This window comes from Mycolicibacter sinensis (assembly GCF_001667945.1).
In the GTDB taxonomy this organism is placed as follows: Bacteria; Actinomycetota; Actinomycetes; order Mycobacteriales; family Mycobacteriaceae; genus Mycobacterium; species Mycobacterium sinense_B.
The window spans coordinates 1-56,580 of record NZ_LZJK01000151.1 but is presented as its reverse complement, the minus strand read 5'-3'; the positions used below and the strand labels follow the sequence as shown (position 1 = coordinate 56,580).

At 69.1% G+C, this 56,580-nt stretch carries 54 protein-coding genes (1 of these 54 only partly in view); 37 read left to right on the top strand and 17 right to left on the bottom strand.

Translation table 11 applies throughout. The annotated features are described in order from the left end of the window. Nucleotides 1–1,274, bottom strand: the 5' portion of a protein-coding gene (locus A5694_RS19285) for a PE-PPE domain-containing protein (protein WP_064923905.1). 112 nt of this gene lie to the left of the window's left edge; the window shows 1,274 of its 1,386 coding nt (coding positions 1–1,274); its start codon is at nt 1,272–1,274; its stop codon lies beyond the left edge, outside the window. A 155-nt stretch (nt 1,275–1,429) separates the two neighbouring features. Between A5694_RS19285 and A5694_RS19280 the strand changes: the two genes are divergently transcribed. The 11 genes from A5694_RS19280 to A5694_RS19230 all read left to right on the top strand — a co-directional run bounded on the left by A5694_RS19280 (nt 1,430) and on the right by A5694_RS19230 (nt 12,739). Then, a complete protein-coding gene (locus tag A5694_RS19280; protein WP_064923904.1) occupies nt 1,430–2,284 on the top strand; it encodes an ABC transporter ATP-binding protein in 855 nt (284 codons plus the stop codon). After that, nucleotides 2,281–3,099 carry an NUDIX hydrolase gene (locus A5694_RS19275; protein WP_064923903.1) on the top strand — a complete coding sequence of 273 codons (819 nt, stop codon included), beginning with the start codon at nt 2,281–2,283 and terminating at the stop codon, nt 3,097–3,099. The genes A5694_RS19280 and A5694_RS19275 overlap by 4 nt, the downstream gene beginning before the upstream one ends. Further along, nucleotides 3,096–3,830 (top strand): enoyl-CoA hydratase, encoded by a 735-nt coding sequence (locus tag A5694_RS19270; protein WP_109535762.1) that lies wholly within the window; start codon nt 3,096–3,098, stop codon nt 3,828–3,830. Before A5694_RS19275 ends, A5694_RS19270 begins: the two co-directional genes overlap by 4 nt. Before the next feature lie 83 nt (nt 3,831–3,913). Beyond that, on the top strand, nt 3,914–4,924 hold the full coding sequence (locus tag A5694_RS19265) for a histidine phosphatase family protein (protein ID WP_064923901.1): 1,011 nt from the start codon (nt 3,914–3,916) through the stop codon (nt 4,922–4,924). 120 nt (nt 4,925–5,044) lie between these two features. Beyond that, nucleotides 5,045–6,139, top strand: a complete 1,095-nt coding sequence (locus tag A5694_RS19260) for a histidine phosphatase family protein (protein ID WP_064923900.1) — start codon at nt 5,045–5,047, stop codon at nt 6,137–6,139. A gap of 145 nt (nt 6,140–6,284) precedes the next feature. Then, complete coding sequence (locus A5694_RS19255) at nt 6,285–7,397, top strand: histidine phosphatase family protein (protein ID WP_328589412.1); 1,113 nt, start codon at nt 6,285–6,287, stop codon at nt 7,395–7,397. A 147-nt stretch (nt 7,398–7,544) separates the two neighbouring features. Further along, a complete protein-coding gene (locus tag A5694_RS19250; protein ID WP_064923899.1) occupies nt 7,545–8,585 on the top strand; it encodes a histidine phosphatase family protein in 1,041 nt (346 codons plus the stop codon). Nucleotides 8,586–8,705: 120 nt separating this feature from the next. Further along, entirely contained in the window at nt 8,706–9,776 is a 1,071-nt protein-coding gene (locus tag A5694_RS19245) for a histidine phosphatase family protein (protein ID WP_064923898.1), read from the top strand. Nucleotides 9,777–9,810: 34 nt separating this feature from the next. Then, a complete protein-coding gene (locus A5694_RS19240; RefSeq protein ID WP_064923897.1) occupies nt 9,811–10,779 on the top strand; it encodes a class I SAM-dependent methyltransferase in 969 nt (322 codons plus the stop codon). A 26-nt stretch (nt 10,780–10,805) separates the two neighbouring features. Continuing rightward, nucleotides 10,806–11,960: a THUMP-like domain-containing protein gene (locus A5694_RS19235; RefSeq protein WP_064923896.1), complete on the top strand. Its 1,155-nt coding sequence runs from the start codon at nt 10,806–10,808 to the stop codon at nt 11,958–11,960. Nucleotides 11,961–12,037: 77 nt separating this feature from the next. Continuing rightward, nucleotides 12,038–12,739: an esterase gene (locus tag A5694_RS19230; RefSeq protein ID WP_064923895.1), complete on the top strand. Its 702-nt coding sequence runs from the start codon at nt 12,038–12,040 to the stop codon at nt 12,737–12,739. An 8-nt stretch (nt 12,740–12,747) separates the two neighbouring features. Here A5694_RS19230 and A5694_RS19225 read toward each other — a convergent pair whose 3' ends face one another. Further along, nucleotides 12,748–14,019 (bottom strand): PQQ-binding-like beta-propeller repeat protein, encoded by a 1,272-nt coding sequence (locus A5694_RS19225; RefSeq protein WP_064923931.1) that lies wholly within the window; start codon nt 14,017–14,019, stop codon nt 12,748–12,750. 126 nt (nt 14,020–14,145) lie between these two features. Here A5694_RS19225 and A5694_RS19220 point away from each other — a divergent pair, with 126 nt between their 5' ends. The 3 genes from A5694_RS19220 to A5694_RS19210 all read left to right on the top strand — a co-directional run bounded on the left by A5694_RS19220 (nt 14,146) and on the right by A5694_RS19210 (nt 18,323). Continuing rightward, a complete protein-coding gene (locus A5694_RS19220) occupies nt 14,146–14,883 on the top strand; it encodes an acyltransferase (RefSeq protein ID WP_064923894.1) in 738 nt (245 codons plus the stop codon). A gap of 345 nt (nt 14,884–15,228) precedes the next feature. After that, the gene (locus A5694_RS19215) at nt 15,229–16,269 is read left to right on the top strand and encodes an ATP-grasp domain-containing protein (RefSeq protein ID WP_234786563.1); all 1,041 of its coding nucleotides are present in this window, start codon (nt 15,229–15,231) and stop codon (nt 16,267–16,269) included. Nucleotides 16,270–16,466: 197 nt separating this feature from the next. Further along, complete coding sequence (locus A5694_RS19210) at nt 16,467–18,323, top strand: hypothetical protein (RefSeq protein WP_234786564.1); 1,857 nt, start codon at nt 16,467–16,469, stop codon at nt 18,321–18,323. A 4-nt stretch (nt 18,324–18,327) separates the two neighbouring features. Here A5694_RS19210 and A5694_RS19205 read toward each other — a convergent pair whose 3' ends face one another. Beyond that, a complete protein-coding gene (locus A5694_RS19205) occupies nt 18,328–19,305 on the bottom strand; it encodes an LLM class flavin-dependent oxidoreductase (protein WP_064923892.1) in 978 nt (325 codons plus the stop codon). Between the two features lie 72 nt (nt 19,306–19,377). Here A5694_RS19205 and A5694_RS19200 point away from each other — a divergent pair, with 72 nt between their 5' ends. Then, the gene (locus A5694_RS19200; protein WP_064923891.1) at nt 19,378–20,322 is read left to right on the top strand and encodes an alpha/beta hydrolase; all 945 of its coding nucleotides are present in this window, start codon (nt 19,378–19,380) and stop codon (nt 20,320–20,322) included. Here A5694_RS19200 and A5694_RS19195 read toward each other — a convergent pair. Next, complete coding sequence (locus A5694_RS19195; protein WP_064923890.1) at nt 20,285–20,962, bottom strand: winged helix-turn-helix transcriptional regulator; 678 nt, start codon at nt 20,960–20,962, stop codon at nt 20,285–20,287. The genes A5694_RS19200 and A5694_RS19195 overlap by 38 nt on opposite strands. A gap of 62 nt (nt 20,963–21,024) precedes the next feature. On the opposite strand from A5694_RS19195, the gene A5694_RS19190 reads away from it, so the two are divergent. Next, entirely contained in the window at nt 21,025–21,903 is an 879-nt protein-coding gene (locus A5694_RS19190) for an alpha/beta fold hydrolase (protein ID WP_064923889.1), read from the top strand. Beyond that, nucleotides 21,903–22,226: a TfoX/Sxy family protein gene (locus A5694_RS19185; protein WP_064923888.1), complete on the top strand. Its 324-nt coding sequence runs from the start codon at nt 21,903–21,905 to the stop codon at nt 22,224–22,226. The genes A5694_RS19190 and A5694_RS19185 overlap by 1 nt, the downstream gene beginning before the upstream one ends. On the opposite strand, the gene A5694_RS19180 is transcribed toward A5694_RS19185, so the two are convergent. The 4 genes from A5694_RS19180 to A5694_RS19165 form a co-directional block, all read right to left on the bottom strand. Next, complete coding sequence (locus tag A5694_RS19180) at nt 22,223–24,298, bottom strand: MMPL family transporter (protein ID WP_065019459.1); 2,076 nt, start codon at nt 24,296–24,298, stop codon at nt 22,223–22,225. The two genes, A5694_RS19185 and A5694_RS19180, sit on opposite strands and share 4 nt — an antisense overlap. An 8-nt stretch (nt 24,299–24,306) precedes the next feature. Continuing rightward, entirely contained in the window at nt 24,307–25,551 is a 1,245-nt protein-coding gene (locus A5694_RS19175) for a glycosyltransferase family 4 protein (RefSeq protein WP_064923887.1), read from the bottom strand. A 61-nt stretch (nt 25,552–25,612) separates the two neighbouring features. After that, nucleotides 25,613–27,142 (bottom strand): 1,4-alpha-glucan branching protein domain-containing protein, encoded by a 1,530-nt coding sequence (locus A5694_RS19170; RefSeq protein ID WP_064923886.1) that lies wholly within the window; start codon nt 27,140–27,142, stop codon nt 25,613–25,615. Further along, nucleotides 27,139–27,921: a class I SAM-dependent methyltransferase gene (locus A5694_RS19165; protein WP_064923885.1), complete on the bottom strand. Its 783-nt coding sequence runs from the start codon at nt 27,919–27,921 to the stop codon at nt 27,139–27,141. The genes A5694_RS19170 and A5694_RS19165 overlap by 4 nt, the downstream gene beginning before the upstream one ends. 196 nt (nt 27,922–28,117) lie before the next feature. Here A5694_RS19165 and A5694_RS19160 point away from each other — a divergent pair, with 196 nt between their 5' ends. The 5 genes from A5694_RS19160 (at nt 28,118) to A5694_RS19140 (ending at nt 34,253) form a co-directional block, all read left to right on the top strand. Then, the gene (locus A5694_RS19160; protein ID WP_064923884.1) at nt 28,118–28,909 is read left to right on the top strand and encodes an electron transfer flavoprotein subunit beta/FixA family protein; all 792 of its coding nucleotides are present in this window, start codon (nt 28,118–28,120) and stop codon (nt 28,907–28,909) included. 37 nt (nt 28,910–28,946) lie between these two features. Then, entirely contained in the window at nt 28,947–29,903 is a 957-nt protein-coding gene (locus A5694_RS19155; RefSeq protein ID WP_064923883.1) for an electron transfer flavoprotein subunit alpha/FixB family protein, read from the top strand. Between the two features lie 46 nt (nt 29,904–29,949). Further along, nucleotides 29,950–32,697 (top strand): helix-turn-helix transcriptional regulator, encoded by a 2,748-nt coding sequence (locus A5694_RS19150; protein ID WP_082952760.1) that lies wholly within the window; start codon nt 29,950–29,952, stop codon nt 32,695–32,697. Between the two features lie 90 nt (nt 32,698–32,787). After that, nucleotides 32,788–33,531: an SDR family oxidoreductase gene (locus A5694_RS19145; RefSeq protein ID WP_064923882.1), complete on the top strand. Its 744-nt coding sequence runs from the start codon at nt 32,788–32,790 to the stop codon at nt 33,529–33,531. Then, a complete protein-coding gene (locus A5694_RS19140; RefSeq protein ID WP_064923881.1) occupies nt 33,528–34,253 on the top strand; it encodes an SDR family NAD(P)-dependent oxidoreductase in 726 nt (241 codons plus the stop codon). The genes A5694_RS19145 and A5694_RS19140 overlap by 4 nt, the downstream gene beginning before the upstream one ends. A gap of 21 nt (nt 34,254–34,274) precedes the next feature. Here the strand turns inward: A5694_RS19140 and A5694_RS19135 are convergent, their stop codons facing one another. Further along, the gene (locus A5694_RS19135; RefSeq protein ID WP_064923880.1) at nt 34,275–34,886 is read right to left on the bottom strand and encodes a TetR/AcrR family transcriptional regulator; all 612 of its coding nucleotides are present in this window, start codon (nt 34,884–34,886) and stop codon (nt 34,275–34,277) included. Beyond that, nucleotides 34,886–35,734, bottom strand: coding sequence for an oxidoreductase (locus A5694_RS19130; RefSeq protein WP_064923879.1), 849 nt, complete (start codon nt 35,732–35,734; stop codon nt 34,886–34,888). The genes A5694_RS19135 and A5694_RS19130 overlap by 1 nt, the downstream gene beginning before the upstream one ends. 213 nt (nt 35,735–35,947) lie before the next feature. On the opposite strand from A5694_RS19130, the gene A5694_RS19125 reads away from it, so the two are divergent. Genes A5694_RS19125 through mnmA form a run of 4 tightly spaced genes read left to right on the top strand, consistent with a single transcriptional unit; the run spans nt 35,948 to nt 39,875 of the window. Continuing rightward, the gene (locus tag A5694_RS19125) at nt 35,948–36,763 is read left to right on the top strand and encodes a GNAT family N-acetyltransferase (RefSeq protein WP_064923878.1); all 816 of its coding nucleotides are present in this window, start codon (nt 35,948–35,950) and stop codon (nt 36,761–36,763) included. Then, a complete protein-coding gene (locus A5694_RS19120) occupies nt 36,760–37,578 on the top strand; it encodes a lysophospholipid acyltransferase family protein (protein ID WP_065019460.1) in 819 nt (272 codons plus the stop codon). Before A5694_RS19125 ends, A5694_RS19120 begins: the two co-directional genes overlap by 4 nt. 48 nt (nt 37,579–37,626) lie before the next feature. Further along, entirely contained in the window at nt 37,627–38,805 is a 1,179-nt protein-coding gene (locus A5694_RS19115; protein WP_064923926.1) for a cysteine desulfurase family protein, read from the top strand. Next, nucleotides 38,802–39,875, top strand: coding sequence for a tRNA 2-thiouridine(34) synthase MnmA (gene mnmA / locus A5694_RS19110; RefSeq protein ID WP_064923877.1), 1,074 nt, complete (start codon nt 38,802–38,804; stop codon nt 39,873–39,875). The genes A5694_RS19115 and mnmA overlap by 4 nt, the downstream gene beginning before the upstream one ends. A gap of 10 nt (nt 39,876–39,885) precedes the next feature. Here the strand turns inward: mnmA and A5694_RS19105 are convergent, their stop codons facing one another. After that, a complete protein-coding gene (locus A5694_RS19105) occupies nt 39,886–40,491 on the bottom strand; it encodes a sensor domain-containing protein (RefSeq protein WP_064923925.1) in 606 nt (201 codons plus the stop codon). An 80-nt stretch (nt 40,492–40,571) separates the two neighbouring features. Between A5694_RS19105 and A5694_RS19100 the strand changes: the two genes are divergently transcribed. From A5694_RS19100 to A5694_RS19090, 3 genes are all read left to right on the top strand, one after another. Then, nucleotides 40,572–41,585: a methionine synthase gene (locus A5694_RS19100; protein ID WP_064923876.1), complete on the top strand. Its 1,014-nt coding sequence runs from the start codon at nt 40,572–40,574 to the stop codon at nt 41,583–41,585. Between the two features lie 375 nt (nt 41,586–41,960). Continuing rightward, nucleotides 41,961–42,449: an SRPBCC family protein gene (locus tag A5694_RS19095; RefSeq protein WP_064923875.1), complete on the top strand. Its 489-nt coding sequence runs from the start codon at nt 41,961–41,963 to the stop codon at nt 42,447–42,449. Next, entirely contained in the window at nt 42,446–42,757 is a 312-nt protein-coding gene (locus tag A5694_RS19090; protein ID WP_109535757.1) for an ArsR/SmtB family transcription factor, read from the top strand. The genes A5694_RS19095 and A5694_RS19090 overlap by 4 nt, the downstream gene beginning before the upstream one ends. Here the strand turns inward: A5694_RS19090 and A5694_RS19085 are convergent. Together A5694_RS19085 and A5694_RS19080 are read right to left on the bottom strand one after the other, a co-directional pair. Beyond that, the gene (locus tag A5694_RS19085) at nt 42,752–43,147 is read right to left on the bottom strand and encodes an MmcQ/YjbR family DNA-binding protein (protein ID WP_064923874.1); all 396 of its coding nucleotides are present in this window, start codon (nt 43,145–43,147) and stop codon (nt 42,752–42,754) included. The two genes, A5694_RS19090 and A5694_RS19085, sit on opposite strands and share 6 nt — an antisense overlap. Before the next feature lie 17 nt (nt 43,148–43,164). Next, complete coding sequence (locus A5694_RS19080; protein WP_082952759.1) at nt 43,165–44,016, bottom strand: EamA family transporter; 852 nt, start codon at nt 44,014–44,016, stop codon at nt 43,165–43,167. Between the two features lie 219 nt (nt 44,017–44,235). On the opposite strand from A5694_RS19080, the gene ligA reads away from it, so the two are divergent. Further along, nucleotides 44,236–46,314 carry an NAD-dependent DNA ligase LigA gene (gene ligA, locus A5694_RS19075; RefSeq protein WP_064923873.1) on the top strand — a complete coding sequence of 693 codons (2,079 nt, stop codon included), beginning with the start codon at nt 44,236–44,238 and terminating at the stop codon, nt 46,312–46,314. Here the strand turns inward: ligA and A5694_RS19070 are convergent. Continuing rightward, nucleotides 46,311–46,976: an amino acid-binding protein gene (locus tag A5694_RS19070; protein WP_109535759.1), complete on the bottom strand. Its 666-nt coding sequence runs from the start codon at nt 46,974–46,976 to the stop codon at nt 46,311–46,313. The two genes, ligA and A5694_RS19070, sit on opposite strands and share 4 nt — an antisense overlap. Before the next feature lie 39 nt (nt 46,977–47,015). Between A5694_RS19070 and gatC the strand changes: the two genes are divergently transcribed. The 4 genes from gatC to A5694_RS19050 all read left to right on the top strand — a co-directional run bounded on the left by gatC (nt 47,016) and on the right by A5694_RS19050 (nt 50,401). After that, nucleotides 47,016–47,315, top strand: coding sequence for an Asp-tRNA(Asn)/Glu-tRNA(Gln) amidotransferase subunit GatC (gene gatC, locus A5694_RS19065; RefSeq protein ID WP_064923922.1), 300 nt, complete (start codon nt 47,016–47,018; stop codon nt 47,313–47,315). Further along, a complete protein-coding gene (gene gatA / locus A5694_RS19060) occupies nt 47,312–48,793 on the top strand; it encodes an Asp-tRNA(Asn)/Glu-tRNA(Gln) amidotransferase subunit GatA (RefSeq protein WP_064923871.1) in 1,482 nt (493 codons plus the stop codon). Before gatC ends, gatA begins: the two co-directional genes overlap by 4 nt. Nucleotides 48,794–48,894: 101 nt before the next feature. Further along, entirely contained in the window at nt 48,895–49,926 is a 1,032-nt protein-coding gene (locus A5694_RS19055; protein WP_064923921.1) for an ATP-dependent 6-phosphofructokinase, read from the top strand. Between the two features lie 43 nt (nt 49,927–49,969). Further along, nucleotides 49,970–50,401, top strand: a complete 432-nt coding sequence (locus A5694_RS19050; RefSeq protein WP_234787944.1) for a hypothetical protein — start codon at nt 49,970–49,972, stop codon at nt 50,399–50,401. 8 nt (nt 50,402–50,409) lie between these two features. Here the strand turns inward: A5694_RS19050 and A5694_RS19045 are convergent, their stop codons facing one another. Continuing rightward, nucleotides 50,410–50,796, bottom strand: a complete 387-nt coding sequence (locus A5694_RS19045; RefSeq protein WP_064923869.1) for a DUF2237 family protein — start codon at nt 50,794–50,796, stop codon at nt 50,410–50,412. Nucleotides 50,797–50,833: 37 nt separating this feature from the next. On the opposite strand from A5694_RS19045, the gene tenA reads away from it, so the two are divergent. Then, entirely contained in the window at nt 50,834–51,502 is a 669-nt protein-coding gene (gene tenA / locus A5694_RS19040; protein WP_064923868.1) for a thiaminase II, read from the top strand. A gap of 24 nt (nt 51,503–51,526) precedes the next feature. Beyond that, nucleotides 51,527–53,029: an Asp-tRNA(Asn)/Glu-tRNA(Gln) amidotransferase subunit GatB gene (gene gatB / locus A5694_RS19035; RefSeq protein ID WP_064923867.1), complete on the top strand. Its 1,503-nt coding sequence runs from the start codon at nt 51,527–51,529 to the stop codon at nt 53,027–53,029. A gap of 285 nt (nt 53,030–53,314) precedes the next feature. Here the strand turns inward: gatB and gjpA are convergent, their stop codons facing one another. Then, on the bottom strand, nt 53,315–54,364 hold the full coding sequence (gene gjpA, locus A5694_RS19030) for an outer membrane porin GjpA (protein ID WP_064923866.1): 1,050 nt from the start codon (nt 54,362–54,364) through the stop codon (nt 53,315–53,317). Between the two features lie 306 nt (nt 54,365–54,670). After that, a complete protein-coding gene (locus tag A5694_RS19025; protein ID WP_064923865.1) occupies nt 54,671–55,792 on the bottom strand; it encodes a PQQ-dependent sugar dehydrogenase in 1,122 nt (373 codons plus the stop codon). Nucleotides 55,793–55,949: 157 nt separating this feature from the next. Here A5694_RS19025 and A5694_RS19020 point away from each other — a divergent pair. After that, the coding region (locus A5694_RS19020) for a DoxX family membrane protein (protein WP_207516056.1) at nt 55,950–56,580 on the top strand (631 nt) is incomplete at its 3' end.

The window sequence follows — 56,580 nt, the reverse complement described above, 5'->3', positions numbered from 1 at the left end:
TAGTCCAGCTGCGGCAGGGTGAACAGCACCGCGCTGAGCATGTCCAGCGGTGGGATACCGGTGTGCGGCGGGAAGGTGCCGAACAGATCTTCCGATGTGGTGGGCACCATCGACAGCACCGAGAATTGGCTTCCGGGCAGCATCTCCGCGGATTTGACGAGTTGCTCAGCCCAGGACGGCAGCGAGTACACGTAGTTGTTCGGGTCGGCCAGATCCTTCAACGCATCGGTGACGCCCTTGACCAGGCCTTCGGCCAGTGCCTGCGGAACCTGTTGCAGCACACTGGCATCGGGCAGGAAGCCTAGCGGGGTGGGCAGATCGGCGAAGCCCTGGTCCCAGCCGTGTTCGAGGTTGCCGTAGCCCAGGTTGACCAGCACTCGCAGTGCCGGCTGCAGCAGGTCGACCAACGGGTCGCCGATGAACGGCAGCAACTGCAGCGGCGCCAGCAGCGGCAGGGTGTCGACCGGCAGCATGTAGTAGTTGGTCAAGGTGTCGGCCGCCGCCGTCGGCAGCGCTACCGCGTCGGCGATCTCCTCGGGCGTGAGCCCCAGGTAGGTGGTGTGCTCGAAGATGATGCCCAGCGCGGCGTTGAGGTCGGCCAGGAAGTTGATCGGGTACCGCGGGAAGTCGGCGAATCCGTCGTACTCGTGGGTGTAGATGTCGGTCGGGTACAGATCATCGGGGGTAGCACCGCTGAATGTGAGCCCCAGGCTGGGGATTGTCGGCATGCTGTCGTCGGGCAGATTGAACCGTTCCAGCATGCCGCCGTTGGGGTTGGCGGGATCCCCGACGAGCACGAAGTGCACCAGGTCGCGGGGCACGCCCTGCTCGGCGAGCAGCGACATGGCCACGGTCTCGACGTCGGCGCCCTGCGAATAGCCGAACACCACCACCGGGTTCGCGGCGTCCACCTGCCCGCCGGCGATCTGGTCCCCGATCGCGGTGGCCAGCAGTTGGGCGCCCTGCGCCTCGGACTTGTCGAACACCAAGCCGAACGGGCCCAGGAACGGGTAGAGCCCTTCGGGGGTGGTGACGATCTGCGTCGTGCCGGTGAATCCGCGCGGTGCCAGGTAATCCGCGACAGCGAAGTCGGCGTAGGTCTGACTCGGCGTCGGCAAGCCGCTGCCGCCGAGAATCAGTGCCGTGCCGCCGCCCAGTGAAGACGTGCCGTCGGCTGCGGTGAGCTGAATTTCGGGGGTCTGGGCGCCCGGCAGCGGGGAGGCGATGAGACCGGCGGCGAGCCCGACCGCGAGTGCATTGGGAAAGAGGACCATCGCAACCCCCTGAAATATGGCGCAGGCGATAGTGTGCGCGCACCATCCGGGAAATTACAACCTGCATGCCTTTGCTTCCCGACGCTGGCGCTGTGGGCGGTGCTACCGGCACCCCGGTCGGTTGCCAGGGGAGCGGGGTACGGCACCATAGGGCCGTGCCCGACACCGGACGCCCCGGCCCCGCTGCAGCGGCCGACCAAGATCTGCTGATCCACTTCGAGGGCGTTTCGTTGTGCCGTGACGGGCGCTCCCTGGTGGGCCCGCTGGACTGGTCGGTTGAACTCGACGAACGCTGGGTGATCATCGGGCCCAACGGGGCCGGCAAGACATCGCTGCTGCGGATCGCCGCCGCCACCGAACATCCGTCCTCGGGTATGGCCTTTGTGCTTGGTGAACAGCTGGGCCGGGTCGATACCACCGAACTGCGGGCCCGGGTCGGGTTGAGCTCCTCAGCGCTGGCGCAGCGGATCCCGGGCGGCGAAACCGTCCGCGACCTGGTGATCTCGGCCGGCTACGCGGTGCTGGGACGCTGGCGGGAACGCTATGACGCCGTCGACCACGAGCGGGCCGTGGACCTGCTGGAGAGCCTGGGCGCCGAACACCTGGCCGACCGCACCTACGAAACGCTGTCCGAAGGCGAGCGCAAGCGGGTGCTGATCGCTCGCGCGCTGATGACCGATCCCGAGCTGCTGCTGCTCGATGAACCCGCGGCCGGCCTGGACCTGGGCGGCCGGGAGGAACTCGTCGCCCGGCTGGCCGATCTGGCCGCCGATCCCGACGCGCCGGCGATTGTGCTGGTCACCCACCACGTCGAGGAGATTCCGGTCGGCTTCAGCCACTGCCTGTTGCTGGCCGAGGGCCGCACCGTCGCCGCCGGCCTGCTCAGCGATGTGCTGACCGCGGAGAACCTGTCCGCGGCGTTCGGGCAGTCGATCTCCTTGGACGTCATCGACGGTCGGTACTTCGCCCGCCGGACCCGCAGCCGGGCGGCGCACCGGAGGCGGGCATGAACCATCCACAGCCGCCGCCCCTGCCGACGCGACCCGCCGCGACGGTGATGCTGGTGCGCGACGGGGACAGCGGACGCGGTGCCCTGGACGTGTTTTTGATGCGGCGCCATGCCGCCATGCAGTTCGCTGCCGGTGTGATGGTGTTTCCCGGCGGCGGGGTCGATGACCGGGACCGCAGCGCCGAGATCGCCTGGGTCGGGCCGGACTCGTCTTGGTGGGCGCAGCGGTTCGGCGTCCAGACCGACCTGGCCGCGGCGCTGGTGTGCGCGGCGGTGCGCGAGACCTTCGAGGAATCCGGCGTGCTGTTCGCCGGCCCGGCGGATGACTCCCAACGTGTGGTCGCTGACGCCTCGGTATACGCCGACTCCCGCCGCGCCCTGGCTGCCGGCGATCTGTCCTTCGCCGAGTTCCTGCGCACCGAGAACCTGGTGCTGCATGCCGAACTGTTGCGGCCGTGGGCGAACTGGGTGACCCCGGAGGCCGAGCGCACCCGACGCTATGACACCTACTTCTTCGCCGCGGCACTGCCGGTCGGGCAGCGCGCCGACGGCGAGAACACCGAGTCCGACCACGCCGGGTGGGTCACCCCGGAAGCGGCGATCGAAGACTTCGCGGCCGGGCGCAGTTTCCTGCTGCCGCCGACCTGGACCCAGTTGGATTCGCTGGTCGGCCGCAGCGTGCAGGACGTGCTGACGTTGGAACGCCAGATCGTGGTGACCCAGCCGACGTTGGCCCGGCACGGCGACAACTGGGAGATCGAGTTCTTCGACTCGGCGCGCTACAACGAGGCGCGCGGCAAGCGGTGGCCCGGATGAGCGAATTCGTCACGGTCCACCCGTCGTCGGCCGGAGTAGCCACCCTGGTGCTGTCGCGTCCGCCGAGCAACGCCTTGACCCGGCAGGTCTACCGGGAGCTCACCGCGGCCGCCGCCGAGGTCTCGGCGCGCGACGACGTCGCCGCGGTGGTGCTGTTCGGCGGCCACGAGATCTTCTGCGCCGGTGACGACGTTCCCGAACTGCGCACCTTGCTGCCTGCCGAGGCCGAGCGGTTCGCCGGCGTCCGCCATGACGCCGTGGAAGCGGTGGCGGCGATCGGCAAGCCGACGGTGGCCGCGGTCACCGGCTACGCGCTGGGCAGCGGGCTGGCGCTGGCGTTGGCGGCCGACTGGCGGATCAGCGGTGACAACGTCAAGTTCGGCGCCACCGAGATCCTGGCCGGGCTGGTCCCCGATGGTGCCGGGCTGGCCCGGCTCACGCGCACCATCGGCGCCAGCCGCGCCAAGGAGTTGGCGTACAGCGGGCGGTTCTTCGACGCCGAGGAGGCGCTCGCGCTGGGCGTCATCGACGACATGGTGGCTCCCGACGGGGTCTACGACGCGGCGATGACCTGGGCCCGACGCTTCGTGGATGCCCCGCGTCAGGCGCTGGCAGCGGCCAAGGCCTCGATCGACACCGTCGCCACGCTGCCGCCGGCCGAGCGGGCCGCGGCCGACCGCCGCCGCTACGCCCAGGTGTTCGCCGCCGGACTCGGCGAAAACCCTCGATAATCACCCGTTCTAACTCTCTTATCAGCTAACGTTCAGTCGCGTGGCGACGTTCGCCCGCTTGCTGGCGTGAGGGAGAGAGACCAATGCAGCCACTTGGCCCCCGTCCGTGGATCACGGCGACCGTTGCGCTGGTCGCCGCGGGAGCTGTCGCGGCCACGCCGGTCGCGACACCGCTGCCCGACGTCGCCGCGGTGGAGGTCGTGCTGGCCGCCCAGGACATCACCCTGGATCTGGTGCGCCACGGCGAGTCGGTGGACAACGCCGAAGGGTTTTTGGGCACCTTGGCGCCGGGTGCCGAGCTCACCGAGCTCGGCCGGCAGCAGGCGGCCGACGTCGCCCCGGCGATTCATGAGGCGTTCCCGGACGGGATCGCCGGGCTCTTCGCCTCGGAGATGATCCGCGCCCAGCACACCGCCCAGCCGCTGTCCGATCTGCTGGGTATGGACGTCACGCACCTGGCCGGGCTCAACGAAATCAATGCGGGATGGTTCGAAGGCCGCGAACTCGACACGCTCACCCAGATCGCCTACGCCCTACCGACATTGCTGTGGGTCATGGGTCAGTACTGGGTGCCGATGTTGGGATCCACGATCGACCCCAACGGGGTGGCGTTCAACGACCGCGTCACCGACGCGATCGAAACCGTCTACCACCACACCGTGTCCGACCCGGACAACCCGCCGAGCAGCGCGGTGTTCGCCCACGCGGGCACGATCGCGATCTGGACGTTGATGAACGTCAAGAACCCCGACTTCGGGCTGGTCATCAAAGAGTTGCTCGACACCCACACTCCGCTGGCCAACACCGGCCAGGTCGTGATCGAGGGCAATCCGACCGACGGCTGGACGCTGGTCAGCTGGGAAGGGCACGAGGTGTCGGCCACTCCGGACCTGCTCACCGGATTGTTCGTCGACTGGCGCGATCTCACCACGGCGCCGCAGATCGCCGCCTGGCACATCCTGGAGGCCTTCCAGGGCGGCGACCAGGCAGACATCACCGCCGCCCTGCAGACCGGGTTCGACCAGGTCGTCGGGGCGATCACCGCCTTCCCGCAGGCGGTGATCGACACCCTCACCGGCGCGCTGAGCGGCTAGGACGCGCGCCGGAACGCCGGGCGGCCGATCTATTGACGTAGGAAAAATGTGAGCGTAGCTTCAGCGAAGTATTTGCGTTACGCGACGTAGCGTAACGGAAGCTCGCTGAAGGAGAAGACCATGCACCACACCCGCCCATGGATCACCGCCGGAGTCGCCCTTGTCGGCGCCGGCCTCCTCGCCGCCACTCCGGGGGCTGCCTCGATGTCCGGGCCACTGCCCACCCTCGGTACGCCTGACATCCAGCTCACCGCCACCGACATGGTGCTGGAGTTCGTGCGGCATGGGCTGTCGACCGACAACGTCCAGCTCATCAACGGCAGCGTGGCGCCCGGCGCGCACTTGGCCGACTACCCGGACCCGTACAACGGCTTCCATCAGGCGGAAGCGGTCGGCCAGGCGTTGTTCGACGAATACGGCACGGACGGCGTGGACGGGATCTTTGCCTCCGGCCTGGTCCGGACCCAGGAGACCGCCGCGCCGTTCGCCGGACTGATGGGCATGGATGTGGCGAACCTGTCCGGGCTCAACGAGATCAACGCCGGCATTTGGGAGGGCATCCAGTCGTCAACCGTGGACCAGTTCAAGGCGGTGGCGCTGTCGTACCTGATGGCCCCGATGTTGTGGACCTACGGTCTGTATTCGGTGCCGCTGCTGGGTTCCTCGGACTTCAACGGGATGGCGTTCAACGACCGCTTCGGCGACGCCGTTCAAGCGATCTATGACCACAGCCTCTCGCTTGACGACCCCACGATGCACGACGTGGCGTTTTCCCACGGCGGGGCGATCATGGTCTGGACGCTGATGAACGTCAAGAACCCCGATTTCGACCTGCTCTTGGAGCACCCGCTGACCAACACCAGCCGGGTGGTGATCGAGGGCAATCCGACGGACGGCTGGACGCTGGTCAACTGGGACGGGGTCGAGGTCTCCGCGACCCCGGATTCGATGACCGGGCTGATCGTCGACGTCCGTGACCTGATCGTGGCGCCGCAAATGGCTTCCTACCACATTCAGCAGGCCCTGCTGAGCATGGATCCGGACCAGATCACCTCGGCCATCCAGACCGGCTTCCAAGACGTGTTCAATGCCGTGACCCAGTTCCCGCAGGCGGTGTTCGAGACCCTCTCCGGAGCATTCGGTGATGCCACGAGTGGTGGCGTGGAGGCAACCAACGACGCGATCGGCGACGTGGTGGCGTCGCTGGCGAGCTGAACCGCAGCAGGCGCTTGGCCGGGCGTGGCGGGGTCATTCCGCTGCGCCCGGCTTCGTCTGTGGTGGCCCCAAACTATTGACATAGGAAAAACATCAGCTTAATCTGAGCTGAACATTTGCGCTACGCAACGTATCGTAACTGAACGTGTGCTCGCTGAAGGAGAAGGCCATGCACCACACCCGCCCCTGGATCGCCGCCGGAGTCGCCCTCGTCGGCGCCGGACTCCTCGCCGCCAGCCCGGCGGCTCCGATGGCCGGGCCGCTGGCCGCTGTCACCCTGCCCGGCATCCAGCTGACCGCCACCGACATGGTGCTCGACCTGGTACGCCACGGCCAGTCGGCCGACAACGTCGAGGGTGTCATCGGGACGCTGCCTCCGGGCGCGCCGCTCACCGCGGAGGGCGCTACCCAGGCGATGTATCTCGCCGACCCCGACAACCCGCAGCACCTCGCCGACCCGAGCTTTTACGACGGGATCTACACGTCAGACTTCCTCCGGACTCAGCAGACCGCAGCCGACTGGCTGGCCGCGGCGGGTGCGCCGGACACCCCGGTGACGCACCTGGCCGGACTCAATGAGCTCAACGCCGGCATCCTCGAAGGCACCTCCCAGTCCAGCCAGGCGACCGCGCTGCTGTACCTGGTGGCGCCGATGGCCTGGATGTTCGGCCAGTACTGGGTGCCGCAGCTGGGTTCGACCATCGACCCGAACGGGATGGCGTTCCAGGACCGGTTTTCCGACGCCATCGACCAGATCTACAACAACGCCGGGCCCGTCGATGCCGATGGCAACCTCAACGGCGTGGCGTTCTCGCACGGCGCGGCGATCTCCACGTGGGTGATGATGAACGTCAAGAACCCCGACTTCGAGCTCTACTTCAAGTCGTTGATGGCGGGGTTGCTGCCCAACACCGGCCAGGTGGTGATCGAGGGTAACCCGACCGACGGCTGGACGCTGGTCAGCTGGAACGGGCAGGAGGTGGCCGAGAACCCGGGCCTGCTCACCGGGCTGTTCGTCGACTTCCGCGACCTGATGATCGCCCCGCAGATGGCCAGCTGGCACATCATGGAGGCCCTGCAGGGTGGCGACCCCGCCGACATCACCGCCGCGCTGCAGACCGGCTTCAACGAGGTGCTCGCCGCGGTCACCGCGTTCCCGCAGGCGGTGATCGACACCATCACCGGGTCCCTGGGCGATGTGGCCGGCGGCAGTGCCGGCGACGCGGTCGGCGACGCGCTGGCATCGCTGGCGGGCTGAACCGCAGCCGGTCCTTGAGCCAGAGTCGCGGCGCATGAGCGGCTGAACGCACCCGCGCGATTGGCTGAAAACCCGGTATTGCCGGGCTCGACGTCGAATAGGAAATGTGATGTCCGTCACAAAATGTCCTGCCAGGGGAGGACGGACATGCAGCGACTTCTCAGCTGTTCGGGGATCGCCGCTGGAATACCGCTGGTCGCCGCCGGAGTCATCACCCCGGTAACGGCACCCCCGGCCGCCGCCGCGCAGCTAGACGACATCCGGCTCACCGCTACCGACATCACGCTGGATCTGGTGCGACACGGGGAGTCGACCGACGACGCCAACGGCATTCTCGGCACGCTGCCCCCCGGTGCCCATCTCACCGAGCTCGGCGACCAGCAGGCCGTCGACGTCGCCAAAGCCATCCAGCAGGAATTCCCCGACGGCATCGCCGGGATCTACGCCTCGCAACTGGTCCGGACCCAGGAGACCGCCGACCCGTTGGCCCAGGCACTGGGCCTAGACGTCCAGATCCTGCCGGGCCTCAACGAGATCCCCGCCGGGTTCCTCGAAGGCCAACCCCGCGACCTGGTCACCGAGATCGGCTATTTCGGGCCGATGGCCGCCTGGGTCCTCGGCTTGCTGTTCGTACCCGAGATCGGGTCCATCAACGGCGTGCAGTTCGATGAGCAGGTCGACGACGCCATCGGCACGATCTACGACAACACCCTCGCGGGCAATGGCCCACTGACAGATGTGGCGTATTCCAGCGGCGGGCCGATCGCGATCTGGGCGCTGATGAACGTCAAAAACCCGCCGATTTTCCTGCTGGCCCAGCAGCTGCTCCAAACGCTGGGTCCGCCCCCCAACGCGGGCCAGGCCATCCTGCAGGGCAATCCCACCGACGGCTGGACGATGCTCAGCTGGGACGGGACACCGGTCGTACAGACCCCGGACCTGCTCACCGGACTGTTCGTTGACTACCGCGACCTGGTCACTGCGCCACAGATCGCACTGTGGAACATCTGGGAGGCGATCCTGGGCGGCAACTCCGCCGACATCGCCACCGCGCTGCAGACCGGCTTCAACCAAGTCGTCGCCGCGGTCGAAGCCTTCCCGCAGGCGGTGATCGACACCATCACCGGGGCCATGGGCGATGCCGCCGGCAGCAGTGCCGGCGACGCGCTGGCGGCGCTGGCAGGCTGAACCGGCGTGTCGGTGTTACTGAACAAGGACCCGGGCCTTCCTGAAAATTGGGTGTTATCCCGTTCGCCAGTGGGTATGCAGCGTGGCGTCAACCGCGCCCGAAGTCTGCCAGGGGGAGATATGGACAAGCACCGACTTGCTACCCGCCCGTGGGCCACCACCGGCATCGCACTGCTTGGCACCGGCGTATTCGCCGTCGTCACGCCACTAGCGGCGCCCCCGCCCGCCGCAGCGGTCGGTACCGATATCCAGCTCACCGCTACCGACATCACGCTGGACCTGGTGCGGCACGGGCAATCGACCGACGACCTCAATGGCATTCTCGGCACGATGCCGCCCGGTGCTCACCTCACCGATTTGGGCGAACAACAGGCCGCGCAGGTCGCCCAGGACATTCAGCAGGAGTTTCCGGGCGGTATCGCCGGCATCTACGCCTCGGAGCTGGTCCGGACCCAGGAGACCATGCAGGCCCTGGCCGCCCTGCCCGGCATGCCGGACGTGACGGTGTTGTCGGACCTCAACGAGATCCCCGCCGGTCTCTTCGAGGGGCACCCCCGCGACCTGATCACCGAAGCCAACTTCTTCCTGCCGATGGCCTCGTGGATCCTCGGCAACCTCCTGGTCTCCGAGCCCGGCACCAACTACAACGGGGTGGTGTTCGAGGACCAGGTCAACCAAGCCGTCCAGACGATGTACGACAACACGATCGCCGACCCGAGCGGCGCGACGACCGCCGTGGCGTCTTCCAGCGGCGGGGACATCGCCATCTGGATTCTGATGAACGTCAAGAACCCCGATATCTGGCCGATCCTGCAGACGGTGCTGGAAAACGGCGGCCCGCCCCCCAACGCGGGCGAGGCCATCCTGGAGGGCAATCCCACCGACGGCTGGACGCTGGTCAGTTGGGACGGCATAGCCGTGCCGGCGAATCCGGATCTGATCACCGGATTGTTGGTCGACGTCCGCAATGTGATCACCGCGCCGCAGATCGCGCTGTGGCACCTGTGGGAGGCCATCCAGGGTGGTGATCAGGCGGACATCACCGCGGCGTGGCAGACCGGCTTCAACGACGTGATCGCCGCGTACGAGGCCTTCCCGCAGTCGGTGATGGACACGATCACCGGCGCATTCGCGGGCAGCGCCGGCGGGGCCGCCGACTCAGTCGCTGACGGCTTGCTGGGAGCGATCTGAACCGAGGTCGGCCCAGCCGTTAGGCTGACTCGCTATGACGAGTACGGACCCGACGCCGAACCCGCACGCCACCGCCGAGCAGGTGGAGGCCGCCCGGCACGACAGCAAGCTGGCTCAGGTGCTCTATCACGACTGGGAGGCCGAGCAGTACGACGAGAAGTGGTCGATCTCTTACGACGAGCGCTGTATCGACTACGCCCGGGGCCGCTTCGACGTGATCGTGCCCGCTGCCGACCGCGACAATCTGCCCTATGACCGGGCGCTGGAGCTGGGCTGTGGCACCGGGTTCTTCCTGCTGAACCTGATGCAGTCCGGGGTGGCGCGGCGCGGGTCGGTCACCGATCTGTCGCCGGGCATGGTCAAAGTCGCCACCCGCAACGGCAAGAACCTCGGCCTGGACGTCGACGGCCGGGTCGCCGACGCCGAGGGCATTCCCTACGAGGACAACACCTTCGATTTGGTGGTCGGCCACGCCGTGCTGCACCACATCCCGGACGTGGAGCTGTCGCTGCGCGAGGTGATCCGGGTGCTCAAGCCGGGCGGGCGGTTCGTGTTCGCCGGCGAGCCCACCACCGTCGGCAACTTCTATGCCCGCCGGCTGGCCGACCTGACGTGGAAAACCACGGTCGCCGCGATGAAACTGCCCGGGATGGGTTCCTGGCGCCGGCCGCAGGAAGAGCTCGACGAGAACTCCCGCGCCGCTGCCCTGGAGTGGATCGTGGACCTGCACACTTTCGAGCCGCGTGATCTGGAGCGGATGGCCGCCAACGCCGGAGCCGTGGACGTGCGCACCGCCAGTGAGGAGTTCACCGCCGCCATGCTGGGCTGGCCGGTTCGGACCTTCGAGTCCACGGTGCCGCCGGGCAAGCTCGGCTGGGGGTGGGCGCGGTTCGCGTTCGGTAGCTGGAGGACGCTGAGCTGGGTGGACGCCAACGTGTTGCGCCGCGTGGTGCCCAAGGGCTGGTTCTACAACGTGATGGTCACCGGGGTTAAACCGTCCTAGATTTCAGTGCCGACGATGTCGGCTACCTGAGTTCGACGGACGGCGCCGCCGCCCTGGCCGAGGTCGCCGGTTTCGCGTTGACCGCCGCCACCAGGGTCGCCGACATCGCCGCGCTGCGTGGCCGCTTCGGTGGGCGGACACCGGCACTGGCCGAGACCATTCTGCTGCGCCGGCGGGCGTCGGCCAAGCTGGCCGAGCTGCCGGGCACGGCGCAGTGGCTGTTCACCGACGAGGCGCTGCAACAGGCCAGCGCCGCGCCGGTGGCACGGCGCCGGGCACAGCGGATCAAAGCCAGCGCGCCGGATGCCGTCGTCCACGATGTGACGTGCTCCATCGGTACCGAACTGGCGGCACTGTCCGAGGTCAGCGCTACGGCGCTGGGCAGCGACCTGGACCCGGTGCGGCTGGCAATGGCACGCCACAATCTGGGCGGGGCAAATCTGGTCCGGGCCGACGCACTGGCCCCGGTCACCCGCGACACGGTGGTGCTGGCCGACCCGGGCCGCCGCAGTGGGGGACGGCGCCGCTTCGACCCGGCCGACTACCAACCCGCCCTGGACCGCCTGCTGCATGTCTATGCGCAGCGCGAACTCGTCGTAAAGACTGCTCCTGGAATCGATTTCGATAAGGTGCGACAGCTGGGTTTTGACGGCGAGATCGAAGTCAGTTCATGGCGGGCCTCGGTACGTGAGGCCTGCCTGTGGTCACCCGGCCTGGCTGACCCCGGGGTGCGCCGCCGCGCTGTGATCCTGGACCGCGACGAGCAGATCACCGACGCCGAACCCGCCGATTGCGACGTGCGCCCGGCGGGGCGGTGGATCATCGATCCGGACGGCGCGGTGGTGCGGGCCGGTCTGGTCCGCCAATACGGTGCCCGGCACGGGCTCTGGCAGCTCGATCCCGATATCGCCTACCTGTCCGGGGATGAGTTGCCCTGCGGGGTACGCGGGTTCGAGGTACTCGATTCGTTGGCCTACAGCGAGAAGCGCCTGCGTCAGGCGCTGGCGGCCCGCGACTGCGGCACGTGCGAGATCCTGGTCCGCGGCGTCGACCTCGATCCCGACGTGCTCCGGCGCCGCCTGCGGCTGCGCGGTGACCGGGCACTATCGGTGGTGATCACCCGGCTCGGGGCGGGGGCCGCGGCCCGGCCGATTGCGTTCGTCTGCCATCCTTCCCGCTGAATAGCCCGGTAGGCTATCGACTCCGGGCCATTCCTGCTTGCTGCGGCAAGTCGAGACAAAGCGAGACGAAACCGACGATGCGCATTCTGGTGGCCGCCCTGTTGGCGGGCGGGGCAGTGGGCGGGTGGCTGGGGCTGCCGGGTCTGCCCGCGGCGATCGCGGCTTCGCCGTGTGCCGAACTCGGCGGAACCATCGAGTCCGGGGGGCTGTGTCATGTCCACTCCTCGACCGCCAATTACACGCTCGACATGAAGTTCCCGGTCGACTACCCCGATCAGCAGGCGCTCACCGCCTACCTGGTGCAGAACCGCGACGGCTTCCTGACCGTGGCCAAGTCGCCCGGCTCACGCGACATGCCCTACGAAATGGACGCCACCTCCGAGCAGCACCGTTCAGGCCAGGCGCCCAAGGGAACTCACAGCGTCGTGCTCAAGATCTTCCAGGACCTCGGCGGCCCGCAGCCGTCGACCTGGTACCAGTCGTTCAACTACGATCTGGCGGCGCGTAAGCCGATCACCTTCGAAACTCTGTTCGCACCGGGCAGCAAGCCATTGGAAGCGATCTTTCCGGTGGTGCAGCGCGACCTCGAGCGCCAGACCGGGGTGCCGGCGATCCTGATTTCGACCGGTTCGGGCATGGACCCCTCGCACTACCAGAACTTCGCCATCACCAACGAGGACGTGATCTTCTACTTCGCGCCCGGCGAGCTGCTGCCGATGAGCGCCGGTGCCACCTCGGTGAAGGTGCCGCGCGCCGCGCTGCCGCCGCTGGCCGTTTGAGTGGTGGTTCAGGCCGGGGCGAAGCTGAAGACCTGCCCGGCGCTGGTGGCGACCACCACCCGCCGGTCACGGCCGACGGAGACCCCGAGCGGAAACCCGCGCGATTCCGGCAGCGGATAGCTGTTGACGGTATGGCCGTCGTTGGGGTCGAACACCAGCAGCGACAACCCGGCCGGCCCGACACTGGTGCCCGCGACGACGGTGTAGCCGACCTTTCCGGCCAGGCTCGACGACGACAGCGGGGTGGTGTCGTCGCGGCGCCACACCTGCTCGGCGTAGTCGCCGCGGTCGGCGAACGCCACCAGGTCGGTGTCCGGGCCGCCGCCGGAGACGATCAGCCCGCCGGGCGTCACCGCCGGCGGTGTCTGCGCCAGGAACTTCAGCGGCACCGACCATTTCGCCTTGCCGTCGGCGGCGTTGATCGCCCACAGCCGTTGGTCGCGTCCATTGACGTAGACGGTGGTGCCGTCGGCCGAGAGCACCGGGCTGGCCAGCACTCCGGCGGCGACGGCGTCGCTGGTCCACTCCTGAGTGAGCAGGGGAGTGCCGCCCGGGTGGTACTTGATGCCGACGAGGCCGGACTCCTTGGCGCCCGGCTGCCACAGGCTCACCACCACGGTGTTGCTGGCCGGGGAGTAGGCGGGCGCGGCGGCGACCGGGCAGTCCGGGCGGGCGGCGGCGCAGTCAGCCAAGCCGCGACGGAAGTCGGTCGGGTCGATGCCGTCCACCAGGTCCAGCGGCGTGCCCACGACGGTGCCGCGGTGCGCGTCGAAAACCAGGGTCTGCCCCAGGTGGGTCACCACCAGCAGCAGGCCGTCACCGAGGATCCGCGGGGTCGAGGGCATCCCGATCACCGGTGCCCGCCAGCGGATCCACTGGGTGGGTGGAAAAGACAGCATCGCGCCCGGCTGGCCGACATAAACGTTGTCGAAGCCGTCGATGAGCGGGCCGAAGAATCCGCCCCCCTGGTGCAGCCGGGTGCACCAGCGCTGCCGGCCGTGGTCGGCGTTCTCCCACTGCATCAGCGAACAGCCGGCCTCGGTCTGGGAGTTGAGCACCAGCCAGCCGTGCACGCCGAGCGCCGGACCGGCTCCCAGCTCGCCCTTGACCGACCGGGTCCAGTCCAACTGCAGGTCGGTGGCCCCGGCGGTGGCGGTGTTGCTGCTGTTGGCGGCATCGCCGTACTGGGCGGGCCAGCCCGGTGCGGGGGCGGCGTCCACCCACGAATCGGTGTTGGCGCAGCCGCCCAGCGGCAATGTCGCCAGCGTCACCGCCGTCACCGCGACGATTGCCAGGACACCGCGTCGCCGCAACACAGTGGCAATCCCCCATCATCGGCAGGCCAGTGAACGAGTCCAGGTGAGGGTAGCGCGTGGCAAGAACGCGCTCGCGTAGGCTTTCCGGCCATGACGACCATGTGGGGTGCTCCGATCCACAAACGCTGGCGTGGTTCGCGTCTGCGGGATCCGCGTCAGGCCCGCTTTCTCACGCTGGCCTCGCTGCGCTGGGTGCTGGCCAACCGGGCCTACACCCCGTGGTACCTGGTGCGTTACTGGCGGCTGCTGAAGTTCAAGCTGGCCAACCCGCACGTCATCACCCGCGGCATGGTGTTCCTGGGCAAAGGCGTCGAGATTCAGGCCACCCCGGAACTGTCCGAGCTGGAGATCGGCCGCTGGGTGCACATCGGCGACAAGAACACCATTCGGGCGCACGAGGGCTCGCTGCGCATCGGCGACAAAGTGGTGCTGGGGCGTGACAACGTCATCAACACCTATCTCGACATCGAGCTCGGCGATTCGGTGCTGATGGCGGACTGGTGCTATGTCTGCGACTTCGACCACAAGATGGACGACATCACCGTGCCCATCAAGGACCAGGGCATCGTCAAGAGCCCGGTGCGGATCGGGCCCGACACCTGGATCGCGGCCAAGGTCACCATCCTGCGTGAGACCAGCGTCGGCCGCGGCTGCGTGCTGGGCGCCCACGCTGTGGTCAAGGGTGTCATCCCGGACTACTCGATCGCGGTGGGCGCGCCGGCCAAGGTGGTCAAGAACCGCAAGCTGGCCTGGGAGACCTCGGCCGCCGAGCGGGCCGAGCTGGCCGCTGCGCTGGCCGACATCGAACGCAAGAAAGCGGCACGCTGAGGCTCGCCGACTCCTGAACTCTCCAACTGGGGCGGCCCCGCGGGCGGATGCGCGCCGGTGCCCGGCGGGTACGGTGGATTGCGGAAGCGCACGCAGAAAGCCCGAAATATTGGAGGGATTTTGCAGAATTCCGCTGGAATCATTGCTGAGCGGACCTCGGAAAAGCGCCGGAACCCCGACAAGGGTTATATTGCGTTACTCGGCTGGAGTCTCAACGCCATCGATGCGGTGGACCGTTTCGATCGCCGATATGTGGTGGTGGCGCCGGACTGGGCCGAAGAATATTGTCAGCAGCACGACATCCCGTACCTCGCCTGGAATTTCGAGCGTCTCAATGAGCGGTCGATGGAGATCGCCGAAACCCTCAAGGAGCGCGGCGTCGACGTGGCGATCCCGCTCTTCGAGGAGACCGTGGAATGGGCCGGGGCCATCAACTCCGTCCTGCTGGACAACCCGCGACTGCTCGGCCAAGCCATGCTGCTGCGAGACAAGTCGCTGATGAAGCGCCGCGCCCAGCTGGGCGGGATCCGGGTGGGCATCTTCGAGGAGGCGCACGACCGCGACGACGTCATCCGGTTCCTCAAGCGGGTCAACCAGACGTTGTTGAAACTCGACGGCGACCCCAACGACCCGATCCACTTCAAGGCCTTCGACAAGGCCGGCTGCCTGGGGCACCGGGTGATTCGTGCTCCCGATGACATTGACTCGATTCCCGACGAAGAATTCCCGGCGCTGATGGAATCACATCTCGACGGCTGGGAATTCGCCGTCGAAGCCTGGGTGCACAACGGGAAGATTCGGTTTCTCAATATTTCCGAGTACGTCACCCTCGGCTATTCGGTGTTCGTACCGGCGTCACCGGAATTGGAACGTTACCGGCCGCAGATCACCGCGCAGATCGAGAAGCTGATCAAGACGTTCGACATCGATTTCGGCTTTGTCCACCCGGAATATTTCGTGACCAGCGACGGGGAGATGTACTTCGGTGAGGTCGCCTACCGGCCGCCGGGCTTCAAGGTCTTCGAACTGCTGGAGCGCGTCTACGGCTTCAACGGCTATCAGGGCCTGGTGCTGGCGTTCGACCCGAAAACCACCGAGGACGAACTCGAGCAGTTCTTCCCGCGCGAGGTCGTCGACGCCAGCGGGCACGCGGGCTGTTTCGGGGTGTATCCGCGCCGGCGGGTGGTCAGCACGCTGGCCATCCCCGAGGAGACCGAGGATCACCAATACTTCGAATCGCACGAACTCACCGCACCGCTGGAAGAGACTGTCACCAAGCGCACCGCATTCGGCACCCACTGGGGTCTGGTCTACTTCTCCGGTGAGGATCCGTATGAGATGCGGCGGTTGCTCAAGCGACAAGAAGACCTTGACTTCTACGTCTGAGGTGGCGGCGGCACGCACGTGAGGAACCCGTTGAGGTGACTGGGAATCCACCGCGGAGTCAGGCAAACGGTGACCTAGCGACCCTGGAATCTCGCCTGACCAGGCTCGATGATGCCACCAGCGCGCTGGCGCTGGCCGGTGCGCTGGGTAAACCGGACCGGCTGCGCCGTGTTCTCGACGGGCTGCGACTGGTGCTGATGCAACCGGGTGGTTGCGCGGCGGTACGCGCCCGCAGCGCAGCGCTGGAGGAGGCCGGGCTGTTCTGGGGAACCGACTGGGCGTCGCCGCGCACGCTGTTGCCGGTGCTGACCACCGGTTCATTGCGCAGCCCGAATCCGGACACCGTGGTGCTGGAGGCGGTCAACGAGCTGCGTCTGCTCGCCGTGGCCAACGGCGAGTACCCCCATCCGCTGATCACCGCCGAGCAGGCGCGTCATCATCTCGCGCAGGTGCTGGCGCTCAACCTGTCCCTGCTGTTGACCCCGCCGACCGAGGCGGAGCGCGAACTGCAGGGCCGGATGGCCCGGCTGACCCGGGACCTGTTCGGGTACCTGGTCGAGGAGATCGGGTACGACGGCGTTCTCGACCGGCTGGTCGATGAGATCTGGCGGATTCTGCGGCAGCGGCCCATCCAGGTCGACCAGATCAAGGCGATGATCACCCAGATCGCGATTGTGCGCAGTGATCCGAGCATTGATCTCGGCAGCGGTGCGCTGGGGACGGATCGGTTGATCACCAGCCTGTACGGCACCACCGATGGCTGTCGGGAAGATCCCGGGGTGCAGGTGTATCGCAGCCGGCTGGACTCGATGGACGAACCGACCCTGCAGTACGAGGCGGCCGGCTTCGCGCGGTCGATGCACGACACCGGGCTGGTGTCGCCCTATCACGCGGTGCTGCTGCGGTTCCTGCTCGAGAAAAGCGACTACCTGATCGGCGAGGCGCTGGGCCTGTCTAGCACCGGGCGCGACAGCCTGCTGTGCTTTCACGATCTGGTGCACAGCCTGATCGCGGCCGCGGTGCACGTCGAGACGGCCCAATGCATCTACGGGCTGGCGCTGCTGCTCGAGCGCGGCATCCTCTACCAGCCGCCGGTCGCGCCGTCGCTGTGGCGTCAATTGGCGTTGCCGCTGTCCAAGCAGTCCCGCGAGCGGATCACCCAGGTGTTCGGGGCGGCGCAAGACCCCCATACCTGGCTGCTGGCCGGGACGTTGTCGATGCTCGGGCTGCCGCTCGGGGTCGGGCAGGGCGACAACCCGACCTGCCAGGCGGCGCGTGCATTGTCGATGTGGTCCTACAACGACCCCGACTATCTGCTGCAGACGATCGCCTGGGCCGCGCGTGACGACGAGATCGTCATGCACTTCGAGGGGCAGCCGATCTCGTCGAAGGACACCGAAGCCGGGGTGGCCGCCCACCATCCCCTCGACCTGGACCCGGTGTCATTGCTGGTGGTGCCGCATCTGGACCGCATCTATGCCGAGATGTTCCGGCGGTGTGTCGGCCGCGACGGCGACCCGCACCGATGGGTCAATCCGGAGTTCCACGGGTGGTGGTCCGGGCGCGGCTTCCGCATCAATGTCGATGTCGAGACCGGCAATCTGGTCGACCTGGAAGGGTTCCTGCGACACTTCTACGCCGCCTACCACCCGTTCTACAACGGCAATCAACCGCTCATCCACCCGCAGCCGGCCGGCATCGCGGTGACCGACAGCGCCGCCCGCTTCGTCGGCTGGCATGCGATCACCGTGCTGCGGGTGAGCTTGGACCCCGAGGGCACCATGCGGGTCTACTTCTACAACCCCAACAACGACAGCGGGCAGGACTGGGGCGACGAGGTGGTGGTGAGCACCGCCGGACATGCTGAACGCTTCGGCGAGGCGTCGCTGCCGTTCGAGCAGTTCGCGTCGCGGCTCTACATCTTCCACTTCGATCCGCTGGAACCGGGCGAGCGGGCAGCGGTGCCCCAGGCCGAGCTGGACCGGGTGCTCGGATACCTGCAGCGCAGCTGGGGCGCCGACCGAATGGTCGCCGCGGCCGCGGTCCAGGCGTGAGACGTCAGGATCCCAGCTCCGGCAACACCCGCTCGACCAGCAGCCGCAGGCTCTCCCACCCGTCGTCGAGCGGCAGGCCGCCGATCAGCGGATGCAGCGTCACGCTGGTGCGTCCGGCGCGGCACTGCGCGATGAGCTCTTCGGGGGTCAGCACCTCCACCGTGCCGGCCCGGCGCAGCTCAGCCACGCTGCCCACCGCAGTTTCGTTGGGGCGCGCCACTTCCGGCACGGCCCATGAGCTGTATTCGCGGGCCTCGTGCAGGAAGTAGTCACCGCAGCAGGCCCAGGCCTTGTCCGGATCGTCGCTGAGATGCGTGACGGTGTTGCCGTTTTCGGGACTGAACACGAACCCGTGCTTGCCGTGGGCGGCCAGCTCGGCCAGATAGACCGCTTCGATGTCGGGCATCGGCATCGGCGGCGAGAACGGCAACCCGAATCGAGCCGCCCGCCGCGCCGCCGCGACGCTCATACCGCCGATGAGCAACAGCGGATGCGGTGTGGTGTACGGCTTGGGCGTGACATTCACCTTCTGGCCGTTGAACTCGAACGGTTCGTCGCCCCAGGCCTGCAGCAGCACGGCCAGGGATTCGTCCATCAGCCGCCCACGCCGGCGGAAGTCCTTGCCGAGGGCATGGTATTCCTCTGGGCGGTAACCGATCCCGGCCACGAAGCTGACTCGCCCGGCGGACAGCTGATCGAGGACGGCGATGTCTTCGGCCAGACGCACCGGGTCGTAGAGCGGCACCAGCAGCGCACCCACGCTGATGCGGGCGGTTGTCGTGCATCCGGCGACGGCTGCGGCCATCAGCAATGGGGCCGGCAACCATCCGGTGGCGGCGAGATGATGTTCTTCGCAACCGATCGCGGTCACCCCGCGGGCATCGGCGTAGGACGCCATCTCCAGCGCGGCCCGGTAGCGCCCGGAATGCCCGGCGCCGGGGACATTCGTCATGTTCAGGCGCAGGGCGCTCAGTAGCGGCATAGAACTGACCGGTCACCTCCTCCGGCGTTACCGTAGCGGACGATACCGTCAACCGATTGCTAGGGAGCGCCGATGGCCGGTCCGCCTGACGCCCAGGTGCTCGCGGCCTTGCTGGCGATGCGAGATGGCGCCGCCGAGGCGCCGCCGCCGGCGGTCGGTGACGTCGTGACCCGTCGCCGCAATGCCGGTCACATGTTCAACCAGGTGCTGGCGGCGCGGCCGCCGGTCACCGGCGTTGAGGCCCACGAGTTCTCGCTACGTTACGAGGGCGGCACGCTCGGCTTGCGCTGGTATCGGCGCGCGGGCGCTGCTCAGCCCGGCAGTGCGGCGCTGTACCTGCACGGCGGTGGGATGATCCTGGGCTGGGATCGCCTCGGTGGACTCTACGATGCGGCGGTCCGCGGCTACGTCGCCGCATCCGGGGTGCCGATGCTGGTCGTCGATTACCGTGTCGCCCCGGAATTCCCGCACCCCATTCCGCTTCGGGACTGCTATGCGGCGCTGTGCTGGCTGGCCGGCCACGCCGCTGAGTTGGGCGTGGATGCTTCCCGGCTGGCGGTGATGGGCGACAGCGCCGGCGGGGGACTGGCCGCCGGGGTGTGCCTGTTGGCCCGGGACCGGGGTGGGCCGGCGATCGCCACCCAGCTGTTGATCTACCCGATGCTCGACGACCGGACGCGCGACGGTGACGCGGCGGGCAGGCTGCTGACTTGGAGCTACGACGACAATGCCACCGGCTGGGGCGCGCTGCTGGGCGGCGCCACCGCCGACGGCTATGCCGCGCCGGCCCGCGCAGATGACCTGACCGGTCTGCCGCCGGCCTACCTCGACGTCGGCGGGCTGGACATCTTCGCCGCAGAAGACGTCTCCTTTGCGCACCGGTTGCTCGCCGCCGGGGTGCCCGTCGAGTTGCACGTCTACCCGGGCTGCCCGCATGCGTTCGATCTGCTGGTCCCCGATGCCGATGTGTCGCAACGGGTTATCGCCGACCGGGTGCGGTATCTGGGATCGGTGTAGACCCCGACGGATCCGTTGCGGGTGCGCCGAAGAAGCTGCGCAGGGCGGATGCGTCGCCGTCGATGTGCACGAGCGCGGCAATGTCATCAAGGGACAACACACCGGCCGCGAGCCCGAGAACCACGGGCGCCTCGGTGTGCAGCACGGCGTCAAGCTCGCGCCCGTCGGGCATACCGACCTCGATGCCGGATTCGGTGGTTCGCAGTTGAACCATTCCGCCCTCCACGGCGATTCCCACGGTCGACCGATCCGCAGGCGTGCGACCGGCGAACAAGGCGGGCAGCGCCAGTGCCAGCCACTCGGGACGGAACTCGTCGCCCTGCGGCCCGCGGACCATCAACGGCGTCGACCAGCGGACCAGGGCGTAGATGGGCTCACGCAGCTGCGCGCCCCAGTCGGTGAGCGCGTAGCTGACCGCGCGGCCGTCGTCGGACAACCGCCGCTCGACCACACCGGCGGTCTGCAGATCACGCAGGCGCTCGGTCAGTAGGTTCGTCGCGATGCCGGACAGCCCGTCGCGCAACTCGCGGTAGCGGGCGGGCCCCAGCAGCAGCTGGCGCACGATCAACAGGTTCCACCGGTCACCCACCACATCCAGGGCCCGGGCAAGTCCGCAGTACTGACCGTAGTCTCGACTCATCGCCACCTACTTGCTATTCTAAAGTGCGCTTGATTATATCAAGTTCGACGAGGAGGGTGGCTATGAGGGTCGCGGAGAGGCCCGCCTGGGTCGACGACGAGTTGTTCCCGTTCGAGAGCCGATTCATCGACATCGATGGGCACCGCCTGCACTACGTCGATGAGGGAACGGGGCCGGTGCTGCTGTTCTTGCACGGCAACCCGACCTGGTCATTCGACTATCGCGAGGTCATCGCAGCGCTACGGCGGGACTTCCGTTGCATCGCAGTGGACTACCCCGGATTCGGGCTGTCCTCAGCGGCACCGGGATATCGGTACCTGCCGGCCGAACACTCCCGGGTGATCGGCGCGTTCGTCGAAGCGCTCGCGCTGAGCGGCGTCACCTTGGTGGCCCACGACTGGGGCGGGCCGATCGGGTTGGCCGTCGTGCAGCAGCGCCCCGAGGTCTTTGACCGGCTGGTGCTGACCAACACCTGGGCCTGGCCGGTCGGAGCTCCGCTGGTGCAGATCATGTCCCAGGTGATGGGCGGCCCGATCGGACGCCTGCTGATCCGGCAGTTCAACCTCTTCGTCAACGTCATGATCCCTGTCGGCCACCGCCTCACCAAGCCCACCGGCGAGGAGATGGCCCACTACCAGAAGGCCCTCGGCAGTTGGGCACGACGGGAGGGGTCGGCGGTGTTTCCCCGCGAGATCACCGCCAGCCGCGCTTTTCTCGCCGGCGTCGAATCCGGGTTGCCCGCCATCGCGGCGCTGCCGGCGCTGATCGTCTGGGGCGACGCCGACTTCGCCTTCGGAGACAACGAGTTACGGCGGTGGGAGCAGACGCTGACGGATCACCAGACCGTGGTTATCAAGGGGGCCGGCCACTTCGTGCCCTCGGATGCCCCCGGGCAGTTCGCGGAGGCGATCCGGCGCTGGTACGCACCGTCGGGGTCATAGTGGCTTACGACGCGCAGTTGGCGGCCCGCGTGCGGGAGCAGTTCGCCGATGGCCCACCGGTGCTGGAAAAGGCGATGTTCGGTGGGCTGGCGTTCCTCGTCTACGGCAGAATCGCGGTCGCCGCCAGCGCCGAGGGCGGCCTGCTGGTCCGGGCCGGTGCCGACCGCGCCGACCAGCTTGTGCGGACCACCGCCGCGCAGCCCATGGCGATGGGAGGGCGGACCATGCGCGGCTGGGTGCACGTCGGCGCCGAGCACGTGCGTACCCGGCGTCGGCTCGGCGAATGGATCGATATCGGAATCGCCGCTGCGACAAGCCGTTAGCGGCCTGCGACTAGGTCGTCGGACGAGCGGGTGTCCGCGGTGTTGGACGGCCACCAGATCCGGTCGCCGATCAGGGTGAACAACGCCGGGATGACCAGGGTGCGCACCACGAACGTGTCCAGCAGGATCCCGAGCCCGACGATGATGCCCAACTGGGTCAGCACGATCAGCGGCAGCACACCGAGCACGCAGAACACCGCCGCCAGAACGATTCCAGCGCTGGTGATCACGCCGCCGGTGGCGGCGACCGCGGCCACCATGCCGTCGCGGGTGCCGCGCTCGGCGCTCTCCTCGCGAGCACGGGTCACCAGGAAGATGGTGTAGTCCACCCCGAGCGCGACCAGGAACAGGAACGCGAACAGCGGTGTGCTGTTGTCCAGTGCCGGGAATCCGAACAGGTGGATGCTGGCCCAGCCGCCCAGGCCGAGTGCGGCCAGCGCGCTGAGCACCGTTGCGGCGACCAGCACCGGCGGGGCCAGCGCAGCGCGCAACAGCACGCAGAGCACGACCAGCACCACCGCCAGGATCGCTGGGATGAGCACCCGGCGGTCGCGGTCGGCGGCATCGCTGATGTCCAGCGCCTGAGCGTCGGCGCCGCCCACCAGCGCATCGGGGTCGGCGGCGTGAACCGAATCCCGCAGTGCGGCAACGGTACCGAACGCCTCGGTGGTCGACGGGGCGGCGCCGATCACGACCGACCACCGGGTCAAGCCGGCCGGCGACAGGCCGGTGGGAGTCGCCGACGTCACCCCGGGGACCCGCGTGATGGCGTCGCGCAGCTGCGCTGTCCGGGCGCTGGAGCCGATGACGATGGTAGGGTCGGACGCCCCGCCGGGGAAGTGCTCGGCCAGGGTCTGAAAGCCTGTCACCGAGTCGGCCCGAACCCGGAACTGCTCGGTTTGCGAAAGGCCGACCCGGGTGCCGAGCAGCCCGGCTGCCGACAGCGCCAGCACCACCACCGCGATCGCACAGATCGGCACCGGCCGGCGGCCCACCGCATCGGCGACCCGGCGCCAGCGGGTGCCCGTGGAATCGTCGCCGATATGGGGAATGTAGGGCCAGAAGACGTTTCGCCCGCACGCCGCCAACAGCGGGGGCAGAACCAGCAGCACGAACACCGCCGCCACCACCAGCCCGCTGGCTGCACAGACCCCCAGGCTGCGGGTGCTCGGAATGCTCGCGGCGATCAGAGTCAGCAAAGCCAGCACCACGGTGGCATTGCTGGCCACAATCGCCGGGCCGGCGGCGCGCACCGCGGCGCGCAGAGCGATGCGATGCTCTGCGCAACGGCGCAGCTCCTCTCGGTAACGGGAGATCAGCAGCAGTGCGTAATTGGTGCCGGCGCCGAACACCAGCACGCTGGTGATCCCCGCCGTCGAGCCGTCGACGGTGACCCCGGTCGCGCCGGCGATCAGCCCGCCCAGCACGGTGGCCGCCCGGTCGGCGAACGCGATAACCAGCAGCGGCAGCAGCCACAACACCGGTGAGCGGTAGGTGACGATCAACAGCAGGGCGACCACCAGCGCCGTCACCACCAGCAAGGTGATGTTGGCCCCGGAGAAGGCATCGGCGATATCGGCGCCGAACGCCGGCCCACCGGTGACGTGCGCGGTGAGCGGGCCGGGCAAGCCATTGGTGACCGCCGACCGCAGGGCCTGCACGGCGTCACGCAGCTCGAATCCGGACAGTGCGGTGCTCACCTGCGCGGTGGCGATCGCCGCCCGGGCATCGGCGGAGACCGCTGCCGGAGCCGGCGGGCCGGGTAGCGCCTGCGGCACCTGCTGCATCCGCTCGTGTGCCTGCGCGACCGCGGCCAGATCGGCCGCCGTCAAAGCCGAGCCGTCGCGGCGGGTGACGACCAGGATCGCCGTCGCTCGATCACCACCGGGGAACCCGCGCTGCGCCGCGGCGGCTGCCGCGGACTCCGCGGACTCCGGCAGCAGCGCGGGCGATGCGGTGGCATCGGAGGTGTGACCACCCGGCGCCATCAGCGCTGCCGCGGCGACGACGACCGCAACTGCCACCAGCCACGAACGACGGCGCGTGACTAGGGCGGCGATGCGGTCCCACACCCGAGGGCTTACCGGTCCGGTAGCGCGTGCTCGATGATCGGTCGGCGCTGTTGCGGTTCGCGCTCGCGGCGCTTGGCGGCCAGATACACCTGAGCGGTCTCGTCGGCGACGGTATGCCAGTCGAAGTCGGCGCTGAGCCGGTCCCGGGCAGCCACGGCGCGGTGCTGAGCCGCGGCCGGGTCGTCGAGCACCGCGCAGACCGCCGAGGCCAGGGCGGGCACGTCGCGCGGTGGGCACGACATGCCGGTATCGCCGTCGATCACGGCCTCACCGAGACCGCCGACATTGGATGCCACCAGCGGGGTCCCAGCGGCAGCAGCCTCCAGGGCGGCCAGCCCGAACGGCTCGTAGTGGCTGGGCAGCACGGCGGCGTCGGCACGATGCAACAGTGCCAGCAACTCGTCATGGTCGAGTCGGCCGACGAACCGGGTTGCCTTGAGCACCCGGTGCTTTCGGGCGCACTCGATCAGCCAGTCCTGCTGGGTGCCGTCACCGGCGATGGTCAGCGTCGTGCCCGGGTGGGCCCGCCGGATCCTCGGTAGCGCCGCAATGGCGTCGTGCACGCCCTTCTCGTATTCGAGGCGCCCGACGAACAGCAGTTCCGGCGGACCGGTGCGGGGCCGGCGGCGGGCGAATGGCCACCGCGCGGCGTCGATTCCGTTGCGGATCACGGTCGTTTCGGCCAGCCCGGGGCCGAACAGGTCGGTGATCTCGTCGCGCATGGAGGCCGAACAGGTGATCAGGGAGTCCGATTCGCGCACCAGCCACGATTCCACCGCGTGCACCTGACGGCTCAGCCGGCCTGACACCCAGCCGGAGTGCCGCCCGGCCTCAGTGGCATGGATAGTGGAAACCAAAGGGACATCATAGAATTCGGCCAGCGCGATCGCCGGGTGCGCCACCAGCCAGTCGTGGGCGTGCACCAGGTCGGGGCGCCACACGGTCTGGCCCCCGTCGGTCTTCAAGGACAGCCCGGCGCGCACCATGGAATGCCCCATCGCCAGGGTCCAAGCCATCATGTCTTCGCCGAAGGAGAATTCGTGCGGATCCTGGGCCGCGGCGATGACCCGCACGCCCTCGCTGATCTCGTCCGACAACGGGTGGGTGCTCGGGTCGGTGCCCGAGGGACGCCTGGCCAGCACCACGACGTCATGACCGGCAGCGGCCAGAGCGGTGGACAGGTGGTGGACGTGCCGGCCCAACCCGCCGATCACCACCGGTGGGTATTCCCACGACACCATCAGGATCTTCACGCGGCTGTTCCTTGTCCTGCCATGTCGCGCCGGACACATGCACGGTCGCGAAAGAGGGGGGTCACCGTGGCAGCCTACGGGCATCCAGCGCGCCGAACAGACCGTCGGCCCGATTCCATCCCTCGGCGAGCCGTTCGGCCGCGTCACGATGCCCCGATGCCAGTGCGTCGGCGATCTCCCGGGTGGCGTGCGCGTGCAGCTGTGCGCGATAGCGGGCGTAGTCGGCGGCGGAGTCCTTGCTCACCATGAACGGCCAGTCGCTGGACACCGTCAACAGCGCCTCCCGCAGGATCTGGTCGGCGACCCGGTCACGCGGAGTCGGGCCCGAGGGCGCCCCGGTCTGCGCCAGCGCCTTGTCGACGGCGCCCAGCGCCGTCTCGACCACCTCGGTGTTGAGCTGCACCAGGTCGGCGACCTTCTCCCCGGACCACACCCGCCAGTCCTTGCCCGAGCCCCAGGAGCTGGGCGGCAGTTCGACCGCGTCGCCGACGAACCCGGCGCTGATCGCGTCGGACAGGGTGCCGACGCGCACCCCGGCCTCCGGCAGCGCCCGCAATACCCGGGCCAGCCAGGTCGGCCCCTCGTACCACCAGTGGCCGAACAGCTCGGTGTCGAAGGCGGCGACCACGTGGGCGGGGCGACCGATCCGCTCGGACTCGGCCTGCAGGCGGCCCCGGACCACTTCGACGAAATCGGCGACGTCGGCGTCGACGGCGGCGTCAGCGCGCTGCGGGTCATAGGGCGCTTTGTGTTCGGGGTCGACGTTGCGGCCGGTGACCCGGGACGGCTTCAGCCCGGTGCGGTGGTCGTAGGTGTGGAAGTCGCGATAGGCGTCGTGGCCGGGATAGCCCGATTTCGGCGACCACACCCGGTAACTGACCTGCAGGTCGCGCCCGAACGCGATCACGTCGGTGTCGCCGACCGGGCGGCCCAGCGCGGTGTCGCCGTGCAGCGATGGCCCGTCGACCATGAAGTGCGAGACCCCGGCCGCGGCGTAGCCGTGTTCCATCCCGGGCGCGTAGGCGCATTCCGGCGCCCAGATCCCGGCGGGGGTGTGGGCCAGCCGTGCCGCCGCGTCGGCCAGGCCCTCGCGCAGCGCGAACTCACGAAGCCGCGGCGCCAGCAGGGGCTGGAACGGGTGGGCCAGCGGGCCGCCGAGCAGTTCGACAGTGCCGGCCTGCGCCAGCTCGCGCAGCAGCGGGCTGGCACCGTGCCGCCACAGCAGCGCGAACTCCTCAAGCGCCTGCTCGGCCGCGGCGCACTCGTGCCGGCCGAAGTCGCGCAGATCCGGCAAAGTCGTGGCCTGGGTGGCGCGCAGCTGCCAGTTCGCCAGCCAGTGGTGCATGCCGTCGAGGCAGTAGGGGTCGTCGAGCTGGGCGGCGACCACCGGCGTCACCCCGAGGGTGAGCAGGTTGCGCCGGCCCTCAGCGGCCAGCGACCGCAGCACCCGCATCAGCGGCAGGTAGGCCGCCGACCAGGATTGGTAGAGCCACTCCTCGCCCACGGGCCAGCGGCCGTGGTGGGCCAGCCACGGGAGGTGGGTGTGCAGCACCAGGGTGAACAGGCCTGGCACCGAGGGCTTTTCGTTCACGGCCGCACCGCGATCGCCACCAGATCCAGGCTGTCATCGATTGCGCGTTCGGCGGCGTGGAGGATGTCGAAATCTGTACTGGTGACGGCGGCGACGTCGGCCAGCAGCTCGGCCGGCCAGGGCGCGTCGGCGACCGCGCGTTCGATCTGCGCGTCGATGATCGAGCCCCCGTGCCGGGCGTCCATCTCGCGCAGTGCCGGCCCATGAAACACCCCGAGCATCGCGTCCATGACGAACCCGCCGTCGATGAGCAGTGCGGTCAGCTCGGCGGCGTTGAGCTCCCGGGTGTGGAACGGGTTGATCGGGGTGTCGCGGCCGGGGGAGAACGTGATCCGGTTGGGGGTCGACACCATCAGCAGCCCACCGGGCCGCAGCACCCGGGCGCACTCGGCGATGAACTGCGCCTGGTCCCACAGGTGCTCGATCACCTGAAAGTTGACCACCACGTCCACGGCGGCGTCGGGCAGCGGCAAGTCGGCGAGATTGCCCTGGATCGCCTCCACCCGCGGGTAGCGGTCCCGCACGTGGGCCACCGCCGCGTCGTCGTAGTCCAGCCCGATCACCCGACGTGCCCCGCGCGCGATCAGGTCGGCGCCGTAGCCCTCGCCGCACCCGGCTTCCAGGACGTCGCGGCCGGCGCAACGCGGCGCCAGCTGTTGGTAGACCACCTCGTGACGGCGGAACCAGTAGTTCTCGACGTCGAGTCCGGGAATGGTGCGCTCGCCCGTCAGCATCAAGGTGGTGTCGGCGGGGGAGTCGGGACCGTCAATAGATTTCATTGCACAGGCAGGCTAACGCTAATGGCGCGGTCCACGAACCGGCTACCCCGCAGTGGCTCTATCACGACCCGCTACTCTGTACAGGCGAACCGCACTAAGTTACCGACGAGTAATATGGCCGTGCGGCTGCGTAAATCGTGACCCAGTCTTGTGGCCGGCCGCCGCAGGACCCCTTCGAGGAGGACGAACCACACTCATGACGAACATCGTGGTCCTGATCAAACAGGTCCCAGACACCTGGTCGGAGCGCAAGCTCAGTGACGGCGACTTCACGCTGGACCGTGACGCCGCCGACGCCGTGCTCGACGAGATCAACGAGCGGGCCGTCGAAGAGGCGCTGCTGATCCGCGAGAAGGAAGGTGCCGAAGGCACCGTCACCGTGCTGACCGCCGGCCCGGAACGGGCCACCGAGGCGATCCGCAAGGCGCTGTCGATGGGGGCCGACAAGGCCGTGCACATCCTCGACGACGGCATGAAGGGTTCCGACGTCGTGCAGACCGCCTGGGCGCTGGCCCGGGCGCTGGGCGCGATCGAGGGCACCGAGCTGGTCATCGCCGGCAACGAGTCCACCGACGGTGTCGGCGGTGCGGTTCCGGCGATCATCGCCGAGTACCTGGGCCTGCCGCAGCTGACGCACCTGCGCAAGCTGACCGTCGAGGGCGGCAAGGTCACCGGCGAGCGGGAGACCGACGAGGGCGTGTTCACCCTGGAGGCCTCGCTGCCGGCGGTGGTGAGCGTCAACGAGAAGATCAACGAGCCCCGCTTCCCGTCCTTCAAGGGCATCATGGCCGCCAAGAAGAAGGAAGTCACCGTGCTCACCCTGGCCGAGATCGGGGTCGAGGCCGACGAGGTCGGTGTCGCCAACGCCGGGTCCAAGGTGACCGCGTCGACGCCGAAGCCGCCGAAGACCGCCGGCGAGAAGGTGACCGACGAGGGCGACGGCGGCACCAAGATCGCCGAGTACCTGGTTGCCCAGAAGCTGATCTAAGCGATCCCCGGACTTACGAAAACGGAAGTAGACAAACATGGCTGAAGTACTCGTGCTCGTCGAGCACGCCGAAGGAGCGCTGAAGAAGGTCAGCTCCGAACTGATCACCGCCGCGCGCGTGCTCGGCGAACCGTCCGCCGTCGTCGTCGGTGCCCCCGGCACCGCCGCTCCGCTGGTCGACGGGCTGAAGGAGGCCGGTGCGGCCAAGATCTACGTCGCCGAGTCCGACGTGGTGGAGGGTTACCTGGTCACCCCGACCGTCGACGTGCTGGCCGCGCTGACCGAGTCGGCGACCCCGGCCGCGGTGCTGATCGCCGCCAACGCCGACGGCAAGGAGGTCGCCGGCCGGCTGGCGGCTCGGATCGGCTCCGGTCTGCTGGTCGACGTGGTCGAGGTCTCCGAAGGCGCCAAGGTGGTGCACTCCATCTTCGGTGGCGCCTACACCGTCGACGCCGAGCCCACCGGTGAGACCCCGGTGATCACCGTGCGGGCCGGCGCCGTGGAGCCGGCCCCGAGCGCCGGAGCGGGCGAGCAGGTCACCGTGGAGGTTCCCGCGCCTGCCGAGAACGCCACCAAGATCACCTCGCGTGAGCCCGCGGTGGCCGGCGACCGTCCGGAGCTCACCGAGGCCCCCATCGTGGTGGCCGGCGGTCGCGGCGTCGGCAGCGCCGAGAGCTTCTCGGTGGTCGAGGAGCTGGCCGACTCGCTCGGTGCGGCCGTGGGCGCCTCGCGTGCCGCGGTGGACTCGGGCTACTACCCGGGCCAGTTCCAGATCGGCCAGACCGGCAAGACGGTTTCGCCGCAGCTCTACATCGCCCTGGGCATCTCCGGTGCGATCCAGCACCGGGCCGGCATGCAGACGTCCAAGACCATCGTGGTGGTCAACAAGGACGAGGAAGCGCCGATCTTCGAGATCGCCGACTACGGCATCGTCGGGGACCTGTTCAAGGTCGCCCCGCAGCTGACCGAGGCGGTCAAGGCCCGCAAGGGTTAATTTCTTCTGCGTGAGCAATCGCGAAAGCCCCCGTTCCGACGCCGGAATGGGGGCTTTCGTGACTGGTCGGCTGATCGGCCGCGCCCAGGAGTGCGCGCAGCTGCGGCAACTGCTCGAGCGCACCCGGGCCGGCGATCCACAGGTGCTGATCGTGCGGGGCGAGCCCGGCATCGGCAAGACCGCGCTGCTGGACTACCTGGCCGACAGTGCCACCGGATTCCAGGTGATCGGCACCGCCGGCGTGGAGTCGGACATGGAACTGGCCTTCGCCGGCCTGCAGCAGTTGTGCGCGCCGGTGCTCGATTGCGCCGCTGAGCTTCCCGAGCCTCAGCGCGCGGCGCTGCAGACCGCCTTCGGTCTGAGCTCGGGCCCGGCACCGGATCGCTTCCTGGTCGGGCTCGCGGTGCTGGGGCTGCTGGCCGGTGCGGCCGTCGAGCGCCCGGTGCTGTGCCTGGTGGACGACGCGCAGTGGCTGGACCAGGTCACGGCGCAGACCTTGGGGTTCGTGGCGCGCCGGCTGGCGGCCGGACCGGTCGCGCTGGTGTTCGCGCTGCGCGAGCCGGTCGACGGCCTGACCGGACTGCCCAGACTGGTGCTGCGGGGGCTCGGCGATGCCGACGCCCGGGCCTTGCTGGCCTCGGCGGTCGCCGGGCGCATCGATACCCAGGTGCGAGACCGCATCGTCGCCGAAACACACGGCAACCCGCTGGCGCTACTGGAGTTGCCGCGAGGCCTGTCATCCGCCGAACTGGCGGGCGGATACCACCGGCCCGACGTGCAACCGGTGGCCGGCCAGATCGAGCAGCACTTCCTGGCCCGGATCCGGTCGTTGCCGGGCGACACCCAGCAGTTGCTGCTGCTGGCCGCCGCCGAGCCGGTGGGGGATCCGACGCTACTGCTGCGGGCGGCGCAGCTGCTCGGCCTGCCCGGCGAGGCCTTGACGCCGGCCGAAGAGGCGGGCCTGCTGGAGACGGGCGCGCGCGTGCGGTTCCGGCATCCGTTGGTGCGCTCGGCCGTCTACCGTGCGGCGCAGCACGGCGAGCGGCGGCAGGCCCACCGTGCCCTGGCCGAAGCCACCGACCCGGCGCATGACCCCGACCGTCGTGCGTGGCACGGCGCCCACGCCGCGGCGGCCCCGGACGAATCGGTCGCCGCGGAACTGGAACACTCCGCCGGCCGGGCCCAGCTTCGCGGCGGAACCGCTGCGGCGGCGGCGTTTTTGAGCCGGGCCACCGAACTGACCCCGGATGCCGCGCTGCGCGGCGCCCGGGCACTGGACGCCGCCGAGGCGATGCGTGCGGCCGCCGAGCTCGACGCCGCGGACGCCCTGCTGGACACCGCCGAAATGGCCCCGCTGGACGACCTGCAGCGCGCCAGAGTGGCGCGCACTCGCGCGGTGTTGGCGTTCACCCGTGGTCGCGGCACCGGCGACGCCCCGGCCCTGACCCAGTCGGTGCACCAACTATTCGACGCCGCAACACAATTGGCCGACCTGGACGGGCCGATGGCCCAAGACGCAATGCTGGAAGCCGTCAGCGCGGCCATGTACGCCGGACGAGAGTTCGGGCCCGGGATGCGCACCGATATCGCGACGATGCTGACCGCACAACCGCTGGCCACCCCGCACCGGCCGAGCGGCCTGCTGCTACACGGACTGGCCACCCGGATCGCTGCGGGGTACACGGCCGGCCTCGCACCGATGCGGGCCGCGATCGCGGCGATCACCCCGGAAACCTGGTCGTGGCAAGCCTTCCCGGTCGCCCACGAGGCTGTCGTGCACGATCTGTGGGACGACGAATCCTGGCACCGGATCGCCACCGATGCGGTGCGGGTGGCCACCGGTACCGGTGCGTTGGCGGCGCTACCGACCGCGCTGACGACCCGGGCCGGGGTGCATGTCCAGGCCGGCGAGTTCGCGTCGGCGCGTGCGCTTCTCGCCGAGGCGCGGTCGCTGTCGGCCGCGGCCGGCCAGACCCCGGTGCGTTATCACGAACTGGCGCTGGCGGCGTGGGCCGGCGACGAAGCGGAGGCCACCGTGCTGATCGAGGCCGCGGCCCGCGACGGCGCCGCGCGCGGGGAGGGCCGCATCAGTGCCCTCGTCGGCTATGCCACCGCGGTGTTGCACCTCGGGCTGGGCCACTACCCGGTGGCCTGCGCGGCGCTGCGGCGGGCCTGCGAATACGAGGACTTGGGCCTGTACGGCTGGAATCTGGTCGAGCTGGTCGAGGCCGCAGTGCGCGCCGGCGAACATGCAGTCGCCCTCGACGCGTTGGCACAGCTCGAAGAGCGCACGTCGGCCGCCGGCACCGACTTGGCGCTGGGTGTGCTGGCCCGCTCGCGGGCGCTGGTGAGCCAAGGCAGTGCCGCCGAGGACTGCTACCGCGAGGCCCTCGAGCGGCTGGCCGGTGTCCGGATGGCAGTGCAGCTGCCCCGCACCCAGCTGGTGTACGGGGAATGGCTGCGGCGGGAGAATCGTCGCAGCGACGCGCGGGCCCAGCTGCGGACCGCGCACGCGGTTTTCAGCCGGATGGGGGCGCAGGCCTTCGCCGAGCGCAGCCGCCGGGAACTGCAAGCCACCGGGGAGAAGGCCGGCAAACGCCCTACCGGCCCCGGGGACGCCTTGACCCCGCAGGAGCAGCAGATCGCTGAGCTGGCCGGCGCGGGTCTGACCAACACCGAAATCGGTGCCCAGTTGTTCATCAGCGCGCACACCGTCGAATGGCACCTGCGCAAGGTGTTCGCCAAGCTCGGCATCCGGTCCCGGCGTCAACTGCGCGACACCCCGTGGCGCTGACCCGCAGACTACGGACTTTCCGGGGTACCGGCACGGCCTCTGCAGTGCCACTGTGGACACACCACAGTCGACCAAGGAGGTCTGGAAGAAATGAAAATCACCGTGATGGGCGCCAGCGGGCAGATCGGCTCGAAGGTCGTCGCGCTGCTGGCCGCGGCCGGGCACGAGCCGGTGGCGGCGTCGCGCGACACCGGCGCCGACGTCCTGACCGGCCAGGGCCTGGTTGAGGCGCTGTCGGGCGCCGACGTGCTGGTCGACGTGGTGAACTCCCCGAACTTCGACGACGACCCGGTCATGGACTTCTTCACCCGCTCGACCACCAACCAGGTCGCAGCGGCGAAAAAGGCCGATGTCAGCCACTACGTGGCGCTGTCGATCGTGGGCTGCGACGCCCTGCCGGACAGCGGCTACATGCGCGCCAAGGTGGCCCAGGAACGGATCATCACCGACTCGGGGCTGCCCTACACCATCGTGCGCGCCACCCAGTTTCACGAGTTCGCCGACGCGATCACCGCGTCTTTGACCGTCGACGGTGTGGTGCGGGCCCCCGAGGGGCTGATCCAGCCGATCGCCGGCGCCGACGTGGCCGCCGCGGTGGCCCGTGCGGCCCAGGCGGCCCCGGTGGACGGGATCGTCAACGTCGGCGGTCCGGAGAAGATGACGTTCGCCGAACTGGCCGCTGCGGCGCTAGCGCACCGCGGCGAGACCCTGCCGATCGTGGTCGACCCGGCGGCCGTCTACTTCGGCACCAAGGTGGGGGACACCGGCCTGGTCACCGGCCCCGACGCGATCCTGGCCCAGACCCGCCTGGCGGACTGGCTGGCGACCCAGTGAGCGAGCTGGCGGGCCAGACCGCGGTGGTGACCGGCGGGACCGCCGGTATCGGACTGGAGTCGGCCCGGCTGCTGGCGCGGCACGGCGCCACGGTGATCATCACCGGCCGTTCCGCTGGTCGCGGTGCCGCCGCCGTCGCCGAACTCGGCGACGGCGTGCGGTTCGTGGCCGCCGATCTGGCGGACCTCGAATCGGTGCACTCCCTTGCCCGGCAGTGTGGTGATGTCGACATCCTGGTGAACAACGCCGCCAGTTTCCCCGGCGCGCTCACCGTCGACCAGGACGTCTCGTCATTCGAGTCGACGTTTGACACCAACGTGCGCGGCGCCTACTTCTTGGTTGCGGCCCTGGTGCCGGCCATGTTGCGGCGCGGGCGCGGCGCCATCGTCAACGTCACCAGCATGGTCGCCTTCAAAGGCGTTCCGGGCGCGTCAAGCTACAGCGCGTCCAAAGCCGCCCTGGAATCGCTGACCCGAACCTGGGCTGCCGAGTTCGGGCCGCACGGGGTGCGGGTGAACAGCGTCGCGCCCGGACCCACCGCTACCGCGGGGGTGGTGGCCGAGTGGGGCGACGTCAACGACGAACTGGGCCGGGCGCTTCCGCTCGGCCGCACCGCGCAGGCGTCCGAGATCGCCGAAGCCGTACTGTTTCTGGCCTCGCCGCGGTCCAGTTTCATCACCGGCTCGACGCTGCACGCCGACGGCGGCGGTGCTGCCGCCTGAGGTTGGCATACCGGGGCGTCATCAGGTCAGCCCGGCGCTGATCAGCCAGATGTGTTCGCACGTCTTCGATGCCCGTTGGAGTTCCTCGCGAGATTCGTGCGATGTGTGGTAGAAGGTCCGCTCGATCATCCAACACAAGGTGCGCGCCATTGCAGGCGCCTGTTCGGGTTTCGTGCCGGACTCAACGCCGGCTCGTTCCAGGACGGCGGTGATGGCCGCGATGAACAAGTCAGCGGTATGGCTCCACAGTCTGCCGATCTCCGGCACGGTCAACGACAGGTCGATCGCTGTGCGCATGACTAGGCCGTGCTCGTTCCACAGCTCGACTGTGCGCTGCATGGCCGCTGCGATTGCCTGGCACGGGTCGTCGGTCTCTGCGGTGGCGCGGGACCGCTCCCACAAGTGCTCGACGGTGCGGGCGACGAGTGCGGTGACCACGTCTTGCTTCGACCCGAAGTAGAAGTACAAGGCGCCGCGGGTGATGCCGGCGCCCTGGGCGATGTCGGCGACGGTCATGGCGTCGTAGCCCGTTTGCGCCAGCAGAGCTTCGCAGGTGTCCAGAATCGCCTGCTCGCGGAGATCGCCCTTACGCACCGTGGGGCGGCGGCCGTGTGCCGGGTGGTGACGGACCATCAGAGCGCGGCGCCTTCGGCGAAGTCGGTTGTGCGGGAAAGCATTTCCCAGCTCCGGATCTCCTCGTCTACAGCCGCGCGCGCGGCGGTGATCAGTCGCAGCGCATCTGAGCCCAGGACGAGATGTGCCGGTGGCCGCTCGAGCGACGCGATGTGCACGATGGCGTCGCCGGCTTTCGCCGGGTTGCCCAGCTGCCTGCCGCTGGCCTGCTTTCGGGTTTCGCGGATGGGACCGAACAGCTCGTCGTAGTCGGCGATGCTCCGCGCGGCGCGTGTCATGGATCGTCCGGCCCAGTCGGTGCGGAAGGAGCCAGGCTCGATCGCTGTCACGTGGATCCCGAACTGCGCAACCTCTTTGCCGAGTGCTTCCAGGATGCCTTCGACAGCGAACTTGCTGCCGCAGTAGGCCGACATGCCGGGGACGGCCATGAGCCCGCCCATGGAGGTGACGGCCATCAAGTGTCCGCGCCGGCGCCGGCGCATCTGCGGCAGTGCGGCCTGCAGGGTGGCCACGGTCCCGAACACGTTGACCGCGAACTGTCGCCTCACCTCGGCCAGTGGAGTCTCCTCGAAGGTGCCCTCCAGGCCGTAGCCGGCGTTGGCGACGACGACATCCAATGGGCCGACGCACTGTTCTACCTCGTTGAACAGACTCGCAACGGCGTCGTCGTCCGTCACGTCCACGATGCGGCCGTGGGCGTACCCGGGTTTGAGCGCGCGGAAGGCCGCTAGGTCATCTGCGGACCGCACCGTCCCGACGACGGTGTGCCCGGCGGCCAAAGCCGCTTGGGCGAAGGCACGGCCCAGACCCGTGCTGACGCCGGTGATGAGCCACTGCTGTGTCGGCATTTGCACCCCCGTTGGGACCGAGAAATCGCGATCGAGCACTTTGCCGACAAAGTCTACACAACGTTGATTTTTATCGTCACAATGTCGATTTCTCTCGAGTTGCCGCTGCCAGCGCGCGGACCGCCCGGAGGCTGCAACTCGTCACCGAGAGTGCACCGACATGTCATGCGGTGATTGCCTCTACGCCGCATGACTGCGCGACCGTGGGCGATTGTGAGCACTGGTTCTGTTCTCATCGCCCCCGAGCCCACCACCACCACCGACACCCCGCGATACTCGCTGCTGGTATCCACCGAGCCCGCCCTGATCGAAGCCGCGCAGCGGCTGCGCTACGAGGTGTTCAGCACCGAGCCGGGATTCACCCTGCCGCCCGCGGCCGACGGCCGAGACGCCGACCGATTCGACCAATACTGCGATCACCTGCTGGTGCGGGACGACACCTCCGGAGCGCTGGTCGGCTGCTACCGGATGCTGCCCCCGACCGGCGCCATCGCCGCCGGAGGCCTTTACAGCGCAGCCGAATTCGACGTCGCCGCACTCGATCCGCTGCGCCCGTCGCTGGTCGAGATGGGCCGGGCGGTGGTGCGCCCGGGGCACCGCAACGGTGCCGTCGTGCTGTTGATGTGGGCCGGGATCCTGGCCTACCTGGACCGCTACGGATACGACTACATCACCGGCTGCGTCTCGGTGCCCGTCCACGGCGAGGGCGCGCCCGGCAGCCAGATCCGCGGCGTCCGCGACTTCGTGCGGCGCCGCCACGCCTCACCGCACCGGCTGACGCCGTATCGGCCGGTGGTGCTGGACGGCAAGAGCCTCGAGGAGATCGCGCCGCCGGCCCGTCCGGTCCTGCCGCCGCTGCTGCGCGGCTATCTGCGGCTGGGCGCGCGGATCTGCGGTGAACCGGCCCACGACCCCGGCTTCGGGGTGGGCGACTTCCCGGCGCTGTTGTGCCGCAGCGACGCCGATACCCGCTACCTGAACCGCCTGCGCTCGGTCGCGGCGGCAGCCGACGTCGCCACGGACGCGTGAACCACGGGGTCGTCAACGCCTGGGCGCCGCGGCCATCGTGTACGCCGGCGTGCGTGCACGGCGGCGCGAAGCTGTTGTTCCCGGCGGTGGTGGCGGCCCGGCTGGCCCTGCTGATGCTGCTGCTACCGGTGCTGCCGCTGCTGGCGGCGCCGCTGCCGGGCCGGGTCACCTTCCAGCGCGGCTGCTGCCGGCTGGTGTTGCGCTGCTTCGGAGTGCGGGTGACGACGATCGGGGCACCGTTGCGCAACCTGCGCGGCATGCTGGTGGTCAGCGGGCACATCTCCTGGCTGGACGTGTTCGTCGTCGGCGCGGTGTGCCCGGGGACATTCGTGGCGCGCGCCGACCTGATCAGCTGGCCCGGCATCGGGGCGCTGGCCCGCCTCATGCGGATCATCCCGATCGACCGGGACAGCCTGCGCCGGCTGCCGACGGTGGTCGAGGCAGTGGCCGCCAGATTGCGGGAAGGCCGTACCGTCGTGGCGTTCCCGGAGGGCACCACCTGGTGCGGGCGCGCCCACGGCAGGTTCTATCCGGCGATGTTCCAGGCCGCCGTCGACGCGGCGCGCCCCGTGCAGCCGCTACAACTCAGCTACCACCATCCCGACGGATCCCGCTCGACCCTGCCGGCCTTCGTCGGCGACGACACCCTGGCGGCCTCGATGCGCCGGCTGATCACCGCACGGCGTACCGTCGCGCGGGTGCACGTCGCATCCCTGCAGCTGCCCGGGACAGATCGGCGCGAGCTGGCCGCCCGCTGCCAGGCCGCCGTGGGCTGCCAGGTGCGACCGCCCCGGCAGGCCTGCATCTGCTGCTGACGCATGGCCACCGAGGTGACGGGAACTGCCCGGTATCCTGGGCGGGTCATGGTCTATCTGGATCACGCAGCCACCACCCCGATGTACCCCGAGGCCATCGAGGCGATGACGGCCGTGATGGGCACCGTCGGCAACGCCTCGTCGCTGCACGCCGCCGGCCGCAGCGCGCGCCGCCGGATGGAGGAGTCCCGGGAGTCGATCGCTGCACTCCTGGGCGCACGTCCGTCGGAGGTGGTGTTCACCGCCGGCGGCACCGACGGCGACAACCTGGCGGTCAAGGGCATCTACTGGGCCAGGCGTGACGCCGACCCGCGCCGGCGTCGGATCATCACCACCGAGATCGAACACCATGCTGTGCTGGACGCGGTCAGCTGGCTCGCCGACCACGAAGACGCCGAGATCACCTGGCTGCCCACCGCTGCCGACGGTTCGGTGACGCCGGACGCGCTGCGCGCGGCGCTGCAGGACTCTGAGGATGTCGCACTGGTATCGGTGATGTGGGCCAACAACGAGGTCGGCACTGTGTTGCCGATTGCCGAACTCGCCGCCGTCGCAGCGGAATTCGGCGTGCCCATGCACTCCGATGCGGTGCAGGCCGTCGGTCAGCTGCCGGTCGACTTCGCGGGCAGCGGGCTGTCGGCGCTGACTCTGACGGCCCACAAGTTCGGTGGGCCCTGCGGGGCCGGCGCGCTGTTGATGCGCCGCGACGTGGCCTGTGTTCCGCTGATGCACGGCGGGGGCCAGGAGCGTGACATCCGTTCGGGCACACCCGATGTCGCCGGCGCCGTCGGCATGGCAACCGCGTTGCAGATCGCGGTGGGCTCACTGGAGGACACCGCCGACCGGGTGGCGGCCATGCGGGACCGGCTCATCGACGGGGTGCTCGCGCGGATTGAGGACGCCTGCGTCAACGGGTCGCGCACCGAGCGGCTGCCGGGCAACGCGCACTTCACCTTCGCCGGCTGCGAAGGTGACTCGCTGCTGATGTTGTTGGATGCCAACGGCATCGAATGCTCCACCGGTTCGGCCTGCACCGCCGGGGTGGCGCGGCCGTCGCACGTTCTGACGGCGATGGGCGCTGACCCGGTGGCCGCGCGGGGCTCGCTGCGGCTGTCATTGGGGCACACCAGCGTCGACGCCGACGTGGATGCGGTGCTGGCGGTGCTGCCGGGCGCGGTGGACCGGGCCCGTCAGGCCATGCTGGCCGCCGCCGGGGTGCCACGGTGAAAGTCATAGCCGCGATGAGCGGCGGGGTGGATTCGTCGGTCGCCGCCGCCCGCATGGTCGATGCCGGGCACGAGGTGGTCGGCGTGCACCTGGCGCTGTCCCGCAACCCGGGCACACTGCGCACCGGCTCGCGGGGCTGCTGTTCGCGGGAGGACTCCGACGACGCCCGCCGGGTCGCCGACCTGCTGGGCATCCCGTTCTACGTGTGGGACTTCTCTGAGCAGTTTCAAGCCGAGGTGATCGACGACTTCGTCGACTCCTATGCCCGCGGTGAGACCCCGAACCCGTGCGTGCGCTGCAACGAGAAGATCAAGTTCTCCGCGGTGGCCGCCCGCGCCGTGGCGCTCGGCTTCGACATGGTGGCCACCGGCCACTACGCCCGGCTCGCCGACGGCCGGCTGCGCCGCGCGGTCGACGCCGACAAGGACCAGTCCTATGTGCTGGCGGTGCTGACCGCCGAACAGCTCAGCCACGCGGCGTTCCCGATCGGCGACACCCCCAAGCCGGCCATCCGCGCCGAAGCCGCCGAACGCGGCCTGGCGGTGGCGAGCAAACCCGACAGTCACGACATCTGCTTCATCCCGACCGGCGACACCCGCACCTTCCTGGGCAGCCACATCGGGGTGCGGCCCGGGGCGGTCGTCGACGCCGGCGGGACGGTGCTGGCCGAGCACGACGGGGTGCACGGCTTCACCATCGGCCAGCGCAAGGGCCTGGGCATCGCCGGCCCCGGCCCGGACGGCCGGCCCCGCTACGTGACCGGCATCGACGCCGCCACCGCCACCATCACCGTCGGCACCGCCGCCGACCTGGACGTGCTGGGCCTGACCGGACGGACGCCGGTATTCACCTCGGGAAGCGCCTGGCGCGGCCCGGTCGAATGCGAGGTGCAGGTGCGCGCCCACGGGGAGACCGTGGGCGCGGTGGCCGAGCTCGTCGGCGACGATCTGCGCGTGCGGCTGCGTGCGCCACTGCGCGGGGTGGCCCGCGGTCAGACGCTGGTCTGCTACCGCCCGGACCCGCACGGCGACGAGGTGATCGCCAGCGCCACCATCGCCGACACCGCCTGAGCCACCGGCCTTAGCCCGGCACCGCCGCCGCCATATTCGTCACCACCAGGTCAGCGATCGATTCGGAGAAGCCGCAGTGGGTGACCTCCAGCAGCACCACCGCCTTGAGCAGGTAGGCGCGCCCGCACTCACCGGGCCGGGTGTGCAGGGACTGCTCGTCGGCGCCCCAGTCGCCGACCATCTTCGGCCCGACGGGGCTGCCGGCACAACCGGCGACGGTGGCCACCAGCTCGTCGAATGCGCGGCGGGCGAACTGCGGGTCGGGGTAGGCGGCCGCGCCCTCGGAGATCAACGCGCCCTTGGGCGGGTACTGGTAGGTGGTCTTGCGGAACTGGGTGTACCCGCTGCCGAACACCGCCGTCTCGGTGAAGACGAAGCGGCACGGTGGCGACACCGTCGCGGCAAGCTCATCGATGTCCACCGGGGCGATGGAATCCATGGTGGGGATGATCGTCAGGTCCTCGTCGGTACCGGTGATGCCGCGCATCCGGGAGGTATCGAGCAGGATCGCCCCGACGCGGACGGCGCCGTCGGGCACCGGCGCCACGACCGGTGCCAGCGCCGTGCCACCGACGAACCGGGTACAACCGAGCACCGTCGCGGCTACCGCACCCATGAGCACCAGCCGCGACGTCTTCACTCGTCGAAGGTAACCCGCCGTGTCGAGGTCGAAACCTCCTTCAATACGGTTGCTCGATGAGCGCTTTCGCCACCGGGACCGCCCTGGGGTCATGGCCGGGCACTTCGGCGCGCCAGGCCGCCGAGGTCGTCGTCGGCGAGCTGGGCGGCGGCCTGGCCCACCTGGTCGAGTTGCCGGCCCGCGGGGTGGGTGCGGATCTGCTCGGCCGGGCCGGTGCGCTGCTGGTCGACATCGCCATCGACACCGCCCCGCGCGGCTACCGGCTGTGTGCGCGCCCCGGCGCGGTGAGCCGGCGCGCGGTCAGCCTGCTCGCCGAGGACACCGACGCCCTCGAAGAGGCCTGGGAGATCGCCGGGCTGCGCGGCGGTGGGCATCCGGTCAAGGTGCAGGCGCCCGGGCCGCTGACCCTGGCCGCCGAGCTGGAGCTGGCCAACGGCCACCGGGCGATCACCGACCCGGGCGCGATGCGAGACCTGGCCGCGTCGCTGGCCGAGGGCCTCAAGACGCACCGGGCCGACCTGGCCCGGCGGCTTGACACCCCGGTGGTCGTACAGCTCGACGAGCCGTCCCTGACCGCCGCGGTGACCGGCCGACTGGCCGGGGTCACCGCGCTGAGCCCGGTGCCCGCCCTCGACGAGGCCGTGGCCATCGCGCTGCTCGACAGCTGCGCCGAGACGGTGGGCGGCGAGATCCTGGTGCACAGTTGTGCCTCGGAGTTGCCGTGGAACGTATTGCAGCGCAGCAGTATTGCGGCGATATCCCTGGACTGCACCGCCTTGGCGCCGGCCGACTACGACGCGATCGGCGCGTTCCTCGACTCCGGGCGCACCGTGGTACTGGGCATGGTCCCGGCGGTCGCGCCGGCGCGGCGCCCGTCGGTGGAGGAACTCGCCGCCGCGGCGGCGGCGATCACCGACCGGATCGGCTTTGCGCGTTCGCTGCTGGCCGAGCGGGTCGGCATCAGCCCGGTCTGCGGGATGGCCGGCGCCACGCCCGAGTGGGCGCGCACCGCAGTGGGGCTGGTGCGTAAGGCGGGTGAGGCGCTGGGGGAGGACCCGGAGGCGGTGTAGCGGCTCCGGCGGAAACCGGCTCCGAGCCGAGGCTGATTTTCCACAAATGGCGAACTAGTTGTCGGTGTGCCGTGCGATGCTGTCTCGCGATGCGGCGGCGGACGACGAGGTCGGCGATTACTTCACCCGGTCGGAGCTCAATTGCGTGACAGCTTCGGTGATCTGGTCCGAGCGGGGAATACCTTGGACTACGACATCAATCAGCACCGATGATGCTACGCGGATGTCGTCTTTGTCGTCGCGTTGACCGGAACGGCACCTGCTTCCCCTACGGGAGTCTCCGGCCGGCGGGATCTACCCGATCTAGAAGCGCAACCGTTTGGTTGCGCATAGGGGCCGAGCCTGTTCTACTGATAGGCAACCAGGAGGTTGCATATGAGTGCCGATCGTATCGAGAAGCAGGTCGTGTTGCGGGCATCGCTGGACCGGGTCTGGCGGGCGATCAGCGACGCGGCGGAATTCGGGCAGTGGTTCGGGGTCCGGTTCGACGGCCCGTTCGTCGCCGGAACCGCGGTGACCGGGACGATCACCCCGACCACCGTCGACGCCGACGTCGCCCGGCTGCAGGAACCGCACGCCGGGAACCGGGCGACCTGGCACATCGTCGCCGTGGAACCCCCGCGGCGGTTCGCCTACCGCTGGCACCCCTTCGCGGTGGACGCCGATGTGCGGGACGAACCGATGACACTGGTGGAATTCACCCTCGCGGAGACGCCCGAGGGGGTGCTGCTCACCATCGTCGAGAGCGGGTTCGACGCGCTGCCCGCCGCGCGGCGGTCGAGCGCCTTCGAGGCGAACTCGGGTGGCTGGGCGCACCAGGCCGAGTTGGTGCGCAAGTATCTGGCGCTGGGCCGGCCGGCGTGACGGCTCCGGTCTTCGAGGCGCTCGGCGACCCCAATCGCCTTCTTATCATCAACCGGCTGTGTGAGGGCGGTCCCCGTTCGACATCCCAGGTCGCCCAGGTGATCCCGGTGACACGGCAGGGGGCCGCCAAGCACCTGCAACTGCTGGAGGCGGTCGGCCTGGTCAGCAGCACCCGCCGCGGCCGGGAACGCATCTGGGAGGTCCAGGCCCGGCCGCTGGCCGACGCCGGCGACTACCTGTCCGTCCTGTCACGACGCTGGGACGCCACCATCGACCGGCTGCGCGCCCACGTCGAAGACGGGTCATAGCCCGTCGAGCAGCCGGATCAGCCGCGGTGCCGCGGTCAGCCGAAACGAGGCGTCGACCAGCTCACCGACCTCGTCCCAATCCACCGGGGCCGCAGTGAAATCCAGTCCCAGCCACCCCGATGGCGCCAGATACATCGGACGAAAGAACCGACTGTCTTGCTCAAGTGCTCGCCGCTCCGATTCGTCGACCTTGACCAGCAGCGCGTGGGGGTAGCGCACCACCGACCCGTCGATCTTGGCGCTGCCACCGAAGACGGCGAACATCTTCGGCGCGCAGAACACCGGGCGGCCGTGCGAGATCTTCTCGGACGCCTCGGGAAACCCCAACGCGATGCGGCGCAACTCCGCCAGGCCCGGGTCGTCGTCGTGGAACATGATCGGGTGCGGCATCGACCCAGGCTAAAGCCTCAGCCGGCGGTGATCATCGCCACCGCGGCCGCCGCGAGCACCATGCCGACCACTTGCCAGCGATGTACCCGCTCGCGCAGCACCACGATCGCCAGCACCACCGTCGCCGCCGGATACAGCGAGATCAGCACGCTGCCCAACGACAGCAGCGAGGTGTGCAGCGTCAGCACCATCGTCACGTTGGCCCCGGTATCCAGCACGCCGGCAACCAATGCCAGCCGCAGCGGGAACCCGGACGGCGGCGTCGCATTGCGAGTGGCCGTTGCCAAAACGACCACCAGCACGGTGGCCGCAGCCCGGGCGAACAGCAGTGGCCACAGCCGCGACTGCAGCTCGGTGTGGTCGATGCAGACGAAATTGAGCCCGAGCGCGAAGCCCGAACCGATCGTCAGCCAGGCCACCTTCGGGGTGAAGCGATGTGGACCAGCGCCGGCACCGCTGGCTTCCCGGCTGATCAGGACCACGGCCGTCAGCGCCAGCAAGATGCCCGCCGTGGCGACCGGACTCGGCCGCTCACCCAAGAGGAACCCGAATCCGATCGGGACGGCGGCATCGACCAGCGCCGCCAGCGGGGACACCACCGAAATCGGCCCGGCGCCGAGCGCCGAGAAGAACCACCAGATACCGATCGCTTGACTGATTCCGCCCAGCGCACCGTAGACCACCGCGTTGGCGGTTACCGATCCGCCGCAGACGGCGGCCAGGCCGCCGATCAGCACCATCGACACCGGTGTGGAGATCAGGATCACGCGCAGGGCGGCGACCTGGCGGGCGGCCACCCCGCCCACGAAGTCGGTGACCCCGAAACTGGCCGCCGATAGCAACGCCAGTGAGGGGCTTGAAGAGGCCATGCTTGCTCGTGCTCCTGGGAAAGGTCGATGCCAGCGGTCTTGAGCAAGCTCTCATGCATCACGAAGGCTTACGCATAGCGGAGATTAATCAGCCTTGGTGTACGCGCAGTGAACGGCTCGGGTCGATTTGGGTGTTCCGGCGCTGGCTGCCGGCTCGCGCGGTCAAGAATCACCCTGCGCCGAAATTCCGGCGACGGCCCTACCGGATAACCTGCGGGGGTGAGCCCAGAAGCGGACAGCGTCCCCCCCGAGATCCGGCGGCAGTGGCACGACCTGGCCGAAGAGGTGCGCGAGCACCAGTTCCGCTACTACGTCAAAGACGCGCCGATCATTCCCGACAGCGAGTTCGACGAGCTGTTCAACCGGCTGCTGGCCCTCGAGGACGCCCACCCGGAGCTGCGGGCCGCCGACTCACCCACCCAACTGGTGGGCGGTGCCGGTTTCACCACCGAGTTCGCGCCGGCCGAGCACCTGGAGCGCATGCTGTCGCTGGAAGACGTGTTCTCACCCGAGGAGCTGACGGCCTGGGCGGGCCGGGTCGCCGGTGAGATCGGCGGCGACACCACCTATCTGTGCGAGCTCAAGGTCGACGGGGTCGCGCTCGGGCTGGTGTATCGCGACGGCCGGTTGAGCAGTGGCGCCACCCGCGGCGACGGTCGGGTCGGTGAGGACGTGACCCTCAACGCGCGCACCATCGCCGATATCCCCGAATTCCTCACCGCCGACAGCCAATTCCCGGTCCCGACGGTACTGGAGGTGCGCGGGGAGGTGTACTTCCGCCTGGAGGACTTCGAAGCCCTCAACGCCGGCCTGGTCGCTGAGGGCAAGGCGCCGTTCGCCAATCCCCGCAACAGCGCGGCCGGCTCACTGCGGCAGAAGAACCCGGCCATCACCGCCCGACGCAACCTGCGGATGGTCTGCCACGGGCTGGGCTACACCGAGGGCTTCAACCCCGAGACCCTGCATGAGGCCTACACCGCGATGAAGGCCTGGGGTCTGCCGGTCTCGGCGCACACCGCCCGCGTCGAGGGCATGGCCGCGGTGGCCGAACGCATCGCCTACTGGGGTGAGCACCGCCACGACGTGGAACACGAAATCGACGGCGTGGTGGTCAAAGTCGACGACCGGGCGTTGCAGCGCCGGCTCGGCGCCACCTCTCGGGTGCCGCGCTGGGCGGTGGCCTACAAGTATCCGCCGGAGGAGGCGCAGACCACGCTGGTCGACATCAAAGTCAGCGTCGGCCGCACCGGGCGCGTCACCCCGTTCGCCTACATGACCCCGGTCAAGGTGGCCGGCTCCACCGTCGGCCTGGCCACCCTGCACAACGCCTCGGAGGTCAAACGCAAAGGGGTGCTGATCGGCGACACCGTGATCATCCGCAAGGCCGGCGACGTGATCCCCGAGGTGCTCGGGCCGGTCGTGGACCTGCGCGACGGCACCGAACGCGAATTCGTCATGCCCACCCACTGCCCGGAATGCGGCACCCTGCTGGCGCCGGCCAAGGAGGCCGACGTCGACATCCGCTGCCCGAACGCGCGAACCTGCCCGGCGCAGCTGCGCGAGCGGGTGTTCCACGTCGCCGGGCGGGGCGCCTTCGACATCGAGGCGCTCGGGTACGAGGCGGCGATCGCGCTGCTGAGCGCCGGCGTCATCACCGACGAGGGCGACCTGTTCGACCTCACCGAAGACGACCTGCTGCGCACCGAGTTGTTCACCACCAAAGGCGGTGCGCTGTCCAAGAATGGGCGGCAACTGCTGGCCAATCTCGACAAGGCGAAATCGCAGCCGCTGTGGCGGGTGTTGGTGGCGTTGTCGATCCGCCATGTCGGCCCGACCGCGGCCCGGGCGCTGGCCACCGAATTCGGCAGCCTGGACGCGATCACCGCGGCGTCCACCGAGCAACTGGCGGCCGTCGAGGGCGTCGGGCCGACCATCGCCACCGCCGTCACCGAATGGTTCGACGTCGACTGGCATCGCGCGATCGTCGACAAGTGGCGGGCGGCCGGGGTGCGGATGGCCGACGAGCGCGACGCAAGCATCGAACGCACGCTGGAGGGCTTGAGCATCGTCGTGACGGGGTCGCTGACCGGCTTCTCCCGCGATGAGGCCAAGGAGGCCATCATCGCGCGCGGCGGCCGGGCGGCCGGGTCGGTGTCGAAGAAGACGGCCTATGTCGTCGCCGGTGACGCACCGGGATCAAAGTACGACAAGGCCGTCGAACTCGGCGTGCCGATCCTGGACGAGGAGGGTTTCATCCGATTGCTGGCCGAGGGACCCGCCGACGAGTCGACGGATTAGCGCAGCAGGGTCGCGACGATCCCGGCCAGATAGCCCAGCCGCGCGACCTCGGCCGGCAGGAACGCCGGACCGCCGGTGCGTCCCAGCACGATCGCGGTTCCTGGGTCACCCAGCGGGGCGGCCAGCAGCGCAGTGTCCATCTCCCGCCATACCGCGGGCACCCAGTCTTCGGTGTTGTCCAGTGCGGTGGCCCGTTCGAGTGGTAGCCACGGCACCGCCCCGACTTCGGTCTCGGGGGTGCCGGGGCTGCCGGCCAGCCGGCGGAACTGCCCGCCAGCTCCCTGGCCGCGTACCACCACACACCAGCTGACCCGCAGCACCCGGGGCGCCTCGTCGACCAGCTTCTGCAGCTTGGCCGAGCGGTCACCGGCCGCCGCGACGTGGTCGATGAGCTCGAGTTCGCGGTGCGCCTCCAGCAGCCCGGTGTGTGGGCGCACGCTGTGCACCCGGATCCCGGTGAGCCGTTCGGCGGCGGTGATCAGCACGTCGGGCATCGATCCGGGCGGCAGTTCGACCACCAGATCGTCGATCGCCGAGCCGTTGCCGCGCTCGACGACGTCCAGCGACAAGATGTCGGCACCCACCGAGCCCAGGGCGACCGCTAGTGAGCCGAGGCTGCCCGGGCGGTCGTCGAGTTCGACGCGCAGCAGATAGGAAGGCACGGCGAACACTGTTCCACAGCCCGACTAGGCTTGGCGGCCGTGTCCCAGATCTCCCGTGACGACGTAGCCCACCTGGCCCGACTGGCCCGGCTGGCGCTGACCGACGCCGAGCTCGACGGCTTCGCCGGCCAGCTCGACGCGATCCTTACCCATGTCAGCACGATTCAGGCCGTCGACGTCGCCGGCGTCGAGGCGACCGACAACCCGCTCAAGGACGTCAACGTCACCCGGCCCGACGAGATCGTGCCCTGTCTGAGCCAGGCCGAAGCGCTGGCCGCTGCGCCCCGCGCCGAAGACGGCCGCTTCGCGGTCCCGCAGATCCTCGGGGAGGGCCAGTGAGCGAGCTGATCCGATCCGACGCGGCCATCCTGGCGGCGCGCATCGCCGCCCGCGAGGTGTCCTCGGTCGAGGTGACCCGAGCCCACCTGGACCAGATCGCGGCCACCGACTCGAAATACGGGGCTTTTCTGCACGTGGCCGCCGACGAGGCGCTGGCCGCCGCGGAGGCCGCCGACAAGGCGATCGCGGCCGGGGAGTCGCCGTCGGCCCTGGCCGGGGTCCCGCTGGCCCTCAAAGACGTGTTCACCACCGTCGATGCGCCCACCACCTGCGGATCGAAGATCCTGGAAGGCTGGCGCGCCCCCTACGACGCGACGGTCACCCTGCGGCTGCGCGCGGCCGGCATCCCGATTCTGGGCAAGACCAACATGGATGAGTTCGCGATGGGCTCCTCCACCGAGAACTCCGCCTACCAGGTCACCCGCAACCCGTGGGATGTCGAGCGGGTGCCCGGCGGATCGGGCGGCGGCAGCGCCGCGGCGCTGGCGGCGTTCCAGGCCCCGCTGGCCATCGGCACCGACACCGGCGGCTCGATCCGGCAGCCGGCCGCGCTGACCGCCACCGTCGGTGTCAAACCCACCTACGGCACCGTGTCCCGCTACGGGCTGGTGGCCTGCGCGTCGTCACTGGACCAGGGCGGGCCGTGCGCCCGCACGGTGCTCGATACCGCGCTGCTGCATCAGGTGATCGCCGGACATGACCCCCGCGACTCCACCTCGCTGGACGCACCGGTGCCCGACGTCGTCGCCGCCGCGAAAGCCGGTGCCACCGGCGATCTTTCGGGCGTGCGGATCGGTGTGGTGCGCCAGCTGCACAGCGGCGAGGGCTACCAGCCGGGCGTGCTGGCGTCGTTCAATACCGCCGTGGAGCAGCTCCAAGCCCTGGGCGCACAGATCTCCGAGGTGGACTGCCCGCACTTCGACTACTCGCTGAGCGCCTACTACCTGATCCTGCCCTCGGAGGTGTCATCCAACCTGGCCCGCTTCGACGCGATGCGCTTCGGGCTGCGCGTCGGCGACGACGGCACCCACAGCGCCGAGGAGGTGATGGCGATGACCCGGGCGGCCGGCTTCGGCCCGGAGGTCAAGCGCCGCATCATGCTCGGCACCTACGCGCTGTCGGCCGGCTACTACGACGCCTACTACAACCAGGCCCAGAAGGTGCGCACGCTGATCGCCCGCGACCTGGATGAGGCCTACCGGAGTGTGGACGTGCTGATCTCGCCCACCACGCCCACGACCGCGTTCCGGCTGGGGGAGAAGGTCGACGACCCGCTGGCGATGTACCTGTTCGACCTGTGCACGCTGCCGTTGAACCTGGCCGGGCACTGCGGCATGTCGGTGCCCTCGGGGCTCTCCGGCGACGACGGGCTGCCGGTGGGCCTGCAGATCATGGCGCCGGCGCTGGCCGACGACCGGCTCTACCGGGTGGGCGCGGCCTACGAGGCTGCCCGCGGGGCGTTGCCGACGGCGATTTAGCCGCACCCCAGCCCGCTCAGCGTGCGGTTTTATACGCGACGCGCCGAGGAGCACGGATGAATCCGCACAATCGGGCCCGTTGCGTCGGCAAGATGGATCTCATGCGGATCGGAGTCCTCACCGGTGGCGGTGACTGTCCCGGGCTGAACGCGGTGATCAGGGCCGTGGTGCGCACCTGCGATTCGCGCTACGGCTCGACGGTGGTGGGATTTCAGGACGGCTGGCGCGGCCTGCTGGAGAACCGGCGTATCCAGCTGGCCAACGACGACCGCAACGACCGGCTGCTGGCCAAGGGCGGCACCATGCTCGGCACCGCCCGGGTCAACCCCGACAAGCTGCGCGCCGGGCTGGACCAGGTCAAAGCGACCCTCGATGACAACGGCATCGACGTGCTCATCCCGATCGGCGGGGAGGGCACGCTGACCGCGGCGCACTGGCTGTCGCAGGAGAACGTGCCGGTGGTCGGGGTGCCCAAGACCATCGACAACGACATCGATTGCACCGACGTCACTTTCGGCCACGACACCGCCCTGCAGATCGCCACCGAGGCCATCGACCGGCTGCACTCCACCGCCGAATCCCACCAGCGGGTGATGCTGGTCGAGGTGATGGGCCGCCACGCCGGGTGGATCGCACTGAACGCCGGGCTGGCCTCCGGTGCGCACATGACGCTGATCCCCGAGCAACCCTTCGACGTCGAAGAGGTGTGCCGGCTGGTCAAGCAGCGCTTTCAGCACGGCTCGTCGCACTTCATCTGTGTCGTGGCCGAAGGCGCCAAACCCGCTGCCGGGTCGATGGAGCTGCGGGCCGGCGGGATCGACGAGTTCGGCCACGAACGGTTCACCGGGGTCGCCGCCCAGTTGGCCGTCGAGATCGAGCAACGTGTCAAGAAAGAAGTGCGCACCACCGTGCTGGGCCACGTGCAGCGGGGCGGCACGCCCACCGCCTACGACCGGGTGCTGGCCACCCGGTTCGGGGTCAACGCCGCCGACGCCGCCCACGCCGGGGAGTACGGGATGATGGTGGCGCTGCGCGGCCAGGAGATCGGCAGGGTGGCGCTGGCCGACGCGGTGCGCCAACTCAAGGTGGTCCCGCAGAGCCGCTATGACGATGCGGCGGCGTTCTTCGGATAGTCCTCCCCGTTTGTGCATGCCAAGTTCAGGCAATAGTCACACAATGGTCAAAGACCGTTCGGCGGGCTGGGGTTCGCTTGCCGGGCGGACAACGGTTGGGGGGGGGCGCGCCATGGGAAAGCTATCGCGGCTGGCCGCAGCGCTGTGCGCCTTGCCGGGCGGGCTTGTCCTCGCCGGGCCGGCCCACGCCAGCGGTGACGCCATCAGCGGATATGTCGACGATCACGGCGGGGAAGTCTGCGCGTTCATGACCGACCAGCCGAATCTGGCCGGAGTCAAACACGCGGTCAACCACATTCTGGAGACCAGCGGGTTGCCCCAGGATCAAACCGGTCAATTGCTAGCCGGGTCCGTGATGGCCGATTGCCCTCAATACGGCGAGCTGGTCGAGGAATTCATCTGGTACGTCCATCACCGCCAGCAGCAGCAGAACGGTGGCATCGGCCTCGGCGCCGGTGCCATTTTGGGCAAGTAGCGCTCCGCCTATAAATCGCCCGGGTCGTCCGGTACGTCAACGGCGTACGCGCGCAATACATCCAGCGCAACCACGTCGAGGGTGCGTTCATGGGTGGCGGCCAGTACCACCGGAGCCGCCCGCCCATCGCGGTGCGCCCGCAGCCAATTCAGCGCGGTGACACACCAGCGATCACCGGGCACCAAGCCCGGGAACCGATAGGCCGGCATCGGCGTGGACAGGTCATTGCCGATCGAGCGCTGGTGCTCGAGGAACTCGGCCGTGACCACGGCGCAAATGGTGTGCAGGCCGACGTCCTCCGGCCCGGACGAACAGCAGCCGTCGCGGTAGAAGCCGGTGACGGGGTCGGTGCCGCACGGCTGCAAAGGGCCGCCCAGTACGTTGCGGTCGGGCATGGGCGTCAGTCTAGGGCGGCATCACTTAGCGTGAGGTATGGCTGAGCGGACGCGCGCGCTGTTGTGGGCCGATATCGCCGAGATCTACCAGCGGATCTGCGATCACCCCTTCATCACCGGGCTGACCGACGGGTCGTTGGGCCACGACCGATTTCGCTACTACATCGCCCAAGACGCGCACTACTTGCGCGCCTACGCGCGGGCGCTGGCCGGTTGTGCGGCCAAGGCGCCGGTCGAGGCGGAGTTGACGATGTTCGTCGAGCACGCCGGGGTAGCGATCGCCGCCGAGGCCGAACTGCACGCCGGGCTGCTCTCCGACCTGGGCCTGGACGCCGGGGTGGCCGCGGCCGTGCCGGTCGCCCCGGCCACGCAGGCCTATGCCAGCTACCTGTTGGCCGTCACCGGATCCGGCTCCTACGCCGAAGCCGTCGCCGCGGTGCTGCCCTGCTATTGGCTTTACGCCCGGGTCGGCGAACATCTGCAGCGCCACGGCTCGCCGGAGCCGCTGTTCCAGCGCTGGATCGACACCTACGCGGGCCCCGACTACCAGGCGGTGGTTGATGCGGTGCTGGCGGTCACCGACCGGATTGGCGCGCAGGCGTCATCGGCCGAGTGGGACCTGATGCGCCGGCATGTCCACACCGCCGCACGCTATGAGTGGATGTTCTTCGACGCCGCCTACCGGATGGAGGACTGGCCGGTGTGATCGGGTCACCTAGACTTTCCTTCCATGACCGCTGCTGTCGCCGAACTGCTCGACTACGACGACGTCGTCGCCCGCTTCGACCCGGTGCTGGGCCTGGAAGTGCATGTCGAGCTGTCCACGGCCACCAAGATGTTCTGCGGCTGCTCGACCGCGTTCGGCGCCGAACCCAACACCCAGGTGTGCCCGGTCTGCCTCGGCCTGCCCGGTTCGCTGCCGGTGCTCAACGCCGCGGCCGTCGAATCGGCGATCCGGATCGGGCTGGCGCTGAACTGCGAGATCGCGTCCTGGTGCCGGTTCGCCCGTAAGAACTACTTCTATCCCGACCAGCCGAAGAACTATCAGATCTCCCAGTACGACGAGCCGATCGCCTTCAACGGCCACCTGGACGTGCCGCTGGAGGACGGGTCGGTCTGGCGGGTGGACATCGAACGCGCCCACATGGAGGAGGACACCGGCAAGCTCACCCACGTGGGCAGCGACACCGGCCGCATCGAGGGCGCCAGTGAATCCCTGGTGGACTACAACCGGGCCGGGGTGCCGCTGATCGAGATCGTCACCAAGCCGATCACCGGGGCCGGTGAGCGTGCCCCACAGATCGCCCGGGCATATGTGACCGCGTTGCGGGATCTGCTGCGCTCCCTGAATGTCTCCGATGTGCGCATGGATCAGGGGTCCATGCGCTGTGACGCCAATGTATCGCTGATGCCTACTGGTACAACGGAATTCGGCACCCGTACCGAGACGAAGAACGTCAACTCGCTCAAAAGCGTCGAGGTGGCGGTCAGCTACGAGATGCGGCGCCAGGCCGCGGTGCTGACCGGAGGCGGAACGGTCATCCAGGAGACCAGGCACTTCCACGAGGCCGGCTACACCAGCCCGGGCCGGGCCAAGGAGACCGCCGAGGACTACCGTTACTTCCCAGAACCGGACCTGGAGCCGGTGGCGCCGAGCGCGGAGCTGGTCGCGCAGTTGCGGGAGACCATTGGCGAGCTGCCGTGGTTGGCCCGCAAGAAGATTCAAGACGAGTGGGGCGTCTCCGACGAGGTGATGCGCGACCTGGTCAATGCCGGTGCGGTCGAGTTGGTGGCGGCCACCGTGGCGGCCGGGGCGTCCAGCGAAGCAGCCCGGGCCTGGTGGGGAAACTTCCTGGTGCAGAAGGCGAATGAGGCCGGGGTTGAACTCGACGCCTTGGGCATCACCCCGAAGCAGGTCGCCGAGGTGGTGTCGCTGGTGGATTCGGGCAAGCTGTCCAACAAGCTGGCCCGCCAGGTTGTCGAAGGCGTGCTCGCCGGAGAGGGGGAGCCGACCCAGGTGATGACCGATCGTGGCCTGGCGGTGGTGCGCGACGACTCGGTGATCCAGGCGGCGATCGACGAGGCGCTGGCCGCCAACCCCGATGTGGCCGAGAAGATTCGGGGTGGCAAGGTGCAGGCCGCCGGTGCGATCGTCGGTGCGGTGATGAAAGCCACCAAGGGCCAGGCGGATGCCGCCCGGGTGCGTGAACTGGTGCTGGAAGCCTGCGGGTAGCTCCGGCTGCCTCAGCCGGCGGCGGCGCCGCTTCGGGTCCGGCCCCTGTGGTCGAAGATGAACTGCAGCCACCGAACGTCGATCAACATCGTGTCGTCTTCCTTTTCGCTAGACGGTCTCGGTGTGCCGCGGTGGTGACCTTGACCCGGGTTCCAAAGTAAGCCGGATATTTAAGGCCGTCGGGCGGAGTCGGTAAAGCTTCTGTGAGAACCGCTGCGGCGGTGGCGACGACGACGAAAGTGGCCCCCTTCGTGAAGGGGGCCACTTTCGTGATGATCGACCGGTCTACAGGCCGAACGAACTCGCCAGGTCGGCGAGCAGGTCGGCGCCCGCGGCGCTGCCGCCGGCAGCAACGTCGTCGAGCGGATCGCCCACGCCGTCCCAGCCGAGCGCCATGGCGATGATCTCCTGCAGGCTTTGCCACGCGCCCAGCAGCCCGACGCCTTGGCCCTCAACCTCGAGCGGGAAGCCCATGAGGCCGGTGGTGAGTCCCAAGCCGTTGATGATCGAGCCGCCGATGCCGGGGGAGCTGCCGTCGGAGATCTCCTTGATGAAGCCCTCGACGTCGGTCCCGGTCAGGCCGGGCGACAGCAGCCCGCCGAAGGTGTAGCTGAGCGCGGTGACGTCCAGGTCCGCGGGCAGCAGGCCGGCCTCGGTCAGGCTCGGCAGCAGCGCGTCCAGGTTGAGGGTGGCCCCGTTGAGCAGCCCGCCGACCATGTTGGCAGGGATGTTGGCCATCTCCTGCAGCGCCGCGGTCCAGTCCGGGTTGTCGCCGGACAGTGCGGTGCTGATCTCACTGACGCTGTTGCCCAGCGCCACCAGCGGGCTGATGGACGGGCCGAGCGCGCCGATCAGCACCCCGCTGAGCGGTGAGGCGAGGAAGGAGAGAATCGGCGTGAGCTCATCGGTGGTGAGCGGGAAGTCCTCGGGCATGTACTGCGGCATCACCAGCGTGATCAGGGCCTGCAGCGCGTCGTTGCTCAGCAGCAGCGGTGAGATCGTCAGGTCGGTTTGCATGCTCGGCTGCACGACGGCATCGATGACGGCCTGCGGGTCGATCGACACGCCGTGCATCAGGTCGTAGATCAACTGCTGTCCCGCCACCATCGGGGTCTCCGACATGTGGTCCCACAGCGCGGTGGCGTTGGTCTTGGCGGTGTCGAAGACGTCCTGCCACGCGCCGAACGGGTCGAAGTCGGCGGTCAGCGCGACCGTGGGTGCCTGCCCGGCGGACACGGCGGCAAGCGGTGCGGCGACGGGGGTGGCCGCAATGGCGCCGGCGCCGACGAGCGCCGCGCCGGCGACGATCCACGGTGAGCGAACAACGTTTTGCATGGGGCTCCTCATTACAGTTGCTGTGACCGGTCGCACAGTCGGCGAAACGTTACTTGAAAGTAGCTTAGGAGAGCAAGTCGGCGACGTTGTTTTACGCACGCGTAAATAATGGGGCGGTCTGTGGTCCACGTCGGTGGAATCAGACGCGGAAAAGACCAGTTAGTCGGTGCGCGCAGTGCGTCACTTCGCTGAGCTACGGGTGGTGGCCCGGGGGCATCGGCCGGGATGACGGACCGGCGCGCGCTGCGGTTGGCAAAGGTTTGCCCAAAGTTAACTTAATGGCCGCACAGGTCAATGCGGGCCGGATCAGTCCTTGTCGTCGTTGGCGCGCGGGAACCCGCCGCCGGACGGGAACAGGGGAAACACGACGTCGTCGAGTTTCTCCGCGTCGCCGGCGGTCTTGTTCACCGTCGCCCCCCAGACGTTGCCGTCCGGCGACATCTTGACGGCCCAGACGTGGCCGTGGGTGTCCTGACGCATCACCTCGGGCTCGCTGGTCACCGAACCGGTACCCGAGGCCAGCCGCACGGCCACGGTCTGCTTGGTGTTGATCAGGTTGACCAGCACGATTCCGTCCATCGCGGCGCAGCCGGCGACGCCGGGCTTGTCCGGCCAGGTCCATACCGTCGATACCCGGGAGTCCTTGGTGATGCGCTGCAGGCGATCGCCGCTCGGAGTCCGGTCGGTGACGTAGAGCGAGCCGTCGACCCGATCGACGCATAACCCGCCGCCGGCACCCATTCCGCTCAGCGCGGTGGTGGGCGGCGCCTGCCCGATCGTCGTCGGTTGCTCGATACGCAACACCTTGCCCGCCGTGGAACCGGGATCAGCGGCCGCGGCCGGGTTGCCTGCGTCGCCGGTCAGCACCACCAACGTGGTGGGGCTGGTGAAGATCAGTGCGCCGGTGTTGCCGGTCGCGCCCTTGGGAATTCCGGTCAGGATGTCCTTGGGCACGTCGCCGTCGGCGACCCGGACCACCCGGTTGTCGGTGGGGGTGCTGATGTAGGCGTACATCAGCCGGTCCTGGGCGTACGTCGGCGACAGCACGATGTCCATCAGTCCGCCGTCACCGGACGGGTCGACGCCGATGACCGTCTTCACCTTGGGTTCGGCGGTCAGCGAGACCTCCTTCACCGCGCCGGTGGTCCGCTCGGCGACCAGCGCCGATTTGCTGTCGGCGTGCATGATCAGGCCGCTGGTGCTCTCCAGGCAGCCCTGCATCACCCCGGGGGCCGGGCATTGTTTGGGGAACGGGTTGGCCGGCAGCGGCGGGGGCGGCGGGGGCGTCGTGCTGGGAGCCATCCCGCGGCGGGGCACGGTGGTGAAGGGCTGTGACTGAGCGTCGTCGAAGTGCGCGCAACCGGTCAGGACCAGTAGGGCCGCGCACAGCACGACAGGCACCCGGTGAATCGCCCCGCGCATCCGCATGCCCGTCAGGTTACGGACACCGGGTCCGGTTTCGCCACGATGCCCGCCCCGGACGACGACGGTGCGGCGTCGTCGGGGTTGCACCGCGCCGGAATCGATTCGCTAACGAAGCCGTTCAAATCCCCAATCCCGCCGGGGTTGCCCTTACCCTTGCAGGGTGAAGAGTCAAGGTGAGGGCTCACACTGGCGTCGGCCGGGTGAGGCCGCCGAGGCAGAACAAGGACGTCCCAAGTCGGCGCGTCTGGTGGATCCGGAGGACGACATGCCATCGCCGACCTATACCGGTGATTTCGAGACCGCTGCCATCCCGCCCTACGACCCGACCGGTTCCCGCCCCCTCGGCGGTGACTACAACCCGCTGCCGTACGCCGAACCGCAGGGCGCGCCCGGGCGGGTGCCCGGTTCGGTCGGCGCCGACGCCGACGAGCCGTTCCGGGTGGTGGACCGGCGCGGAACCCAGGATCTGGGCCTGCTGATCCTGCGCGTGGGCCTGGGCGTGCTGCTCGTGGCTCACGGGCTGCGGCAGCTGTTCGGCTGGTGGGGCGGCCAAGGCCTGACCGGATTCAAGTCCTCGATCGCCGACGCCGGCTACCAGCACGCCGACATCCTGACCTACGCCGCCGGCGGCGGGCAGATCGCCGCGGGGCTGCTGCTGGTGCTCGGACTGTTCACCCCGCTGGCCGCTGCCGGCGCACTGGCGTATCTGATCAACGGCGTGCTCGCCGGCGTGTCGGCGCAGAGCCAAGGGCGCTTCGACTTCTTCCTGCCGGACGGCCACGAGTACCACC

Excerpts from the sequence above, each read along its gene's own strand:
- A5694_RS19275 (WP_064923903.1), top strand. The coding sequence starts at position 2,281 with ATGAACCATCCACAGCCGCCGCCCCTGCCGACGCGACCCGCCGCGACG.
- A5694_RS19270 (WP_109535762.1), top strand. The coding sequence starts at position 3,096 with ATGAGCGAATTCGTCACGGTCCACCCGTCGTCGGCCGGAGTAGCCACC.
- A5694_RS19265 (WP_064923901.1), top strand. The coding sequence starts at position 3,914 with ATGCAGCCACTTGGCCCCCGTCCGTGGATCACGGCGACCGTTGCGCTG.
- A5694_RS19260 (WP_064923900.1), top strand. The coding sequence starts at position 5,045 with ATGCACCACACCCGCCCATGGATCACCGCCGGAGTCGCCCTTGTCGGC.
- A5694_RS19250 (WP_064923899.1), top strand. The coding sequence starts at position 7,545 with ATGCAGCGACTTCTCAGCTGTTCGGGGATCGCCGCTGGAATACCGCTG.
- A5694_RS19245 (WP_064923898.1), top strand. The coding sequence starts at position 8,706 with ATGGACAAGCACCGACTTGCTACCCGCCCGTGGGCCACCACCGGCATC.
- A5694_RS19240 (WP_064923897.1), top strand. The coding sequence starts at position 9,811 with ATGACGAGTACGGACCCGACGCCGAACCCGCACGCCACCGCCGAGCAG.
- A5694_RS19230 (WP_064923895.1), top strand. The coding sequence starts at position 12,038 with ATGCGCATTCTGGTGGCCGCCCTGTTGGCGGGCGGGGCAGTGGGCGGG.
- A5694_RS19220 (WP_064923894.1), top strand. The coding sequence starts at position 14,146 with ATGACGACCATGTGGGGTGCTCCGATCCACAAACGCTGGCGTGGTTCG.
- A5694_RS19215 (WP_234786563.1), top strand. The coding sequence starts at position 15,229 with ATGGAGATCGCCGAAACCCTCAAGGAGCGCGGCGTCGACGTGGCGATC.
- A5694_RS19210 (WP_234786564.1), top strand. The coding sequence starts at position 16,467 with ATGCAACCGGGTGGTTGCGCGGCGGTACGCGCCCGCAGCGCAGCGCTG.
- A5694_RS19205 (WP_064923892.1), bottom strand. The coding sequence starts at position 19,305 with ATGCCGCTACTGAGCGCCCTGCGCCTGAACATGACGAATGTCCCCGGC.
- A5694_RS19200 (WP_064923891.1), top strand. The coding sequence starts at position 19,378 with ATGGCCGGTCCGCCTGACGCCCAGGTGCTCGCGGCCTTGCTGGCGATG.
- A5694_RS19195 (WP_064923890.1), bottom strand. The coding sequence starts at position 20,962 with ATGAGTCGAGACTACGGTCAGTACTGCGGACTTGCCCGGGCCCTGGAT.
- A5694_RS19190 (WP_064923889.1), top strand. The coding sequence starts at position 21,025 with ATGAGGGTCGCGGAGAGGCCCGCCTGGGTCGACGACGAGTTGTTCCCG.
- A5694_RS19165 (WP_064923885.1), bottom strand. The coding sequence starts at position 27,921 with ATGAAATCTATTGACGGTCCCGACTCCCCCGCCGACACCACCTTGATG.
- A5694_RS19160 (WP_064923884.1), top strand. The coding sequence starts at position 28,118 with ATGACGAACATCGTGGTCCTGATCAAACAGGTCCCAGACACCTGGTCG.
- A5694_RS19155 (WP_064923883.1), top strand. The coding sequence starts at position 28,947 with ATGGCTGAAGTACTCGTGCTCGTCGAGCACGCCGAAGGAGCGCTGAAG.
- A5694_RS19150 (WP_082952760.1), top strand. The coding sequence starts at position 29,950 with ATGGGGGCTTTCGTGACTGGTCGGCTGATCGGCCGCGCCCAGGAGTGC.
- A5694_RS19145 (WP_064923882.1), top strand. The coding sequence starts at position 32,788 with ATGAAAATCACCGTGATGGGCGCCAGCGGGCAGATCGGCTCGAAGGTC.
- A5694_RS19135 (WP_064923880.1), bottom strand. The coding sequence starts at position 34,886 with ATGGTCCGTCACCACCCGGCACACGGCCGCCGCCCCACGGTGCGTAAG.
- A5694_RS19130 (WP_064923879.1), bottom strand. The coding sequence starts at position 35,734 with ATGCCGACACAGCAGTGGCTCATCACCGGCGTCAGCACGGGTCTGGGC.
- A5694_RS19115 (WP_064923926.1), top strand. The coding sequence starts at position 37,627 with ATGGTCTATCTGGATCACGCAGCCACCACCCCGATGTACCCCGAGGCC.
- A5694_RS19105 (WP_064923925.1), bottom strand. The coding sequence starts at position 40,491 with ATGGGTGCGGTAGCCGCGACGGTGCTCGGTTGTACCCGGTTCGTCGGT.
- A5694_RS19100 (WP_064923876.1), top strand. The coding sequence starts at position 40,572 with ATGAGCGCTTTCGCCACCGGGACCGCCCTGGGGTCATGGCCGGGCACT.
- A5694_RS19095 (WP_064923875.1), top strand. The coding sequence starts at position 41,961 with ATGAGTGCCGATCGTATCGAGAAGCAGGTCGTGTTGCGGGCATCGCTG.
- A5694_RS19085 (WP_064923874.1), bottom strand. The coding sequence starts at position 43,147 with ATGCCGCACCCGATCATGTTCCACGACGACGACCCGGGCCTGGCGGAG.
- A5694_RS19080 (WP_082952759.1), bottom strand. The coding sequence starts at position 44,016 with ATGGCCTCTTCAAGCCCCTCACTGGCGTTGCTATCGGCGGCCAGTTTC.
- A5694_RS19055 (WP_064923921.1), top strand. The coding sequence starts at position 48,895 with ATGCGGATCGGAGTCCTCACCGGTGGCGGTGACTGTCCCGGGCTGAAC.
- A5694_RS19050 (WP_234787944.1), top strand. The coding sequence starts at position 49,970 with ATGGTCAAAGACCGTTCGGCGGGCTGGGGTTCGCTTGCCGGGCGGACA.
- A5694_RS19045 (WP_064923869.1), bottom strand. The coding sequence starts at position 50,796 with ATGCCCGACCGCAACGTACTGGGCGGCCCTTTGCAGCCGTGCGGCACC.
- tenA (WP_064923868.1), top strand. The coding sequence starts at position 50,834 with ATGGCTGAGCGGACGCGCGCGCTGTTGTGGGCCGATATCGCCGAGATC.
- gatB (WP_064923867.1), top strand. The coding sequence starts at position 51,527 with ATGACCGCTGCTGTCGCCGAACTGCTCGACTACGACGACGTCGTCGCC.
- gjpA (WP_064923866.1), bottom strand. The coding sequence starts at position 54,364 with ATGCAAAACGTTGTTCGCTCACCGTGGATCGTCGCCGGCGCGGCGCTC.
- A5694_RS19025 (WP_064923865.1), bottom strand. The coding sequence starts at position 55,792 with ATGCGGATGCGCGGGGCGATTCACCGGGTGCCTGTCGTGCTGTGCGCG.